Raw genomic sequence first — 56752 nt, forward strand, 5'->3', positions numbered from 1 at the left:
CCGCGAGGTCGGACAGGATGTCGCCAAACAGGTTCGTGGTAACTATTACGTCAAACGCATCTGGATACATAACCATTTGCATGGCGCAGGCATCAACAATGCGTTCATCGCATTCTACGCGCCCCTCATATTCTTTTGCGACGTCACGCGCCTCTTCCAAAAACATGCCCGAGAGCAGTTTCAGAATGTTCGCCTTGTGTACGATGGTGACCTTCTTACGACCGTTGGCCACCGCATATTCAAACGCGGCGCGGGTAATACGGCGGGCTTCAGCTTTGGTGTTGTACCCGGTCGAGAAGACTTTGCCTTCAGGATCGCCATTATGTTCCTGATACCCTTCGTCGGCGATGTAATATCCTTCGAGGTTCTCGCGGAAAATCACCATATCGATGTTGTCGTAGCGTCCGTCTGTCTTGATGGTTTGGGTTGGGCGGACGTTGGCGTAAAGCTCAAACGCTTGGCGCAGTTGAAGGTTGATCGACTTGAAACCACCGCCGACCGGCGTGGTCAGCGGGCCTTTTAAGGCCAGCTTGGTGCGCTTGATGCTGTCCAGCGTCGCGTCTGGCAAAGGCGTTCCGACAGCATCGAACGCTGTCATACCCGCTTGCTGTACGTCCCATTCGAACGGGCTGCCCATGTGATCAAGAATGGCAGTGACGGCTTCAGTGATTTCTGGCCCGATACCGTCGCCCGGAATAAGTGTAGCTTGAATTTTCGTCATGACTGTCTCCATGCCTCTTTTTACGCGTTTGCCGCTGATGATGGCGGCATACATTGGTATACAACGGTATACAAGCGGAATTCTGGGGCCTGAAGGTCTATTTTCGGCCAAGCAAATCCCGTTTCAGCCTAGCTTTCCCTTGTGATCCCTGTCCAGCGCAATAGGCTTCGCCCAAAACAGGAGGCACAAGTGGCGATCTATAACCTTGGTTCAATCAATATCGACAATTTCTATGAGGTTGAGCATTTGCCAAAGCCCGGCGAAACACTGGCTTCCGTCGATCATCACGTTGGATTGGGTGGGAAGGGCGCCAACCAATCCATTGCTGCAGCGATGGCCGGCGCACCGATAAAGCATATCGGCGCGGTCGGTCAGGAAGGGGCGTGGTGTAAAGCCAGGCTAGATGAAGCTGGGGTCGATACGAGCGATCTGTTAACCGTCGATGCAGCAACGGGTCATGCAAATATATGTGTGGATGCAGAGGGTGAAAATATGATCGTCCTGTTTGCCGGCGCCAACCATGCGATCATGGATGCGCAAGTCACCGACGCGCTTGAGCAGGCCGGGCACGATGATACGCTGATCTTGCAGAACGAGACCAACATGACGTTCGAGGCTGCGTGCCTCGCGCGCTCAAAGGGGGCATTCGTGGTCTATTCTGCCGCACCGTTCTCGGCGAAAATGGCTGCCCGGATGCTACCTGTAACGGATCTTTTGGTGGTGAACGAAGTCGAGGCTCGGCAGTTGTCGCAGGCTCTGGGTGTCAATATTGAACAGATAGATGTCCCCGAACTGCTTATTACGCGCGGGGCCGATGGTGCGAGCTGGCGCTTCAATGCAACTGGTGAGCAGATCGACGTTCCAGCCTTTAAGGTCGATCCGGTTGATACGACCGGCGCCGGAGATTGCTTTATCGGATACGTTGTGGCGGGGCTTGATCAAGGTCTGGAGGCGGGCGATGCCATGCGTCTGGGGGCGGCCGCGTCAGCGATACAGGTCACCCGGCACGGAACGGCGGATGCAATGCCGACGCGGATCGAAGTTGATGCATTTCTGGCAGAAATAGGGTCGATCTAACCCCTCAATATCTGCCCCAGGCGCATCGCAATCGAGACGTCGCCCGACACTTTGATTTTACCCATGGCGAAGGCCGTGACCGGGTTCAACTTGCCTTTGACAAGCTTCTCAAGGTTGTCGCGCGTCATCGAGATTGTGCAGGCCGTCTCCTGATCTTCACGCACCATAGCGCCATCTTTTAGGACGATCACGCCGTCCTCGCCGCAATCCAGCTTCAAGCTTTCTTCGAAAGGTCGCTTTTGCAAGCCACGTTGAATCTTTTCGGCAATTGGTGTCAGGGGCATGGGGGACCTCATATGAAAAAGCCCCCGTGTGATACGAGGGCGCTTTGATGTGGTCCACAATGACGTGGCGCGAACTTATTTGAAGCGGCGGTTGCGCATCGCGATCAGTTTCAGACGCAGGGCGTTCAGCTGAATGAAGCCAGCCGCGTCGGTCTGGTCGTAGGCGCCCATGTCTTCTTCGAAGGTCACGTGCTCTTCGGAATAGAGCGAATGATCAGACCAGCGGCCAACCACGCGGGCCAAACCTTTGTAGAGTTTCATGCGAACGGTGCCGGTCACGTGATCTTGGCTGGCGTCAATGGCCGCTTGCAGCATCTCACGCTCGGGGCTGAACCAGTAGCCGTTATAGATCAGCTCTGCGTATTTCGGCATCAGCTCGTCTTTCAGGTGCATCGCACCGCGATCCATGGTGATGCTTTCGATCCCGCGGTGAGCATCCAGAAGGATCGTACCGCCTGGGGTCTCGTAAATGCCGCGCGATTTCATGCCGACATAGCGGCCTTCCACCAGATCAAGGCGGCCAATTCCGTGTTTGCGGCCGTATTCGTTCAGCTCGGTCAGGATCGTTGCGGGCGACATTTGCTTGCCGTTGATGGCAACAGGATCGCCCTTCTCGAACTCAATCTCGATGAACTCCGGCGTGTCCGGCGCATCCTCGGGATGTACGCTGCGCTGATAGACGTAATCAGGCGCGTCTACGGCGGGATCTTCCAAAACCTTGCCCTCGGACGAGGTGTGCAGAAGGTTTGCATCAACCGAGAACGGAGCTTCACCACGTTTATCTTTGGCAACTGGGATCTGGTGTTGTTCAGCAAATTCCAACAGCCGCGTCCGTGATCCAAGGTCCCACTCACGCCAAGGCGCGATCACCTGAATTTCGGGGTTCAACGCATAGGCCGCCAATTCGAACCGCACCTGATCGTTGCCCTTGCCGGTCGCGCCATGGCTGACCGCGTCTGCGCCGTGCTCTTCCGCCAGTTCAACAAGCCGCTTCGAAATCAGCGGCCGTGCGATTGATGTGCCTAGTAGATAAAGGCCCTCGTACTGAGCATTTGCGCGGAACATCGGAAACACATAATCGCGCACGAATTCTTCGCGCAGGTCTTCGATATGGATGTTCTCGGGCTTGATGCCCAGCATCTCTGCCTTTTTGCGTGCTGGCTCCAGCTCTTCACCCTGACCAAGGTCAGCGGTGAAGGTGATCACCTCGCAACCATATTCGGTTTGCAGCCATTTCAGGATGATCGAAGTATCAAGACCGCCGGAATAGGCCAGGACAACTTTCTTAGGCGCGGACATTCTGTTTCCTTTCCGATGTAACGCTGCGCGATTAGCCTTTTTTTCAAGGCGGGGCAAGCGTTGTGACGAAACGGTAAGAACCACCAGAGGTTGCACGGCCTGCCGTTCTGTGATTTGCAGCCTCGAAACGTGAATTTACGGAGTGATTATGACTGGTTCTCAACTGTTGAAACATTCATTTGGAATGATCGAAAGAAATATCGGAACAGCGATGCGGATATCGCTTGTGTTGTTTCTGGTGTCGCTGGCGTTGCAAGTCGGTATGATCGTCTGGATGGGAGCCAAGGCGGCGGTTGTCGCAAACCAAGGTACCGCTATATCAGTATTTGCGAGTTATATACCATCGTTTACAACGTTATTTCTTGGCGCGTGGGTGGCCGTGGCATGGCACCGTTTTGTGCTACTGGAGGAGCATAACGGTGGATGGCTGCCCCACTTTCATGGGCGCGAGGTAATGTTCTATATTCTTTGGATTGTCGTGCTTGGGCTGATCTATATTGTTCTGATACTGCCGTTGATTTTCTTTTTTGTGACGGTTGCCGTTGGCGTAGAAGGTGGTGATACGTTTAGCCCCGCAACGGTGGCTCTGCTCGCGTTGGCAGGCGTTGTGACGATGTTCGTCATCGTCGTGGTTCTGTCGCGGCTGTCTCCCGTGCTCGTATCCCGCGCCGTTTCCAACAGATTAAGCCTGACCGAAGCCTGGCGTGCGACGCGTGGAGCTTCGAAGCCAATCATTGGCTTCATGCTTATCATGCTGTTGTTCTTGGTTGTGTTTGGCGTGGTCGTCTCTTTGATCGTTATGGCGCTGAAGACAGCCGGTTTAGTGCTAGTTGTTCCGATCTACCTGCTCTTCACCTGGTTCCTGATGCTTTTGCAAATAAGCTATATGACCACGTTATATGGGCATTATGTCGAAGGCCGCGAACTGACGCTGTGATGCGATGATTGCCACTGGCCACTCTTGCCAAAGGGCGGCCGCTGCGCCAGACATTCCTCATGAGCGATTTCATCGAAAAAGCCCGCACCGCCGAGACGTTGATGCGTACGTTGTTCTCAGCGACACCGCTTCAACGGAATGATCACCTATCGGGTATCTATGACGCCGATATTTGGTTGAAGCGCGAGGATCTAAGCCCGGTTCGCAGCTACAAACTGCGTGGTGCGTTGAACGCGATGGCGAAAGCGCGCGCGCGAAAACCCGACCAGAACCTTTTCGTTTGCGCCTCAGCCGGAAATCATGCGCAAGGCGTCGCGTATGTTTGTCGACATTTCGACGTAAAAGGCGTCGTGTTTATGCCGGTCACCACACCACAACAGAAGATTGCCAAGACACGTATGTTCGGTGGAGATAATGTGGAAATCCGCCTGATTGGTGACTATTTTGATGACACGTTGGCCGAGGCGCAGGCGTTCTGCCGTGACGCTGGAGGTCACTTTCTGTCGCCCTTTGATGATCTGGACGTAATAGAAGGTCAGGCAAGTGTTGCAGCCGAGATTGCGGACCAAATGGGCCGTGCGCCAGATATGGTAATCCTCCCAGTCGGCGGAGGCGGATTGTCGGCAGGTATCACGCAGTATCAGCAATCAGCCGCGCCGAAATCAGACATACGATATGTTGAACCATCAGGCGGCAAAAGTCTAAGGGCAGCGTTGGATGCCGGGCATCCAGTAAAGCTTGATCATGTCGATAACTTTGTTGATGGGGCTGCGGTGGCACAGATTGGCGATCTGACATTTGAGGTGTTGAAGGACACAAATGTTGATCATGTGTTGGCCGTCCCAGAGGATCGTATTTGTTCGACCATTCTGGATATGCTGAATGTTGAAGGTGTGGTTCTAGAACCAGCAGGCGCGATGTCGGTTGATGTGCTGAAAGATCTGCATACAGAGGTTGTGGGCAAAACGGTGGTATGTGTTACCTCTGGTGGGAACTTCGACTTCGAGCGCCTTCCCGAAGTTAAAGAACGCAGTCAACGATATATCGGCGTGAAGAAGTACTTTCTATTACGGCTCCCTCAGCGTCCCGGTGCGTTGAAGGATTTTCTTCAAATTCTTGGACCGGATGACAACATCGCACGTTTCGAGTACCTGAAAAAAAGCGCGCGGAACTTTGGATCCGTCCTTATAGGTATTGAAACAGCCAGCCCCGAGAATTTTGAAACTCTTTTCTCGCGACTTGATGAGGGCGGATTCGTTTATTCCGACATTACCAATGATGAAACGATAGCAGAGTTTGTCGTCTAATCCCGGGCTCAGGCACCAGATATGAACGCCTCTTTAGATGCGTCATAGGTTTGAAAGACGGGTGTAAGCGGGACGGCATCATAGTTTCCGGCCGCAGCTTCACGCTCACCATCACCACATAGCTTTGAAAGTGATTCAAACCCGAGATTCAAAGAAGAGCTTTTTAGAAAATGCATGTCTTGCTCGAACAGCGCGGGTTTGGGCGTTGATTTCAAGCGTGCAATGACTTCTTCGACTTCCTCTAGAAACAATTCAGCAACTTCGGCGAAGTCTTCTTCACCGATTTCGGTTTTCAGTTCGTTCACACGATCCCAGTTTATCATCCAAACCTCCCGCAGAGATGACCCGACTGTATGTACAGGCGGTTAATAAGTCGTAAGCATCGAAGAATGCGTAGATTTTTACTTTTAAGCGGCTGTTAAATCCAATGTCTTACTGATTGCTACAACAGCATTATTCTGGTGAGGATTCGGTTTGATCGCCGCAAGCGTACACATTGAAAACGATGACTATTCGCAGGATGCAGTACTGACGGACCCGCCCGAGAATCCGGTTCGTCGAATTCTTGTCGTCGATGACAGCCGGGCACAACGTCGCATACTGACGTCGTCTCTGACCCGCCAAGGCTATGAGGTAACCGAGGCTGCTTCAGGCGATGAAGCATTGGAAACCTGCAAGAATGAGCATTTTGACCTGATTCTTAGCGATTGGATGATGCCGGGCCTTGATGGGTTGGGGCTGTGCAAGGCGTTTCGGGAGCTTCCGCACGCAAGTTATGTCTACTTTATCCTTTTGACGTCGAAGACGGACAAGGGTGCGGTCGCGCAGGGGCTTGATGTTGGCGCAGATGATTTCCTGGCAAAGCCGGTTAATCCGGACGAATTGCGAGCACGCATCAACGCAGGCGGCCGCATACTGTCGATGGAGAGGGAGCTTCAAGACAAGAACCGCTTGGTTAGCTCCACGTTGGATGAAATTCAGACCCTTTATGACTCGCTTGATCGGGATTTGGTTGAAGCTCGGAAGATGCAGCAATCCCTTGTTCGGGAAAAATATCGGGATTTTGGTGCGGCTGAGGTATCTCTTATGCTCAAACCTTGCGGACATGTGGGCGGAGATTTGGTCGGTTTCTTTGATGCTGGGCCGGAGAAAATGGCATTCTACTCTATCGATGTTTCGGGGCATGGTATCGCGTCTGCGCTTTTGACGGCACGGTTGGCGTCCTATTTTTCGGATGGCTCCCCAACACATAACATAGCACTAGAGTTGGAAGAGAATGGATCTTACGGCTGTCGCCCACCAGAAATTGTAGCGGAAGAACTTAACTCACTTTTGCTAAACGACATTAAGTCCGAACATTACTTCACGATGCTTTTTGGCTATCTTGATCTGAGTTCCGGGGATGTCGAAATGGCGCAGTGCGGTCACCCGAATGCCGTCTTGCTTCCCGATCAGCAAGGTGCCTCGTTCGTAGGTGATGGCGGGATGCCCATTGGCTTGATAGCTGATGCGCAGTTCGGACGCCAACATTTGCGGCTCAAGCCAGGAGAGCGTCTGATCTTCTACTCGGACGGGTTCACCGAATGCGAGAATGAGGCCGGGCAGATGTTGGACGAGGACGGGTTTGCGACCATACTCAATAATAACAATCTTTTAACCAACGAGGCTTTGTTCGATTCACTGGTGTGGGACCTCGATCAGTTTTCCGGTGGGCAAGACCTGGGTGATGACTTGTCTTGCGTCATGGTCACTTATTTGCCCAGGCGGAAATAGCGCGAAACAAAATGTCGGTCGCCGCTATTGCACAGGATGCGGCAGGCGGTCCCTGCATCGGTCCATATCGCTTCATGATCAGGCTCAAGGGGCGGTCCAATTTTACGCACCGGCCGAGCCGCAAAGATATGGCAAATCTTTTCGGCCCATAGATCGTATTCTGGCATGTAGGTGAAGCGACGGTAGGCACCGATCCGCGTAGGGCGCGATATTTTCCAGCCCGTTTCCTCCATCACTTCTCGGTGCAGGGCGACAGATCCGGTTTCTCCGGAGTCGATTCCTCCGCCCGGCAGCTGATATTCGTCAAACTCACCGGACTGATGCGTGATCAGCATTTCGTCCCCGCGTAGAAGAATGGCATAGGCGCCCGGTCGCAAAGTATACTTGCGGTCCTGCCTACGAGGGTCACCAAATCTTCGCATAGCCCCTTTTTCCTTCGGTTGCCGCTACCATATAGACGCGGTATGCCAAGCTGAACGCTGATAGGAAACCCCATGACGACCGGAAATCAAATAGCCTGGGATGATACCATCCTGCCATTTCAACTAGACCATAGTGATATTCGAGGCCGGGTGCTTCGGCTGGATGGCACGTTGGACACGATCCTGTCTCAGCACAAATACCCGCCCGCGATTGAAGCGTTGGTGGCAGAAGCCGCAATGCTGACCGCGATGATTGGGCAGACCATCAAGATGAACTGGAAGTTGTCGCTTCAAATTCGTGGTGATGGCCCCGCTCGGTTGATCGCGACGGATTACTATGCCCCCGCCAGCGAGGGCGAGCCAGCAACCATACGGGCATATGCCAGTTTTGACGAAGATCGGTTGGACCCTGATGGGCCCGGATTTCCGCAAATCGGCAAGGGGCAATTCGCCATTCTGATCCACCAGGGAAGCAAGCAGCAGCCCTATACCGGAATTACTCCGATTGCTGGCCAATCTCTGGCCGATTGCGCAAAGGCGTATTTCGCACAATCTGAACAGCTGCCGACGCGCTTCCACCTGACATTTGGAAAGTCCACATGGGCCGGTGGGGAAGAAACTTGGCGCGCCGGTGGGATCATGTTGCAACATATGCCCAAGGCTTCCCCACAAGTGACGGGTGAAGGTGGTTCAGGCGATGGCGGCTTGTTGGCGCCTCGGGATTTGCTTGATGGTGACGATGCGGAAAACTGGAACCGGGTGAACATTCTCTTGGACTCCGTCGAAGAATTGGAGCTGGTGGGGCCGTCTGTTCAGCCGACAGAATTGCTTGTACGCCTATTCCACGAAGAAGCGCCGCGTGTTTTTGACGCCCAGCCGGTCGCCTTTGGCTGCCCATGTTCAGAGGAGCGTGTACGCGAAAGCTTGTCGATCTATTCCGCCCGTGACCTTGGTCACATGACGACCGACGAAGGTCGCGTGACGGCGGATTGTCAGTTTTGCGGTGCCCATTATGACCTCGACCCGGCGACGTTGGGTAAGGATGCAGTGGGTTCGGATCGCGCGGGTGACTGACCGGCTTGAAATCATTGAAACTGCCCTTGCCTTGCCGGGTGAGGGAAGCTCAGATTTTGACCTTCATCAGGATTTACGGCGTGTAAAGCCGTCTGGGTTAAGGCCAGCTGCGGTGCTGGTGCCTCTGATCTTCAGGGACGGTCAGCTGCAGGTGATCCTGACCAAGCGGTCCTCGGCGTTGAAGCATCATCCAGGTCAGATCGCGTTTCCCGGGGGGAAGGCCGACAAAGGTGACATTAGCGCCGATGCAACAGCGCTTCGGGAGGCACATGAAGAGATCGGATTGCCGTCGAATATCGTGCAGATCTTGGGACAGTTGCCGCCGCACGAGACGGTCACTGGTTTTTCAGTTGTGCCGGTTGTGGGCCTTATCGGGGAAGATTTTGATATTATTGCCGAGACGGGTGAAGTTGATGAGGTGTTCCTTGTTCCCCTAGATCATGTGACTAACCTTGCCAAATTCAGCCAACAAGGGCGATATTGGCAAGGGCAGATGCGGATGTATGAGACGGTGCCATATGGGCCGTACTACATTTGGGGTGCGACTGCGCGTATGTTGCGCGCCTTTGCCGAAAGGATGCCGCAGTGAACAGGGTCAATGGCGAGTGGATTAAGGGCAAAGCGGCCCGGTCTGTGTGTTCGGCCCTGCAAAGTGCGGGGTACGAGGTGTATTTTGTAGGCGGTTGCGTACGAAACGATCTATTGGGGATGTCGATCTCGGATCTCGACTTGTCGACAAACGCCCGACCCGATCAAATAATAAAGGCCGCCGCAGATGCCGGGCTGCGAACTGTCCCCACCGGTATTGATCATGGGACGATTACCGTTGTGGCCCATGGCGAAGGCCTGGAAGTGACAAGTTTTCGCAAGGACGTTGAGACCGATGGGCGCCGCGCTGTCGTTGCCTTTTCGGACAGCCTTTCGGATGACGCGCGGCGGCGGGATTTCACTATGAACGCGCTTTATGCAACACCTGCGGGTGACGTGGTTGATCCTTTGGGGGGGCTACCAGACCTTCTGGCCCGCCGGGTGCGATTTATCGAGAGCGCGGATGAGCGGATACGAGAAGATTATCTTAGGACGCTGAGGTTCTTTCGATTTCATGCTTGGTACGGTGACCCTGCTGCGGGAATTGATCCCGAAGGACTCGCGGCTGTTTCGTCAAATATAGGTGGATTAGAGACTTTGTCGCGGGAGCGGGTCGGTGCCGAAATTGTAAAGCTCCTATCCGCGCCGGATCCGTCAACGGCAGTTGCCACTATGGCACAAAGCGGGGTCTTGTCTGCGGTTTTGCCGGGTGCGGATCCATCCTTCCTTTCTGTACTTGTTCATCTTGAGGCCGGTCGGTCCCCCGATGCGATCCGCAGGTTGGCTGTCCTGGGCGGCGAAGATGTCGCGGCCCGCCTTCGATTGTCGAAACGTCAGGGCGCAGCGCTTTCGTTGTTGCGCGACGAAATTGGGTCACAGAGAGAAGCGGGGGAGTTGGCCTACCGGCATGGGCGAGACGTCGCGATCGATGTTTTGCTACTTCGTGCGACTCTGGCGGGCACTGACCTAGACATATCGGTTGACGCAGATGTCGAAATTGGGACCTCCGCTGTGTTTCCCGTCCGACCTTCCGATCTGATGAGCAAGTATTCGGGGCCTGCGCTGGGCGAGGAGCTGCGACGACTTGAAGGAGATTGGATCTCGTCAGGATTCCGCCTGAGCCGAGAGGAGCTGCTAGCATGACCGAAACCTACGTCATCGAGCGTCTTGGGCACCTTGGGGATGGGATTGCACCTGGCCCTATCTATGCTGCGCGGTGTTTGCCGGGGGAAGAAATTGCCGGTGATGTGGTTGAAGGTCGGATTGCTGCGCCCTGGATTGTCAGGCCGTCGCCAGATCGGGTGAAGGCCCCGTGCAGGCACTATAATTCCTGTGGGGGTTGTTCGCTTCTTCATGCTTCGGATGGGTTTGTCAAAGATTGGAAGACCGACGTAGTACGAGCCGCTCTGGCAGCACACGGTTTGGCGCCGGAGTTTCGCGCCACACAAACCTCGCCTGCGCAATCTCGCCGTCGTGCTGTCCTTTCTGCGCGGCGGGGCAAGAAAGGCGCGGTTATTGGGTTTCATGGGCGTAAGTCGGACGCGATCACCGCCGTTGATGGGTGTCGGTTGCTGCATCCTGATATTTTGGCTGGGTTACCTGCCCTATCGGAATTGGCGCAAATTGGAGCGTCGCGAAAAGGAGAGCTGTCCATCAATGTGGTTCAATCCACGGCAGGGCTGGATGTCACCGTTTCAAATGGAAAGCCGCTTAACCGCGAGTTAGAGACTAACCTAGCCCAAGCGTTGCATAAATTTGGGTTCGCTCGTTTGGCTTGGAACGGCGAAGTGATCGCGGTCGAAACGCCCCCGGTTCAGAGGTTTGGGGCGGTGTCTGTTGTCCCACCCTCAGGCTCTTTTTTGCAGGCCACGCGGGAAGGTGAGAATGCTTTGCTAACGGCCGTGTCCGACATTGTCGGCGATGCAAAACAAGTTGTGGACTTGTTTGCTGGCTGCGGGACATTTGCTTTGCCGCTGGCACAGACTGCCGAGATTCATGCCGTTGAAGGCGCAGGTGAGATGTTGGATGCACTGGCGTTGGCTTGGCGAAATTCGCGGGGGCTAAAGCATGTCACCACCGAGGTGCGCGACCTGTTTCGCAACCCGCTTATGGAAGAGGATTTGGCCCGTTTTGATGCAGCGGTCATTGACCCGCCCCGTGCTGGCGCTGCAGCGCAGATAGAAACACTAGCAGCATCTGATGTTGCGCGGATCGCGATGGTGTCATGTAATGCGGTGACGTTTGCACGAGACGCCAAGGCGCTGTGTGATGCTGGATATGATCTGAATTGGGTGCAGGTGGTCGATCAGTTCCGCTGGTCCACCCACATTGAACAAGTCGGCAGCTTTACCAAATCATGACAAAGGGATCAGTTTCGCCGATAGCGCGATAGCAGGCCAATTTGGCTTGTTTTGTTGCCGCACTCAACTACGATGGCGGAAAAACAGAATCCAAAACAGAGCAGTGTGTGACTTCTGATGAAATCCCTGACAACGATCCTTGCCATTCTGTCTTTGGTCTTCATGGCTTCATGCGGCCCGAAACGATACCAATATGACGGGCCCGAGGTAACGCAGATCATCGTGAACAAAGGTGCGCGAAAGATGTACCTTATGCATGGCACCGAGATCTTGAAAAGCTACCGAATTGACCTTGGTTTTGCCCCTGAGGGCGCCAAGGAGTTCGAAGGCGACGGCAAAACACCGGAGGGGCGATATGTGATTGATCGCCGCAATCCGAAAAGTGCATTCTATTTGTCGATTGGCATTTCATATCCGAACCGACAAAACGTCGAGGCCGCCGCCGCCGCCGGTCGTAAGCCGGGTGGGCAGATCTTCATTCACGGCGGACGACGTGCTCAGGACCGAGATGGACCCGATTGGACCGCTGGTTGTATATCAGTCAGTAACCGCGAAATGCGCGAAATTTTCACGATGGTTCGGCTGGGCACTGTGATCGACATCAATCCATGAGGATTGCCCGTTAGGCACCTGTTTCAAGCACCCACCAAATTTTGCCACTTTTTTCCTGGAACCAGGAAAAGCCGATGTTACGTGCACGCGGGTCAAGGATGGTGCGCCGAGTATCTGGTTGATTCATCCAAGCCGAGAGGGTTTGAAGTTCGGTCTCAAATGTTTCAGAGATATTCTCGCCCATGAAAATACCCTGATAACCGGCCCGACGCGCGCGATCGATTGGTGATGATCCATCTGACCCAAAGTGCCAGGGGCGATTCTGCACAGACATGTCGCGTGCATGAGTTTTTGCGGCTGCGGTTAACTGAGAATTTAGCTGTACCTGTCCAGCGCCCGAAGCCTGACGCAACGAGTTGATGCTATCCAGCATACGATACTGAATTTTCGAGGTTTTTCCCGACGATATACGATACACATTGACACCGCCACCAGTGCCGGTTGTCCCGGTTGTGCAGGACGCCAATGCCACTGCTGCCGCGATTGCAATTAGAAACCCACGCATTTGCTCTCTCATTTACCAAGTACCAGTCTTTGTCTGTCTATCTCGCACGAACAGAAGTGGCAAATAACGATCAGGTTTTAGGTCGTGTTAGGATATCGAGCGCCCATTCGAAGGGGCTATTTGTTGGTGCGGGGTATGAGGAGCCAACGGGTTTAGGGGTGAAGCGCCCGGCCAGACCACGCAATCACGTCGAACAACAAAGATCCGGATGGCTCTGAGTGTAGATAAAGTGTGCAGTGAGAGTGGTGCCTCAAGAGGGACTCGAACCCCCGACCTTGTCCTTACGAAGGACCTGCTCTACCAGCTGAGCTATTGAGGCAGCTTGCGCACCGTTGTCGAGTTGGTGACCACATCGGCGTCCGAGTTTTTAGACGTCAGTCAGAAGCGGTGCAAGTGAAATTCGCACCCGAATTTGACCTGTAGCAGCGGCTTGGCTTGTTAAGAAGTGGGCGCAGGGGCTTCGCGCGTGTCGTCGGCATCCAACTGTACAACCTCAGCATCCAAGACCTCAGCATCGGGTGCCTCGTCTTGGTCAGGTGCACCTCCATCTTCACTGATCTCTTCGGCGCCCCCGACGATCATCGGCAGCATTCCAGCGCTCCCCTGCATCGTGCTTTCGGTTTCAGGCGCGGGCTTCCATGCGAGTGTGTCGAACCCCTTGCATGCCTCGCAGATCGGCGTCCACGCCTCGTGCACATAGTTGCAGTTATCACATACCCATTGTGGACCACGAGGGGCGGTTACAGCGCGTGCCAGAAGGGCGCGTACCGTTTGATCGTCAGCCCCCTCACCACGTTCAATGGCTGCCAGAAGCGTCAGAGCTCGTTGGCTGGGGATATCGTCTGGCAGGAATCCAAGCGCTTTGCGGGCACTGGCGAAATCTTCAGCAGCGATATTCAACTCGGTCTTCAACATTTGTGTTTCCGGCTCGCCCTCATGATGCTTGGTCAGAGCACGGAACCGTTTCAAGCGTTCGGTCGGTGTTTCATCCGGTACAATATCTGCGAAAGCTGCGGCCAGCTCGGGATGAGGTTGCGCGCTCCAAGCTTTGGTCAACACGCGAGTCGCATAGCGGGGTTTGCCATCCTCTATGTAGCTGCGCGCAGCCATGACAGCGGCTGGCACCAAATCTGGTGATAGTCGATTTGCCTCGATCGCTGCTTCGCGGGCCTTAATATCATTGCCATCGTTCAAAATGCCCTTGGCTTCAGACAAGGCAAGAACCGCGTCGCGCCGTTTATGAACATCACGAGGTAAAGCGCCATATTTCAACTTTGCACCAAGTGTCTTACGCGCACCGGACCAGTCACTATCACGGGCCTGCAAGCCCAACAGAACATCCTGCGTTTCGGTATGCCGTGGTTTTAAGGCGAAAGCTTTTTGCGCCAACTTCATTGCCGTCTCGGTATCCCCTTCGGCAAGTTTTTGTTTCATGATGCCACGCACGCCTACAAACTGGGTGCGCTCGTCACGCAGCAAACGGCGATAAACCTCGTTTGCTTTGCGCTTGTCCCCAGACATCTCGGCCGCTTGAGCGGTTAGCAGGTTGGTCAGCTCAGGCCTGCGAAGATACTTCTCGGCGCGACTGGCTTTTGACATCGCAGTCGACCCTTCACCAGAGGCAAGGGCGATCATACCTTCCGCCAACGCCTCGTAGCCTTTCCGCTCACGCGAGCGATCGAAGTAACGCGAGATCGCCGTCTCATCGCCGTTCACAAATCGGATGAATGCAATCAGCAAGCCTATCAGCACGATTGCCACCCAAATGGCCAGAACCAAAAGGACACCGACAATGACTGCCTGCAGAGGTTGCAAATTCAACTCGGTCGAGCCGATGGCGATGCGAATACCGCCGCTGGTTTCCATCAGTTGACCTGCACCAAGCGTCAACAACGCGATCACAGCGACGAAAAGAATAATCTTAAAAAGAGACCAAAGCATCGGCGCGTCCTTACTTGCTGTTCACTTGCTGGGCCAGGGTCTGCCCGGCATTAAGCGCATCCATCCGCGCCTTGGCTTGCGCCATCCATGTTTTCAGTGCCGGCTTGCCAGCCTCTGGCATGGCGTCAAGTTCGTTCAAGACGGCATCAAGACGTCCATCCTTCAACGCAGCCTCGGCGCGCGACAGGATGGCGTCGGGGTCGTTGCCTTCCTTGGGTTCCAGCGATCGCGTTCCCAACTGGGTACGGAAAAATGCGGCTACACGGTCCATTGTGCCGTCTGAAACCGATGCACGGATAGACGCATCAAGAGATGCGCGCGCGGCTGCGGGAAATTCTGCCTGTAGAGCGGATAGCGTCAAAACGCCAGTTTCCGCGTATGCACTTAGGGCCTCTGGTGCTGTAACACCGGCATTCTCGGTCAGATCAAACAGCGCATCACTATAGGGGCGCCCGGTGTCCAATGCTGCCAAAACCCTCGACATTGCTGCGCGAGCCGCCGCCGCTTTCGCGGTTGCTGTGGCATCCGTCTTCAAGTTTTGTGCGTCGTCTTTGGCATCCGTAATCTTGGCAAGTTCTGCATCCAACATCTGACGCATCTGCTGCAATTCCCGTTCATAGGCAGTAGCGGCTGCCGCTGCAGCCTCCATGCCGGAGCCCTGGGGCAGCTTTTCAACGGTATGAACACGATTTTCCAGATCGGTCAGTTTGCCCGACAGCGCTTCAAACTGAGTTCGCATCTGGTCCAATTCGCCGCTCATCTCGCCGCGCAGATGATCTAGACCGGTGTCAGCCTGCATCGTTTTCAATGTGTCCGACTGCGTGGCGGTAGTGGTTTCTACCCCGGTTAGGCGTTCGGTGATTGCGCTAAGCTTGGTTTCGACAGGATCAACAACGGGTTCGTTTGCGAACGGCCACTGATCTGGGTAACGCGCCGCGCCAAACCCAAGTGCCGCCGCGATTGCACCGCCCAGCAACATAGGCATGAAAGACGGTCTGCTTTTCGGGGGCAGGGCGGGTGTAGGATCAGCGTCGGCGACTTCGCCTGCGGGCTCTGCCACATCTTCTGCAGGCATATCTACCTTATCACTAACACCGTCCTCGGACTCATCGGCGCCATCGTCAGTTTGGGTGGTTTCCGATGTCTCAGTATCCTCCTGAGAACCCTCATCTTGCATCGATACGGCGTCTTCTTTGCTTTCGGGTTCCGATGCAGTTGCTTCATCGATGACAACAGCGTCTTCAACCTTCTCTGGCTTGTCCTTTGCAGGCTTGCGGGATTTGGCCAATTTCGAAACCTTTCGAATCTCTTGTTAAAATACGACACAAGTGCCGTATCAGCTTAGCTTGCGACCTGTTCCCGCTCAAGCGGGCTCAACACCGAAGTGCTGCGACAATCTTGTCGACCATTGCATCTCCGGTTGGCATAGCGCTGACCTCGGACGTGCCGCCGGTGATGTCACGCCATGCGTTTGCCACCGCGTCGCTTATCGTAATGACATGGAGGCCCGGACCCTGCTGCGCAATAGCATGCCCAACCAAGCGCGCCGACCGAGCCGAGAAAAGGGGAAGGATCGCGGCGTCCTCCCCTTCAAGCATACGGATCGCTGATGCCGACAAGGACAGCTGGTCTTGCCTATAGGTCTGAACCTCGGAACAGGGTATTCCAGCGGTATTCAACGGGCCGCAAAGGTCGGTCGCGATGTGCGAGCCTCGCATATATATCACCGCCCCTACGTCGTCCCGACCAGCCAGCCAGCGTAATAACTGATCCGCATCAGGTGCTTGGTATCTTACGAGGCCACCTGCGGCCCGAACGGCTTCGGCAGTGCGCTGCCCAACGCAATAAGCTGGTCGACCACCCAAAGAACCCCGCACGGCATGCGCAGAAGTAACGATGACACCATCCGACCCAGTCAGATCTGGCGTGCCGCCAGTTGCCACGATTTCCATAACGGGTGAGGTTATGGCAGTCACTGACACGCCCAAGACCGCCTTAACGCGCTCAAGAACGCAGGCCGAGCTTGCGGCGGGTCGTGTAAGCACCAAAGTCTTTTGGGTGGACATCAAAGGCCTGCCGGGATTGTCTCGTCTTGACTGTGGTGTTACCCCGACCAGACCCCTTGCCGCAACCAATCCCGATGGGACAGGTATCGTGATGACCCAAACTGTGACCCTCTTGGGGCTGGAAAGCTCCTGCGATGACACCGCAGCTGCGGTCGTGCGACACATACCGGGTGAGACACCCAATATTCTGTCGTCAGTGGTCGCAGGCCAGACACAGCTTCATGCTGATTTTGGCGGCGTTGTGCCCGAAATCGCGGCGCGCGCGCATACAGAAAAGCTTGATCATTGCGTTGAAGAGGCTCTAATTCAGGCGAATGTGCATCTTTCGGACCTAGATGGTATTGCGGTCACTGCGGGCCCAGGATTGATTGGGGGGGTGGTTGCTGGTGTGATGTGTGCGAAAGGCTTGGCCGCCGGGTCTGGCTTGCCGTTGATTGGCGTCAATCACCTTGCCGGACATGCGCTGACACCTCGACTAACGGACCAAACCAAGTTTCCCTATCTGATGTTGCTTGTCTCGGGCGGACATTGCCAGTTTCTGGTCGTGAAGGGAGCGGATGAATTCAGGCGCCTCGGTGGAACAATTGATGATGCCCCCGGAGAGGCATTCGACAAAACAGCCAAGCTTTTGGGACTTGCCCAGCCCGGTGGGCCTGCGGTCGAGGCGCAGGCCAAGCTTGGTGACCCCGAGAGCTTTCGGTTTCCCAGACCGCTGCTGGATCGCCCCGGTTGCGATATGAGTTTTTCTGGACTGAAGACCGCCCTCCTTCGGGAGCGCGATCGACTGGTCGCTGAACATGGCGGATTGCGACAACAGGACCGATCAGATTTGTGTGCGGGTTTTCAAGCTGCCGTTCGTGATGTCCTTGCTGAAAAGTCACGTCGTGCCTTAGTGGAGTACTTGGCGCTTAACCCAACAAATCCGACGTTGGCGGTTGCCGGAGGTGTCGCGGCAAATTTTGAGATTCGAGGCAAGTTAGAGACTATATGTGCCGATTCAGGGGCGGCCTTTCTTGCTCCACCACTAGCGCTGTGCACCGATAACGCTGCAATGATCGCATGGGCCGGGATCGAGGCTTTTCGTGACGGTCATCGCGATGACATGAGCTTACAAGCGCGCCCCAGATGGCCTTTGGATAATCAGGCGCCCGCTATGCTTGGGTCCGGGAAAAAGGGGGCAAAGGCGTGACGATTTCTGTTCTGGGTGCCGGTGCGTTCGGCACCGCGCTTGCTATATCACTGTCTCGTGACGGACGCGCTGTATCGCTTTGGGGGCGTGACACGTCTGATATGGCCTCTGAAAACCAGAACACCCGTCGACTGGCGGGATTCGCGTTTCCAGACAGCCTGACAGTCCAGAGCGACTTGGAGCTCGCGGCCAAGGCCCAAATCTTGTTGATCGCAACACCAATGCAGAGTCTGGCGAATTTCTTGTCGGAACATACGCACATGTTGGACGGTAAGACGCTTGTGGCATGTTGCAAGGGAATCGACCTTTCAACCGGCTTGGGTCCAGCGGAAATAATCAGACGAACCTGTCCCAATGCGATCCCTGCAATCCTGTCGGGACCGAGTTTCGCGGTGGATATCGCGGCAGGGCTACCAACCGCATTGACGCTTGCCGCCGAGAATGCAGAGGGTTTGCAAGAGGCGCTTTCGACCGCAAACATCCGCATCTATCGCAGTACCGATCTGACAGGGGTCGAAATCGGCGGCGCGCTGAAGAACGTGGTTGCGATAGCCTGCGGCATTGCGACCGGGGCGGGGCTTGGCGAGAGCGCACATGCCGCGTTAATGACACGCGGCTACGCAGAGATGCAGCGCTTTGCGTTGTCACGTGGGGCTTTGCCAGAAACTCTTGCGGGTCTGTCTGGGTTTGGCGATCTGGCGTTGACATGCTCTTCAGAGAAATCACGAAACTTCGCCTATGGGCTCGCACTTGGCCGGGGTGCGACATTGCCCGAAGGAACCACCGTAGAAGGCAAGGCGACAGCCAAAGCAGTCTCTAACCTTGCAAAAAATGACAATATTGACCTGCCAATTGCAGCAATGGTGGTCGCCGTACTGGAAAACCATCTGACAATCGAAGAAGCTGTCGAAAGGCTTCTCGCTCGCCCACTCAAGGAGGAATAACATGCTCGTAGCGCTCATCTGTACCGACAAACCCGGTGCCATTGAAATCCGCAAAGCCAATCGTGAGGCTCATCTTGACCACATCAAGTCATCAGGTGTCGTGATGCAAGCCGGGCCGTTTCTGGACACCGACGGGATGATGTGCGGTTCGCTGTTGATCCTTGATGTTGAGGACATGGCCGCGGCGCAAAGTTGGGCAAACAATGATCCATATGCTAAAGCTGGGTTGTTTGAAAACGTTCGTCTGGAGCAGTGGAACAAGGTCGTGGGCTGATGGCATATTGGTTGTTCAAATCCGAGGTCTCAACGTGGAGTTGGGACCAGCAGGTCGAAAAGGGTGACGCCGGCGAAGAATGGGACGGTGTACGCAACTATCAAGCACGCAATCACATGCGAACCATGAAGAAGGGCGATCTTGGGTTCTTCTACCACTCTCAGAAGGAAAAAGAGATCGTCGGTATCGTTGAGGTTATCGCCGAAAGCCACCCCGACAGCACCACAGATGATGAGCGATGGGACTGTGTTGATATCAAAGCTGTCCAGTCCTTGGCAAAGCCTGTGACGCTTGCGATGTGCAAAGAAGACCCACGTCTTGCGGATATGGTGTTGGTGAACAACTCGCGACTGTCTGTACAGCCCGTGACCGAGGATGAGTGGAATACCATCATCGCTCTGTCAGACACCAAATAAATTTGATGGCATAAATACGCTCATCACAAGATCAAACAGGAGGAATAATCAATGTTGCAGGTATTGATTGCAGCGGTTGCCGGATACGCATTTGGCGCAGTTTGGTATATGGCTCTAGCAAAACCATGGGTTAAGGCGACCGGGATCGAGGTGGATGACAATGGACGTCCGACTAACAATTCTCCGATTCCCTTTATTGTCGCGTTTATCAGCGCAATCGTTGTTGCTGGCATGATGCGCCACATGTTTTCAATGGCTGGCATCGACACCGTGGGCAAAGGGTTTGTCACTGGGCTGGGTCTTGGGTTGTTTGTCGTCGTCCCTTGGATGGTCAACAACATCATGTTCGGAGACCGTGACAAAAACCTGATCTGGATCGACGGAGGCTACGCCGCGGGCGGCTGTGCCGTGATCGGATTGGTCTTAGCTCTGTTCTAAGAAAAAGCTTAAAAAAAGAAAAAGAGGGGCCGACGTCTCGGTCCCCCTCCTTTCCACCCCACGTGCTCCCCAGCACCACACGCGTCTCTGAAAATTTAGGGTCCGGCCGTCCTAGCCTTCGAATTGAACCTAGCGGGGCGGCTTGCGGTTTGCAACTCTTGTTCGCCTACAAAACAATTCAAAATCAATATGTTAACGCCTTCGAAAGGTTTTTCGCCCAGGTGAGAAAATGACTTCCCGCATTCAACAACACATGAAAAAAGGCGCCGCCAAACTGGCAGCGCCTTTTCAGCAATTCGCTAGGGATCAGCCGTAGACGGACTCTTTTCCGAAATGCTTGACCAACATGTAGTAGACAACGGCGCGATACTTGTTGCGCTCGCTGCGACCATAGGTTTCGATGACGGCGTTGATTGCGTCCATAAGCTGTGGGCCATCAGCCAGACCCAGCTTCTTGATCAGGAAGTTGTCCTTGACGGTCTCAAGCTCGCTGTCCTGACCTGCGGCTACGGTCGACGCATCCGCGTTGTAAATCGCAGGGCCACAGCCGATGGTTACCTTCGTCAAAAGGTCCATATCCGGCGTCATACCGCATTTCGATTTCAGGTCATCTGCATATTTTGCAATCAGCTCGTCACGTTTACCCATTTTGGTCTCCCATAGTTAATGACATTCACACGTTCAATTCGCCGACGAGACTAGGCGCAATCCTGATTTCATCAAAGGAAAAGTTTGCGCAGGGATTCCCCCTAGGTTTTTACCACAGTATCGCGCAGGATGGTTGGGAAACTCATGTTTGTAAATTGGAGGTACCTATGGGTCTTTGGAGTTTTGTTAAGGGCGCAGGAAAGTCGCTTTTCGGTGGGGGCGATGAAACCGCATCTGCTGATACGTTGAACAAGGAAGTTGCCGATCTTGGGATCGACACTTCAGACTTGGACATCAAGATGGATGGCGAGAAGGTCATCGTATCTGGCGGCGAAAACCTAAGCGCGGAAGATCGCGAAAAGGTCATTTTGGCAGTTGGCAACGTCGAAGGCGTGGCCGAAGTTGAGGCCGACCTTGAAAACGAACCAACATTCCACACAGTCGCAAAAGGCGATACGCTTTGGGCGATTGCCGAAAAAACACTTGGTAATGGCGCACGCTACAAAGAGATCTTTGAAGCCAACAAGCCAATGCTAAAGGATCCTGACTTGATCTATCCTGGTCAAAATCTTCGCATCCCCAGCTAAACCCGAATACATCATACGTGTGATGTAAAAAGGGGGCCTTTGGGCCCCCTTTTCTATGCTCGATACGTGTTCACTTAGAACGTGAAACCTGCGCGAATGCCAAGTTGGTTTGACACGGCCTCTCCGCCGCCTTCGATTTTTTCATAGCGGTTGTGGCTTAGCTCTGCGCCCAGAAATACGTTGTCGGTAATTTTGTGATCATAACCGACACCTACAAGATAACCCTGAGCATTGCCGCCTGTAGAAACCTTGCTGCGTAGGTAACCAGCGGTCCCGTAAAGAAGGCCGCTGTCACCCACACCGAACCCATAACGTGCTTTCAGTTTGAACTGGTTTTCAAGCTGCGCGCCCGAGCTTAGGCCAATCTTGGGGTTAGAGTAGCCAAGTTCGACACCAGCGACTGAGCCGCCAAGGTCGAAATTATAGCCAGCGAACCCGCCATAGACGGTCGTGTTGCCATCAGCCAAGCCAGATTGGGGCTTGCTGATGCCTGCTTCAAGACCACCATAAATCCCAGACCAGTCTTCGGCCTGCGCAGCAAGGGGAAGGCTGCATAATAGAGCCATGGAAACTGCTGTGAGTTGTTTCATTTCTTTTCTCCTCAATAGATGTCAGGGCTGCATATTCATGACCTGGGAGACATAAGCGCCCTGATGTACGGAAACGCTATCGTTGTCAGGCCACGGTGGGCAATCCCGAAAAATGACGCGTTTTCAATGCTATGAGCGCATGTTCGCCGCTCTCTGTGCGGGTGTGTGCCAATGAAAGAAATATTTCAGAAAGTTGTTCGGCGGGCGCCTTGAACTCTCGAAGAAGGCCGCCTTTTAGTGGTGTGGGGCAGTGCGCCCATCGATAGCCTTCTCGTATTTTTCGTACGGTCCGAAGGGCGATAGTTCTGTACCTGCTGGGTTTGGAAATCTAACGACAGTAACCCCAGCCCGTGTTCTCCAGATGGAAGTGATCGGCATGCAAGCGGTTGTAGTTCGGCCCTAGAACCAACCGGAACCAATCACAAGATCCCCTCCAGATTTCATGGAGAAACGCGGCTTCCGGTCCACTGCCGTCCCAATCATCCAAAAGGGTCAACCGGCGCCCGTCGGCAAGGCGGACGCCGGTGATATCAATGGCGTTGGCCTGAGCGTGACTGCTCCACCTTCCGTTTTCACCTGCGCTGGTGCGCATCATCCGGCAATTGTAGCTTCCAATTTGGGTGATCTCTGTTACCGGCGTGCCCAATATCCGCAACGCTGCGGGTTGGATCACATGATGTTCCCACATCGCCATCCGGAGAGCCGTGGCACACCGCGTCTCGACTGAGTTAAGACGCGCTGCAACAAGACCGGAAAGCCGACCGCGCCCCGATATGCCGCAGTGCTCGTCCACTTCAAGATCATCCATGGGTGCGAACCTGACACCTGCCTGATCCAAGACATTTCGGCAAACGGCCTCATCACGCAGCGCGGCCAGCATTTGAAGACGGCTGACAAGCGTGACCGGGGCAGTAACAGAAAGCTGCTTCGTAGGGTTCCAATGGTCAGGAAGCGGTCCATCAGGCCGCAGGACCAGCCACAGGAAAGCCAGCCCAAAGAAAGCGACGGAAAACAGGCCTGATAAAAGAGTAAGCGCCGCCCAACGCAATATCGGACGGCGCTTAATATCGTCTTTAGTACGAAAAGCCTCAGTAACGGTAGTGCTCTGGCTTGAAGGGTCCTTCTGTTGAGACACCGATATAATCTGCCTGCTCTTTGTCCAGTTTCGAAAGCTTCACACCGATCCGGTCCAGATGCAAGCGGGCGACTTTTTCGTCCAGATGCTTAGGTAGGATGTAAACGTCGTTGTTGTACTCGTCGCCCTTGGTCCACAGTTCGATCTGAGCCAACACTTGGTTGGTAAAGGACGCGGACATTACGAAGGACGGGTGACCCGTGGCGTTTCCAAGGTTCAAAAGGCGACCCTGCGACAGAAGGATCAGACGATTGCCTGATGGCATCTCGATCATGTCCACCTGGTCTTTGATGTTCGTCCACTTGTGGTTCTTCAGGCTTGCCACCTGAATTTCGTTGTCGAAGTGGCCGATGTTGCCAACAATCGCCATGTCCTTCATCTCGCGCATATGTTCGATGCGGATCACGTCTTTGTTGCCGGTTGTGGTGATGAAGATGTCAGCGTCAGTGATGGCGTCTTCCAGTGTAACAACCTCAAACCCATCCATCGCGGCTTGCAACGCGCAAATCGGGTCGATCTCGGTCACTTTCACACGCGCGCCAGCACCGCGCAGCGACGCGGCCGAACCTTTGCCTACATCGCCGTAACCACAAACAACAGCAACCTTACCAGCCATCATCGTGTCAGTGGCGCGACGGATGCCATCAACCAGAGATTCTTTACAGCCGTACTTGTTGTCGAACTTCGACTTGGTCACCGAGTCGTTTACGTTGATCGCCGGGAACGGCAGCTGGCCGTTCTTGACCAGCTCATACAAACGGTGAACGCCGGTTGTCGTCTCTTCCGACACGCCTTTGATCTGTTCGCGCATCTTGGTGAACCAGCCAGGGCTTGCTTCCATACGCTTCTTGATCTGAGCAAACACAGCAACCTCTTCTTCAGAGGTCGGGGTTTCAATCAGACCGGTTTCACCGTTCTCAACACGGGCGCCCAGAAGGATATAGAGTGTCGCATCACCACCATCGTCCAAGATTAGGTTCGGGCCATCTTCGAACAGGAATGATTTGTCCAGATAATCCCAATGCTCTTCAAGAGTTTGACCCTTAATCGCAAATACCGGCGTGCCACCAGCTGCAATCGCTGCCGCCGCGTGGTCTTGGGTCGAGAAGATGTTGCACGATGCCCAGCGCACATCGGCTCCCAGCGCTACGAGCGTTTCGATCAGCACGGCGGTCTGAATTGTCATGTGCAGCGATCCAACGATCCGCGAACCCTTCAGGGGCTGGCTTTCGCCATATTCTTCGCGCAGCGCCATCAGGCCCGGCATTTCAGTTTCTGCGATGTCCAATTCCTTGCGACCAAACTCGGCAAGGTTGATGTCTTTTACAATGTAATCTGTGGTCACGGTGTCTCTCCGATCTAGAACCGATATGTTTGGCAGGTGCCGTAGCATTCTATTCGCTGGCTGGCAATGAAGCCCAATTGACTTGCCGCGTAAAAACGACAGAGTGCGGCTTAGTTCGCCCAAGGAGACCTGAAAATGCCCCGTCAACCCCGCGCATGGCAACGGATGCTGTCTGGCCGTCGGCTTGATCTGCTGGACCCGACTCCGATGGATATCGAGATCGAGGACATCGCCCATGGGCTGGCCTTTGTCGCGCGGTGGAACGGGCAGACTGTTGGCGATTTCCCGTATTCGGTCGCCGAGCATTCCTTACTGGTCGAAGAGCTTTACACGCGCATGAACCCCAAAGCCCCGGTTAAATGGAGGTTGGCCGCGCTTTTGCACGATGCGCCGGAATATGTGATTGGTGATATGATCTCACCGGTGAAATCTGCCGTCGGACCGGGCTATGGCGAGTTGGACGAGCGATTGACCGCTGCAATTCATATTCGATTTGGCCTGCCTGCAAAACTGCCTGAATTGGTCAAGAAAGCGATCAAAAAGGCGGACCGTATTTCAGCTTGGCTGGAAGCGACGCAGATTGCTGGCTTCACCGTTGAAGAGGCAAACAAATTTTTTGGCACCCCCGATCCAGATAATACTGCGGGGTTGAAAATCGCGTTACGAGCCCCCGCCGAAGTGCGCCGCGCGTTTACCGCCCGGCATGAAGAACTGTTAGGGCAGGTGTCGTGATTACAACCCGAGAGGCGCGCCCGGACGACGCGTCGGGAATGAGCCGCGTGATCACGCCAATCCTAGCGAATTGGGGCAGCACAAGACGCGGCGATCCCGAGCATATGCTCAATAACTACATCCAGCACCCCGACAATATTCGTTGCACAGTGTGCACGGACAGCACCGGACGTCTTATCGGGTTTCAATCGCTGATTCTGCCCGATGAAAACAATCCCTACAATACGCCCAAAGGCTGGGGCGAGATTGGAACCTATGTCGCACTGGACGCCGGACGCGGCGGCATTGGCCGTGCATTATTCTTGGACACACATGATGCTGCCAGCGCCGCCGGGCTGACGTTTATCGAAGCCTCAATCGGGGATGAAAATAGGATTGGTCTTGCCTATTACGACGCGATGGGATTTGTAACATATGCCGCTGAAGCTGGCTTGATCCGAAAAAGATATGAGGTGAATTAGTGTCTGTTTCTATCACAACGCGCGGCGCAATGGCGTCAGACGCACAAGCCATGTGTGACGTGTTGAATCCGATTATTCTGGACGGATCAACAACCGCTCACCGAACACTATTTGACGCCCAGCGCATGCGTGACACCCACATCGATGCACCGCTGCTTGTGCGCACAACTGTTGCGTTGCGCGGCGATCAGCTTATGGGGTTTCAACTCCTGGAGTGGACGGATCCAAACTATGACGGACCCGAGGCGCTGCCTGAAGGCTGGGCTGTAATTGCAACATTCGTACGCGATGGATCGCAAGGGCTTGGCATTGGCCAGCACCTCTGGCGCGAGACTTTGTTGGCCGCAAAAAGTGCCGGCGTAGTGTCGATAGATGCCAGCATCCGTACCGACAACACGCCTGGATTGGCCTATTATTCCGGCCTTGGATTTAGAGACTATTCCAGCATAGATGGGATGGTTCTTTCGGACGGCACCAAGGTCGACAAAACCCGCAAGCGGTTTGACATTACCTAAGTGCAGGTTCGTCCTTGGGACCCTGTGGCCGTCTTCCAACCCACAAACCGTTCGCGCGTGAAGGTCAGCACCAGATCATCCCATGCCAGCTGTTGTGTGATACCCGCAGAACAACCCAGCAATGTCAACGCGCGGTGTGGCCCTAGTTCTCGATCAACTGCACGAATGGCACCTGCTGGAGATCGGCCGAAATCAATCCGTTTCCCGATTGGATCAACACTCAGACCCAAGTTATCGGGACGAAAGCTGACATCACTCCGCTGAACCGATGTTGTAGTCGGCGACACGCAGGCGGACATAATCGTCAATACCGATAGAGCCGCCACGACCCGCATCATCGGGGGCTTCGCTTGGCCAAAATCCTTTGAAGCGTCCGGCGGTGCATGTTCAGCCTGCGTGCGGTTTCCGAGACATTGCGATCACACAGCTCGTAAACACGTTGAATATGCTCCCAACGGACCCGGTCGGCTGACATTGGATTCTCGGGAGGTGGCGGAAGCTCGTCAGGTTTGGCCAACAGCGCGCTGGTTATGTCATTGGCATCTGCGGGTTTAGACAAATAGTCCGTCGCGCCAAGCTTCACAGCCGCAACGGCAGTCGCAATTGCGCCATATCCGGTCAGGATCACAATGCGCGCATCAGGACGCCGCTCGCGGATGGTTTCAACCACATCCAAGCCGTTTCCGTCATCCAATCGCAAATCGACAACCGCATAGGCAGGTGGGCGCGCGGTCGCGATGGCCTTGCCGGCGGTCACGGATTCTGCTGTCTCAACCTCAAACCCGCGTTTTTCCATGGCGCGTGCCAGTCGGCGAAGAAACGGTTCGTCGTCATCCACCAATAGCAGAGAGGCGTCGTCACCGATCGGCTCGAGTTCTTGTGATGTCATCCGCCCACCCTTTGGTTCGCGTCCTTACTAAGACTTATCTAGGCACTCCAACCTATAAGGTCAATTTGAACGCCAGCCCATCCTAGGCGTTCATACCATCAATAAAGCACCCTACACGATCCGCCATCGAGTCAGGGCTTTCATCGCGTTTGAAGAACTCGGCGAAGCCTGTGTCAGGGAACATAAGATAAGTGAAGGTGGAGTGATCCATTAGATAATACTCCTCCATCCCCTTTTCAGGCTCTTGTTTGCGATAATAGGATTTGTAAGCTTGGCTCGCGGCCTTCACCTGCTCGGGTGTGCCGGTCAGGCCGATCATATCGTCATGCATGAAGCTGGTGAAATCACTCAGCTGTTCAGGCGTGTCACGCTCGGGATCGATGGTGATAAAGGCGGATTGAACATCATACCCACGGTCTTGCAACAAACGCAGCGCATCTGCGTTACGTGCATTGTCCAGCGGACAGACATCTGGGCAAAACGTATATCCAAAATACACCAGCGTGGGTTTTGTGATCACATCCTTGTCGGTCACCAGAGTACCGCTTTCGTCGATCAACTCGAACGGACCACCGATTGATGCAACGCCAGTACCGACTGCACCTGTCCGGCATTTCGCAAGCTGGTCGACCTCTCCGGTCGTGACATACCATGTGGCCCCTAAAAGGGCCGTGACTGCAACCGCACCGGTCAGAGCATAAACAGTCTTCATCGGCGTTCTCCTTGCCAGAGTGTTTCGCACGGATCATCCTGTCGGCGGGGCTGTCCGGCTACGCGTTTCGTTGTCGGTATTGATCCAACTTTCGTGCAGGACTAACAAGAGATCAGATTGACGCAACCCGAAACCAGCCCCGATTGGATCACAAATGCAAGAGGACCAAGGCTACGATGCGGCCTTACTGGGCGTCGAAAACCCGGCAAGCATACTGCCAGGCCGTTGGGTGCGGCTCTATACGTTGGTCGTACTACGCTGGGCTGCAATCTTCGGTCAGATCGCCGCGATAATAGTGTCTATTACGCTATTTTCGCTTCAATTGCACTATGGCTTGGCGGCGACGGCAGTTGGGCTAGCGGTGATAGCAAACCTGGTTGCCCTTGCCGTTTTCCCGAAGAATGCCCGACTAGATGAACAGCAGGCTTTGGGCATGCTGTTGTTTGATACGTTACAGCTGGCTTTCATGGTTTTCCTGACCGGCGGACTGAACAATCCCTTTATGGTTCTTATCGTAGCTCCCGTTACGGTTGCGGCCAGCGCATTGTCGACGCGCGCTACAATTATCGTCGGAAGCGTTGCAATCGTGGCAACGACAGCAGTGGGCTTCGTCAATTTCCCACTGCAAACACAGGCGGGTGCAGTGGTACTGATGCCGGATTTGTTTGTGTTTGGAATCTGGGTGGCTGTCGTTACTTCGATTGTGTTCGTCGGGCTCTATACTCGTCGAATATCATCCGAAGTCCGCTCTATGTCCGAAGCGCTACTCGCAACGCAGATGGCCCTGTCACGCGAGCAGAAACTTACAGATTTGGGCGGTGTCGTCGCAGCTGCGGCACATGAGCTGGGCACGCCGTTGGCCACGATCAAGCTGGTCGCGACTGAACTGACCGATGAGTTAAAAAACCACCCGGAGTTACAAGACGACGCGACTTTGATTCACCAGCAAGCCGACCGCTGCCGCGATATCCTGCAATCGATGGGCCGTGCTGGCAAGGATGACATGTTGGTAAAAAGTGTCCCGCTGGTGGCACTGATCGAAGAGGCTGCGAACCCACATCTCGACCGTGGTAAGACGTTGGAGATCTCAGTTCTTTCGGGCTTCAGCGGTTCGACAGAGGAACCGATCGTCATCCGTCGACCCGAGATCATCCACGGCCTGCGCAACCTGATCCAGAACGCTGTCGACTTTGCGACGACGACTGTCTGGATTGATATCGGGTGGTCAGAAACCGAGATCAAATTGCGGATCATCGACGATGGGAAAGGCTTTGCACCACAGGTATTGGGCTGGATTGGTGACCCTTTTATTCGCGGTAAGAAGCCGGCTCAAGAAAAGGGGCACCGGCGTGAATACAAGGGTATGGGGCTTGGTCTGTTCATCGCCAAGACCCTGCTTGAACGCACCGGCGCGCAGCTTAGTTTCGCCAACGGGACCGAACCTTACACTGGACGACCCCATCCACGTGAGAAGTCCGGCGCTATTGCACAAGTGATCTGGCCGCGTGATGAAAATAGTATTGAACACAAGCCGACGACCGGTGGGCTTGGGCTGAATCTGCCATTCCAATAGGGCGGATGCGGGCTGATGGTACGGTTAAAGCTTCATTAACCATCGAGTGGTTACGTTTGCTCCTATCGCAAATGCAGGTGTGAAACCTCACCGCCGCAAATGAGTTCGCAGATGTACCAAACATTTCTTTCTATCGGGTTCGTCCTGGTTGCCTTCCTTAGCGCCTTCATCGCCTTGCTGGCTCTTTCGATAGTTGAGACGCGGCGCAAGAAATCCCTACGGCTAGAAGTGGACGCTGCTGACGGTTCAGTCGTTTTCCTGTTTGATGATGAACGGCTCAGCGATGCGACTGACGCCGCCCAGCAAATGCTATCGGCGGGACAACCGGGGCGCACAGGCACCGATTGGCACCAGTTTGCGCAATTGCTTCAAGCAAGGTTCCCGAATTTGACAGACAGGATGAGCGAACTTGCAGATCTTGGCCATTTGACGCTGGTGTCGACCGACGCAGCAAGCCGGATCGACGCCGTTTGGCAAGATGGCTTGGCCAGAATTGAGTTGCGTGACAACGAGGGGTACAACTCGACAACTTCGATGGACCGGCTGAGCTTCGAGGCGATGAAGCATGAACTGGAAAGCCTCCGCGCCACCAGTTCACTTATGCCGCTAATGGTTTGGCGCGAGGATGAAAATGGGGCGATCACTTGGGCCAACAAAGCCTATCTTGATCTGGCAGCCAAAGCTGTCGAACCGGACGACATTTCGACATGGCCGCCCCAGAAGATCTTTAATCAACCGCGGCTCATTGATGCGACAGATGCTGGTCAGATGGGGCGCGTGGCCGTCCAGCTTCCGGGAAGTGACCAAAGGCATTGGTTTGATGTTCACAGCGCCGCGCTGGGTGATGAGTTCATGTTTACAGCAGTGCCAGCCGATAAGATCGTGACAGCTGAAAACTCTAGAACCGAGTTCATTACCACGCTGACCAAAACGTTCGCGCACCTTCCCATCGGGCTTGCGATCTTCGACCGAAAGCGTCGGCTGACGTTGTTCAACCCGGCGCTGACCGACCTTGTCGCGCTGCCGATCGACTTTCTGGTGGCGACACCCACTCTGTCCAGTTTTCTGGACCGGCTGCGTGAAAAGCGGATGATACCCGAGCCCAAAGATTATGTCTCGTGGCGGCATCAAATGTCAGATCTTGAAGCAGCAGCGGTCAACGGAACATATGAAGAGACGTGGACCCTGCCGACCGGGCAAACCTACCGTGTGACAGGTCGCCCGCACCCTGATGGGGCTGTCGCGTTCCTGTTCGAAGATATCAGCGCCGAGATTTCGCTTACCCGCCGCTTTCGTAGCGAACTGGAGATGGGGCAGGCCGCGTTGGACTGTCTGGACGACGCTGTCGTTGTGTTCACGGCCGGTGGTATCTTGTCGATGTCCAACGCGGCATACGGCGTACTTTGGGGCAATGATCCGGAAACGACACTAGGCGATTCTCACTTGGGCGATGCCGTCGCCCGATGGAGCCTAACTTGTGCAGAAACACCCGTCTGGCTTCGACTAAAGGAATTCGTGGCCGCAAACGGCGACCGCCAAACCTGGACCGCGACAGTTCCGCTGCTTGATGGGCGTTCGGTGGATTTTACAGTCAAACCCATGATGCGTGGCGCAACGATGGTCCGTTTCAGGGAACAGCGTGTGCCGACACGTCGCCTTAACTTAACCGAACCGTTGTTGACGGCTGACGCATGATCGGGCTTGCGTCACCCTGACAGAGAGATAAAACTCCTGCCATGTCGCAGGCGTTTTCTCATCAAGTTGTTCTTACTTCTCCCGACCAAACCCGCGACTTGGCTGTTCGCCTGTCCGAAACGTTGCGCGCTGGCGACGTGTTGTTGCTGGAGGGTGGGATTGGCGCGGGAAAAACGCACTTTGCGAGATCTCTTATTCAAGCGCGACTAGCCCAGCTTGGCCTGATCGAGGATGTACCATCGCCAACATTCACCTTGGTTCAAACCTATGACATCGGTGAAGTTGAGATTTGGCATGCCGATCTCTATCGCTTGTCCCACCCCGACGAGATCGTCGAACTGGGAATTCTACAGGCTTTTGAAGAGGCGATTTGCCTAATCGAGTGGCCGGACCGTTTGGACACACTGGCGCCGTCACAGCCCTTAATGCTCAGCTTCGAGTATGGCGAAGACTTGGAAACGCGTGTGATCACATTTTCGGGGGACAAAGAACGATGGCAGGATCGTATGCTGGGCGCGCTTGAATGAATAAGCAACGAGATCAGGCAATGACCGATTTTCTGCAGCAAAGTGGGTGGTCCAACGCCGCGCGAGTCCCGCTTGCAGGGGATGCGTCAGCGCGCCAATATTATAGACTAACGCGTCCAAAAACTCGACAATCCGCTATACTAATGGACGCGCCACCCGCGAGCGTGGGTTCGATGGATACGTTCGTATCAGTTGCGGGCTATCTGGAGCAGATTGGGCTATCGGCACCCAAGATTATCGACCGGGACATCAAACAAGGTTTCTTGCTGCTAGAGGATCTCGGAGACTCAGTATTTGACCGTGTGATCACAAATTATGAGCAGGCCGAGCACGAACTCTACGAGGCTGCCATTGATGTCATTGCGCATCTGCATAAATATCAAAATGGGGCGCTGCCACTCTATGGTGCCGGACAAATGGCAGAGGCAACCGACTTAGCATTCCTCCATTATCGTGCCGAACCACTCGGCGAATTGGATGGTGGTGCAAACGAACTCATCTCTGATCTCAGGCACCGGCTTTCGCAGTTAGCCGGCTATTCATACGTATCCTTGCGCGACTTTCACGCTCAGAATCTTATCTGGTTGCCTGAACGCTCTGGCACTGCACGAGTCGGTCTGCTGGATTTTCAGGACGCTGTTTTAACCCATCCCGCTTATGATTTGATGTCGCTGCTTCGAGATGCCCGACGAGATGTTTCACCGGGCCTTGCCGGTCACTTGATGGAACGGTTTTGTCAGATCAACGGATATAATCAGACGTCTTTCGAAGCCGAGGCCGCCTTGATTTCGGCCCAGCGCAACTTACGAATATTGGGTATATTTGCCCGCCTATCGCGACTTCAGGGCAAAACACACTATGTAGATCTAATCCCGCGCGTTTGGGCGAACCTTCAAAAAGACCTTGCGCATCCTTCGCTCGATATGCTGAAGAAGGCGTTAGCCCATGCGCTACCTTCCCCAACGCCAGATTTCCTGGCCAAGCTGAGAGAGCCATGCCAGACACCGCAATGATATTCGCCGCTGGCCGCGGGACTCGCATGGGCGAACTGACCAAGGATCTGCCGAAACCTTTGATCAATGTTGCAGGCAAGCCGCTTATCGATCATGCGTTGGCCTTGATCAACAACAGCTCGGTTCAAGATTGTGTCGTGAACGTGCATTACTTGGCAGACCAGATCGTCGATCACCTTGACGGTTCGGATGCAGTAATCTCGCGCGAAACCACTCTTCTTGAGACGGGGGGCGGGTTAAAACAGGCTCTAACATTGCTAAATTCGGTCGAGATCGTGACGCTGAACTCTGATGCTGTCTGGGCGGGATCTAACCCCATCCATATGCTTCTGAATGCATGGGATCCGGGCAAAATGGATGCGTTGCTGATGCTTGTTCCGCCTGAAAATGCGATTGGACACAAAGGCAAGGGCGACTTCATTTTATCCGAGGACGGTTCCTTACAACGAGGCCCGGGAATGATCTATCCGGGGTGCCAGATCATCAAGACTGATTGTGTGAAAACGGTCGAGGAAGACGTATTTTCGCTTAATGTTGTTTGGGATCGACTGCTGGCAGAAAAGCGGATTCATGGCGTTGAGTATGACGGTGAATGGTGCGACGTCGGCCATCCGCGTGGCATCGTGTTAGCCGAAGAGATGCTGGAGCGGTCCCGTGTTTGAGCCGACTGGTCGACCACGCATTTTTGGCACCCCACTGGGGGTCGACTACCCACGGGCGCTGGTTGACGGCCTAATCAAGCGAACCGCGTCAGCAAGTCCAGAGGCGATGGCAAATATTGAAATCTTCGTAAGCACCAGCCGGATGCGGTCTCGGATTCGCGCATTGTTCGACGACGGTCAAACTCGGTTCCTCCCGCGCCTAAGACTGATCACTGATCTGTCTCGTGATCCCGGGCTTTATGAAATTCCGCAACCTGTGCCTGCACTGCGCCGTCGGCTGGAGTTGCGCCAACTTATCGCCGCCCTGATTGAACAAGAGCCGGACCTTGCCCCCAAGGCTGCCGCCTTTGACCTAGCGGACAGTCTGGCTGACCTAGCGGACGAGATGCACAGCGAAGGTGTCCTTCCGCGCGACCTGCAAAAGCTCGATGTCGGAAGCATGTCCGCTCATTGGGAACGCAGCTTGAAACTTATTTCTCTTGTCGACCGGTACTTCTCGCTCGACATGACCGAGACGCCGGACGCGGAGACGCGCCAGCGAATGGTGATCGAGGCAACCGTCAAAAAATGGTCTCTAATTCCGCCAAAACATCCTGTACTGGTTGCTGGCTCGACTGGCTCTCGTGGTGCGACCGCTATGTTAATGGATGCGGTCGCCCGTCTCCCTCAAGGCGCGATCATCCTACCGGGCTTTGACTACGACCTGCCTGATCACGCATGGCAGCAACTTGACGCGGCAACCGCTCAGGATCATCCGCAATACCGTTTCGCCCGGATATTGAATGCGTCTGGACTAAACCCCGCCGACGTTCCGCGATGGACAGAAGACACACCGGCAACTGCAGAGAGGAACCGGTTGGTGTCGCTCGCATTGCGCCCAGCGCCAGTCACAGATCAGTGGCAGGTAGAAGGTAAAGGGTTTCAGAACGTAGCATCAGCAACACAGAATATGACGCTGGTCGAGACTCGAGCCCCGCGTGAAGAGGCGTTGACGATCGCTGTGCTTCTGCGCAGGTCAGTCGAAGATGGGGTGCCGGTGGCCCTGATCACGCCAGATCGTAATTTGACCCGTCAAGTCACCGCCGCGCTTGACCGGTGGCGCATCGTTCCGGACGACAGCGCCGGTCGTCCGCTAGCGCTGTCTGCGCCGGGTCGGTTCTTGAGCCAGATTACTCAACTGATGTGCGAAGATACCAGTTCCGAAATGCTTCTGGCATTGCTGAAACATCCGTTGACGCACAGTGCGGCGGGCACGCGAGGGGATCATCTGCGCTGGACTCGCGACCTAGAAATTGGCCTTCTGCGTGGCCTTTATGCCCATCCTACAGCAGATGCACTGCGGGATTGGGCCGCGAAATTTCCCGATGAACCCGCGCGTGCCCAATGGGCGAGTTGGGTCGGGGCTGTGTTTATTGATCAAGTACGCCAAGGGCCACTCCATTTGGAGCAGCTCTTGGGCGACCACATTACATTGGCAGAGCAAATTGCACGCGGTACGCATTCAGATGGTTCGGGCGAGCTGTGGATGAAGGCCGCAGGTCAGTCAGCCTACAAAATAGTCTCTGATCTTGCCAAAGATGCGTCCTATGGCGGAGAGATGAGCACGACCGCATTCCGCGATCTGCTTCGCTCGGTGTTGAATGGAGAAGTCGTGCGAGACTCGGTCTCCCCCCACTCCGGCGTCATGATCTGGGGCACGTTGGAGGCGCGGGTCCAAGGTGCTGATCGCGTTATTCTGGCCGGACTGAACGATGGAACTTGGCCTGAAACACCCGGCCCGGATCCCTGGTTGAACCGTCAGATGCGCAAAGATGCAGGGCTTCTGCTGCCCGAGCGGCGCATCGGCTTGTCGGCTCATGACTTTCAGCAGGCGATTGCGACCAAAGAGGTAATTCTGACCCGTTCCACACGGGATGAAGAGAGTGAGACAATTCCATCACGATGGTTGAACCGGTTGTGCAATTTGATGGGGGGTATGTCTGAGCAGGGCAACGCCGCCCTTAAGGACATGCGCGCCCGGGGGCAAGAATTGGTCAAGTTGGCGGGGCAACTTGACACGCCAGAGCAACAGGTTGCGCCGGCACCGCGACCCTCGCCGGCACCGCCCGTTTCGACGCGTCCAACGCAGTTGTCGGCCACCGGCGTTACGAAACTGATCCGTGACCCATATGCTGTATATGCTGACAAGGTGCTGCATCTTCGCCCCCTGCCACCTGTGCGACCAACCAGTGATGCGTTGATCAGGGGAACGGTTCTGCACCATATTTTTGAACGCTATGTCACCGAACGGGCGCCGCCTGACGATCCAAATAAGCAATCGCAACATCTGATGACCATCGCTGACGAGGTCTTGGAGCTCGAAGTTCCTTGGCCCTCAGTTCGTATTCTGTGGCGGGCACGAATTGAACGTATTGCGGATTGGTTTGTCCGTCAGGAAGCAGAGCGACGACGAAGCGCCGAGAACCTGGTTAATGAAGCCTGGGGTCAGGTCACGTTTGAGCAACTGGGGTTCACGTTAGGGGCCAAGGCCGACCGGATTGACCGTCAGCATGACGGTGCGCTTGTCATCTATGATTACAAGTCAGGTGAACCACCGACCGAGAAGATGCAGCGAAACTATGACAAGCAACTCCTGCTCGAAGCAATAATTGCCAATTTGGGCGGGTTTAGAGACGTTTCGGAGCGCTCTGTGGCTGCTGTTTCCTATATCGGTCTGTCGCCTAAGAAAGAGGTGACGACCCCAATAAATGCTTCAGATATCGACGCCACGCGTGCCGAGCTTTTGACGCTGATTGACGCATATTATCGGCAAAATCAGGGGTTCACAGCGCGGCGTGCGGTCCACAAACAAAGGTTTGATGGCGACTATGATCATCTTGCTCGGTTTGGCGAGTGGGACGACAGCGATGATCCTGTGACGTTGCCGCTGACGTTGGAGGGGCAAACATGACCCGCGATGATGCGACTGTCAGCCAGATCCGGGCCGCGGATCCACGCAACTCGACCTGGTTATCGGCCAATGCTGGGTCGGGTAAGACACGCGTGTTGACCGACCGCGTGGCGCGGTTGCTATTGGACGGCGTGTCGCCACAAAACATTCTGTGCCTGACATACACCAAGGCAGCCGCGAGCGAGATGCAGAATCGACTGTTCAAGCGATTGGGCGAATGGGCGATGAAGGACGACGCCGCACTGACGGATGCGCTGGTCGAACTGGGGCATGAAAGTGCCCGGAACCTGCCATTGGCGCGCCAGTTGTTTGCCCGCGCTATTGAAACGCCGGGCGGCTTGAAAATTCAAACGATCCACGCCTATGCGGCGTCGATCCTACGCCGCTTTCCAATGGAGGCTGGCGTATCACCTCAATTCACTGAGATGGATGACCGGGCGTCCAGGGACTTGCGTGCAAGAATTCTAGATCAGATGAGCGAGGGCACCGACGCCCCACTGGTTCGCGCACTGTCGCAGCACTTCTCCGGCGAGGACTTTGAACGACTAACGGCCGATATTTCCAGCAACCGAATGCTGTTTACCGAAACGCGTACCGCTACTGAGCTTGCTGGCTGGTTTGGGATCACGCCATCTGTCGATGAATCGACGATCCTGTCGACGTTGTTTCAGCCGGGTGACCTTGAAATGCTGGTGAGTTTGCGAGGTCACCTTCAGACCGGCAGCAGCACTGAACAGCGGGCCGCGAAACACCTGGAGGGGGCGAAATTTGACGCTCCATCTCTTGATCTTCTCGCACGATGTACCCGATTTATGTTGATCCAAAAAACACCATATTCCGCCAAGATAGGGTCTTTTCCTACAATGTCTCTGCGTGAAGGTGCGTGCGCGGGGATTATGCCCCAGCTTGAAGATTTTATGATGCGCGTAGAACACGCTCGCGCGTCCCAGATTGCCCTCATCAACTTTCAACGCAGCCGTGCATTGCACGATTTCGCATATCGCTTCGTACGACTTTACGAAGCTGCAAAGCTGGATAAGGGTTGGCTGGACTTTGATGACTTGATCTTGAAGGCCGGCGCGCTGTTGACCGACCCATCGGTCGCCTCTTGGGTGCTTTATCGTTTGGACGGTGGCATCGACCATATCCTAGTGGACGAAGCGCAGGACACCAGCCCAGCCCAGTGGCGGATCATCGATAACCTAGCACGCGAGTTCACCAGCGGTTCAGGTGCGCGCGATGATGTCGAGCGCACGATCTTCGTGGTCGGCGACCCCAAGCAGTCAATCTATTCATTCCAAGGGGCCGAACCTGCGGCGTTCGACCGGATGAAATCCAACTTCGCGGAACGGCTGTCTCAGGTCCATCGTAATCTTGTCCAGATGCCGTTGGAGTACTCGTTCCGGTCATCGCGTGCCATTCTTGAATTCGTTGACTTGGCTCTTCAAGCGCAAGATGGGCTAGGGGACGCATTCCTGCACCGAGCGTTCTTTGACCAAAAGCCCGGGCGGGTTGATCTGTGGCCCGTGATCGAAACCGTCAAGCATGATGAGGATCGGGATTGGAACGATCCAGTCGATCTTCCATCTCCGCAAGATCATCGCGTTCAACTTGCCGAACGCATTGCCGGCGACATTGCTCGCATGATTGAACACGAGACTATTCCTGCTGAAAATGGAACCGACCGCCCAGTGAACGCGGGTGATATCTTGGTCCTTGTTCGATCAAGGAAGGAACTTTTTCACGAGATCATTCGCGCCTGCAAAGCCCGCGCCATCCCGATTGCAGGGGCTGATCAGCTTAAGATTGGGGCCGAGCTCGCAGTAAAGGATCTAACTGCTCTTCTGTCTTTTCTTGCGACACCAGAAGACGATCTATCGCTCGCCGCGATCTTACGGTCCCCGTTGTTTGGCTGGTCCGAGAATGCGTTGTTCCAACTCGCGCACCCCCGAGGTAAGGGCAAATTCCTTTGGCGTGCTCTGTCGGACCGCGCGGATGACTTTCCGGATACAATGCGCGTCTTGTTTGATCTTCGCGATGCGGCTGATTTTTTGCGTCCCTACGAGCTTTTAGAACGTATGTTGACCCGACATGGTGGCCGTTCAAAACTCCTGTCACGGTTGGGTCACGAGGCCGAGGACGGAATCGACGCGCTTCTGGCGCAATCCATGGCCTATGAACGGAGCCAGACCCCCAGCCTGACAGGATTTCTGACATGGCTCCAATCTGACGACGTGACGATCAAGCGTCAGATGGATTCGGTCGGTCAGCAGGTTCGTGTGATGACTGTCCATGGCTCAAAGGGATTGGAGGCACCGATTGTCATCCTCCCCGATCTGGCGCAGCGTCGCGCCTCTGCCTTACCGTCGGTCGCCACATTGTCGGACGGGCAGGCAATACTTACCCCCGCGAAAGAGAATCGCACTGAAGCGATTGAGGCCGTGGCCGAAGAGGCCGCAAAGGCAGAAAGCGAAGAGCGAACGCGTCTTCTTTATGTGGCTATGACCCGCGCCGAGCAGTGGTTGATCCTTGCTGCAGCGGGAGATGTCGGTAAACCCGGAGCGCAAAGCTGGTATCGTCTGTGCGAAACAGCAATGAACAAAGCGGCCAGCATCAAATGTGCGTTTCCCACGGGTGAAGGAGAGCGGTTCGAAACCGGCACGTGGCGGCCCCCAGCTCCAAACGATACATCAACGGAAGTGACCGAAACGACATCCCTTCCCGACTGGTTGACGACCCGCGCAGCGACACCGGGCGCCAAGCCCAAGCCCATCTCGCCGTCGGATCTTGGTGGCCCCAAGGCTCTGTCTGGCGACGGTGGTACGGATAGCACAGAGGATGCGTTGAAGCGCGGACGTCAGATACACTTGCTTTTGGAACACTTGCCTGCCGTGCCTCAGTCACATTGGTCGCAAACCGCCGCTTTCCTGCTTGCATCGGGCGAGGATCAGGCCAGTGACCAAGAGCTTGGCCCGCTGTTGGAGGAGGCAAGCGCAGTGCTGACTGATCCCGCCCTTACATCGCTTTTTGCCGAAGGTTCGTTGGCCGAAGTCCCGGTCACTGCGACCTTCGACAAGTTACCCGACAGGCCCGTTCATGGCATCATCGATCGTCTGATTGTGACCAATACCGATGTTCTTGCAGTGGACTTTAAAACCAATCAGATCGTACCATCCAACGCTGCTGACACGCCGCTTGGTCTGTTACAGCAATTGGGTGCTTATCGTGACGTTTTGGCCAATATCTACCCGGACCGAACGGTGCGCACAGCAATCCTTTGGACACAAAGCCGTGAGCTTATGCATTTCGATAACGCATTGGTGGATGATGCCTTTGGTCGCCTTGACGCATCGGCCCTCGCTACCTAGGTTCACCACAACATTTAGTTTTCAGGAGAACATAATATGGCAACTGTAGCTGTCACCGATGCCACATTCGACGAAGAAGTTCGTAACGCCAACGTGCCTGTGGTCGTTGATTTTTGGGCCGAATGGTGTGGTCCTTGCAAGCAAATCGGCCCGGCTTTGGAAGAGCTCTCTGCCGAATATGAAGGCAAGGTCAAGATCGTTAAAGTTAATGTAGACGAAAACCCGAACGCGCCTGCGCAAATGGGCGTTCGCGGCATCCCTGCGCTGTTCATGTTCAAAGACGGCCAGGTGATTTCCAACAAGGTTGGCGCCGCCCCAAAGGCTGCGTTGCAATCTTGGATCGACGAAAGCGTCTGATCTTTGGGTACCAAATGATAAAGCCCCGTCATTGAGCGGGGCTTTTCTTTGCGCGTTCGGTACTACAAGTCGTTACTCAGATTAACAGAACCTGAGCGCCATCCCGTACAAGCCCATACAGCTCTGCAATATTATTGTTGTAAAGACCGATGCAGCCGTTCGACGACTGGCGGCCGATCTTCCGTGTATCGTGCGTACCGTGAATTCGGTAGTACTTCCAACCCAAGTACAGCGCATGACTTCCTAACGGATTATCCGGGCCCGGCCCAACAAATGCGGGCCATTCAGGGTTGCGCTTGCGCATTGCGGGTGTCGGCGCCCAAGACGGACCCTCAACCTTACGAATAACGCTGGTGCGTCCGCGACGGGTTAGATCTTCAGTCAATGGAACCGATGTTGGGTACAGACGATAGATCGACTGATCCTCTGACCAGAAATGCAATGCACGCGAACTAATATCGACCAGGATTGCCCCGTTCTTGGTGCTGTTGAAATATGGTCGCCAGTCAAGCGCTCTAAAGCTGGAAATATTCCGCTTTACGACTTCAGTCAGGTCACGTTCACCCTGAGTGGTATTGTTAAACTGGGCAAGCGCGGGCGTTGCCAACCCGCTTGCTGCTGCAATCGTACCGCCAAGGAATGCGCGCCGGCCCAATAGGGCCTCCGGTTTTTTCCGCATCACTCTTCTCCAAAAACACAAGTTTCAAAGGTTGTATATGGCGTAAACGCATCAGTCGCAATTCAAACAGCTGTTATCGGCCTATTCTCGCAAGGCAGGCGTCGGACACTAAGGTGAACGAGAGTGAGATATGGATAGTAGCGTGGAATCTCTTCACGAAAGTCACGGCGAGGCCCGTTACAGGCCCCGCTGTTTGTTTAGTTGCTGTCACCGTTGATCGCGTTGGGATCGAACACGCCTCCGAACCCGGAGTCGTTTGACGATCCCGCGTCACCGCCACCTTCCGCGCCTTCGCCTTCATTCTGAAGCGTACCCGGTGCGAAGACACCGCCAAAACCGGAGTTGTTTGAGGGTCTTGGTGCCGTGTCAGTCCCACCCTCAGCACCTTCGGAGGCGGCCTTTGCAGCGTTCTCTTTAGCGCGCTGATCGCGAAGTTCCTGAATACGCTTCTCAGTCTCGATGCGCTTTTGCTCCTGCACGTTGGCGATGCACTGCTTGGGGCTATAAACTGCGGCTGTCCCAATGACTGCGATGGTCGTAACCAAGAACACCACAAGCGTGACCGCAGCCGCATTCCCGGTGAAGTAACCTGGCAGCTTGATTGTGCCTGTCACATCCCCAACCGTTGCGCCTTCTTTACGGGCTGCGGCAACGACGGCCTTGCGCTTGATGTTTGCCTCGTTCAACAGAGCAAAGAACACCGTCAGCGCAACGATCATGAATGCCAGTGCAGAGATCGATGGGTTGATCCCGTACCGAACTTTCTGGGCCAGCTCAATCGTCAGAGTTGGATACTCACCAAAGGTGAACGTGGTGGTGTTGTAGTTCTCGAACGATGCGAGGAATGCCAACACCGCCGCCGACGCAAGCGCGGGACGCATGAACGGTAGCAAGATCTTGCGAAACGCTTGCGCGTGTGTTGCGCCAAGATCCAATGCTGCCTCGGTCAGTGCAAGGTCATAGCGTTGCAACCGAGCCACCAGAACCAGCATGCAATAGCTGGCGATGAAGGTCGACTGACCGATGATGGTTAGAAACAGCCCGTTTGACAGGAAGCTATCCGCGCCCAGTCCCAACATACGGTTGATACGGTCCCAGAACACAAGCGTCGAGATACCAAGAACCACGCCCGGAATAAGGATCGGGGCAATGATAATCGTATAGTATGTTGCGCGCAGCTTTGGCCAAATCTGCGTCAGCATCAACGCTCCTGCCAGTCCCATCGAGACCGACAAGATGATCGTGCCAATACCGACAAGAATGGAGTTCTTGATTCCGTTCAGGATGCGTTCGTCTTGGAACAGAACGCTAAACCACTCAAACGTCAGACACTCCCACGGCGTTGCCCGCGGAAAGCCGGGCGAGTTGAATGCGGTGATCGACATGATCACAAGCGGGCCTAGCAGATAGGTGAAGAAGATCGCCAGATAGACCCAGATCGAGATACGAATGATAGAATTGCTCATTTCCCGATATCCCCCATGTTCACTTTGAACAGGCGCATAACTGCCAGCACCAGAAGGATACAGGTCACAAGCAGAACAACCGCATATGCGGCCCCTTGCGGCCAGTCACTGTTGTCATTGAACTGCTGATAAATCAGCTGTGTGAACCAAAGCGACGACGGACCTCCGAGGATCTGAGGCGCGGCCAGTGCACCGGCCGACAACATGAAAACCATCGTGCAGCCCGAGCTGATGCCGGGTTTGGCATATGGGATCACAATTCGCTTGTGGATGCGCCACCAAGGCGCACCAAGGTCACGGGCGGCCTCGATCTGATTGTGATCAAGACTTTCGATCACGTTGTAGATCGGGAAGATCATCAACAGGATGTACGCATACCCAAGACCCGCATAAAGCGCGATGTCATTGCGGATGAAGTCAAACGGCGTATCGAATATCCCCGTTCCGACCAACAATGTGTTCAGCACGCCCGTTTCACCGAAGATAATGCGCAATGCAAAGGCGCGCAAAATCTCGTTGATCCAGTAGGGAATGATCAGCATCAGCGCGAAAATGCGGATGTGATTACCTTTGTTCTGACCCAAGTAGTAGGCAATCGGATAACACAAGATCAGGTTGAAGATCGTGACGCAGACAGCTGCGACAAGCGTTCGAAAGAACACTCTCAGGTCGACCGAGTTGTAGTCCTGACTGCCCCCCTCTGGGCCGTAAATCAGGTATTTATAGTTCTCGAGGGTATAGACGTCCTTTGGCCCACCGATTTCGGGCGGTGGCAGGTTGGGACGGAACGAGAAATCGAGCATCGACAGCTGAGGAAGGATGATCAAGCCAATGGTCCAAAACAGGACCAGACCCAACATCAACGACCCCATCAGCGTGCCGTTCCGATTGAAGAATTCCTTCAGGAAACTGGGCATCTGGGGCTCCTTATTCTGCGGCCAATTCGCCGGCGGGGACGACAACGGCATTGTCGACCTCGTACTCCAACGTCATGTCCTGACCAGAGTGATCCTCGAACGATTGTCCATGATTTGGGATCGCAATTTTCAGCTCTTTCCCGCCGTCGCCTTCCAAGAAGATATTGAACGTATTTCCTTCAAACTCTTCATGGGTAACGTTGGCTGTCACGAAGTGGTCCCCGCTGGTTCCAACAGGCGCAAGGGAAAGCGCTTCTGGACGGATGAACATCATCGCCTCGTCACCTTCTTTCATCTTGCCGTGGTTGGCCGTCGAAATACGCGCCAACAAGTCACCTGACCTGTTTGTCCGGATCATGGCTTCGTTCCCGTTCACCTTCAGTACCTTGCCGCGGAACACGTTATTCTCGCCAACAAAGGACGCTGCGAAAGCGGTCGCCGGATCGTTATAGATCGCTTTACCGTCACCAATCTGATCAATCACGCCAGCCCGCATGACCGCGATATCATCTGACATCGTCAGTGCTTCGCCTTGGTCGTGGGTGATGTAGATGAACGTAATACCTACGCGTTTCTGAATTTCACGTAACTCGGTTCGCATATGCTGACGAAGCTTCAGATCAAGCGCGGACAGCGGCTCGTCCAACAAAAGCACGTCAGGTTCCGCGCAAAGCGCACGAGCGATTGCCACGCGCTGCCGCTGACCGCCTGAAAGCTCGCTGGGCAGTTTGTCGCCTTGATCTGACAACGCGATCATGTCCAAAAGCTCGTCTGCACGCTTGCGACGCTCTTTGGCTGATGCGCCAGCAATCTCCATCGAGAATGTGATGTTTTCCCAAACCTTCATCAGCGGAAACAGCGCGAGGTTTTGGAAAATCAGGGCGGTTGGGCGTTTGTTCGGCCCAATACCCTTCATGTTATTCCCACCGATCAGCACATTGCCTTCGCTGGGCTCAAGGAACCCCGAAACGGCTCGCAAGATCGTTGTCTTGCCGCAACCCGACGGCCCAAGGAACGAAAAGAAATCGCCCCCTTTGATGTGCACATTCGCGTCGCGTACCGCGACGAAATCCCCAAAGCGGATCCACAGATTTTCGAGATCGACGCCTACTCCGGCACTCATTTGGTATCTCCCCAAGCACGACTTTATCACGCCCTACGAACAGAGCGCGCTATCGTGTTTTTTTTGACGTTTCAAGTCTGTTGCAGTGACGTGCCCCCGCCGACTGGCGGAGGCACGCAGTTATCAAGGCGATCAAGCGCTCTTGAACTTGTTAACGAACTCGGTGCGCACGTCTGCATACCATGGTGCCTCAGCGGGCCATGGGTTCAGGTTTGCAAGCGCGTCGCCCGGATAAGCTTCTGCGAAGTTGTCCTTATAGACTTGACCCGCAAACTTATCAGCACCCAGAACTGGCGAGTTATAGCCGTGGCTATCAATAGCTTCGCCTGCTGGTTTCGGTTCGAATGCGAACTTAACGAACTCATAAACCTGATCGATGTTTTTAGCGCCGATTGGCATAGACATACCGTCAACCCAAGCCATCGCACCCTCGATCGGAGCCTGATAGTTCACTGGATCACCAGCATTTTTCAGCGACAATGGGGGACCATCCCAAGTCTGGCCGACAATTACACCGTCGTTCAGCAGACCGTTTTTCTGTGTATCTGCATCGTTCCAGATCAGCTTGATGCGATCTTTACGCGCGATACACCAGTCGGTGATCTGGCCCCATACTTTGCGCATGGTTTCTTCGTCTTTGTAGGCAGCCCAAACCGAACCGGCTTCCATTTCGCCAATACGCTCCATGTACAGACCTGCGCCCAACATCATCGAGTGCGCGCGACCCATAGTTTTGCCAGCGTTTTCTTCTGACCAAACGTCGCCATAGCTGGGACCCTCTGCTGGCGGCAGCCATTTGTCGATGCGCCATGCAATGCCTTCGGTACCCCAGATGTGCGGCAGCCAATGTGCGCCTTTGTCACCAAAGTTCCACGCATCAACGCCGATTTTCGCCATAGCTGGGTTCACTTTGTCGATCGGAACTTTGCTCATGTCGAATGGTTGCAGCAGCTCAAGCGGCTCCCACTGAAGCGAACGGTTGTTGGTTGGTGATACGATGTCGAAGCCTTGGCCTTTGGTGGCCTTCATCTTGTTGATGATCTCTTCGTTCGACCCGATCCCGGTGTAGTTCACCTTGATGCCGGATGCCGCCTGAAACTCGTTTAGAAACTTTTCTGGCAGGTAATCCGACCACATCAGAATGTTGATCTCACCGGACGATGCCAGCGCGCTTTTCACATAAAGCGGTGTCGCGAGCGCCGCTGCACCCGCCGTAGTCGCGCCTTTCAGCACCGTGCGGCGGCTGAAGTTTGATTTTGATTTCATGATTTTCTCCCGTTGGTAGTCTTGTAGTTATTTCTTCAAGCTCGCAGTCTTTGTCATTATTCGAAACTCGAATAGGACCAGATATCGAAACATGATCAATCCAGATGACCTGAGGTGTTTTTCTGCAACACCTTCTTTGATCTGCATTGTTCGGCCACCCTCCCATTCGATGCGCATCGACCGCAGAACCATTTGCGATGTCGTCCGTCTGTTTTGACCATTAAAGAATCAATTACATGACAGCAGGATCACAAATGATGATCCGAGTGTCATGTGCGATGGCCACATCTGTCAACAGCTTGCATATCAACTCTTTTTTGCAAGTTTACCTAACACCGCAGCCAAACAAGTATTGGATTTGAGGCCTTGAGAAACGCACGTGAAGGAATAAACCAGTTGCCGTCCCACCTTTTTTGATCAAGTTTCGGCCGGCGTGGCGCCAATGATTTGGCGGCGCGCCTGAGTCGGCCCAGTCCGGCCTGCCGCCTGGAGAAACATGCGAAACCATTGTGGGAGCCTCTGATGCCTACGCAAAAGAACGTCCTTTTTGTCATCATTGACCAACTGCGCGCAGATTGTTTGCATGGCGCACTTGCGGAGCATGTTGCCCTCCCGAATCTCCGGTCACTGATGTCAGAGGCCGTAACGTTCGAACGCCACTTTTCAGTCACCAACCCGTGTGGCCCGTCGCGCGCTTCCATACTGACCGGACAGTACGCGATGAACCACCGCTCGGTACGGAATGGCACTCCATTGCGCCACGACACCCCGACCATCGCCAGCGAAATGCGCAAAGCCGGCTATCTGCCAATGCTTTTTGGGTACACAGACACCTCGCACGACCCGCGCGCTTACAATGCAACCGATCCGGCCATGATGACCTATGAATACCCGATGGATGGGTTCGTTGAGCAGGTCGAGATGCGACTGGAGATGTCATATCCATGGCGGTCTTACCTGATGGGTAAGGGGTACGAGTTCGACAATTACTGGCAGCTCTACATACCAGGTGGTGATGGCGCGCGTTTGAATGCGCCCGCGGTCTACACAGCCGAAGACAGCGACACTGCGTTCCTAACAAACCAATTCCTGCAAGCTATGCCTGCTTATGCGGATCAAAGTTGGTTCGCCCATCTAACCTATATTCGCCCGCACCCTCCGCTGGTGGCACCCGCCCCCTATAACGACATGTACGACCCTTCTACACTGCCCCTACCCGCACGTATCGGAGATCGCGAGGACGAGGCCGCCTTGCATCCCTTCTGCGGCCCAGCACTGGACAATGCACCGATTGCAAGTTTCGCCATCGGCTGTTCAAACCTGACGCCAACGGACGAGAATATTCAGACATTGCGGTCGGTTTACCTAGGTCTTGCAACCGAGGTCGACCAGCATATCGGTCGCGTTGTAAGCTTCCTGAAAGGCAGCGGACAATGGGACAACACGTTGTTGGTTGTCACCGCAGATCATGGTGAAATGCTGGGCGACCGCCACGCTTGGGGCAAACACTCGATCTATGACGCGGCCTATCACACACCACTGATTGTTCGGACCCCCGATTGCAACGAAGGCCACCGTGTTACTGCGCCAACTGAATCAATCGACCTCACGCCAACCATTCTCGACTGGGTCGGACAGGACATACCGAACTCGATGGATGGGCGGTCGCTTTTGTCATTTCTAGATGGCTCTATCCCTGACAATTGGCGGCAATACTCATTCTCTGAACTCGACTTTGCAGAACCCGAAGCGCCATCGCTTTGGGAAAAGCGGATTGGTACGAACAGCAGCAACTCATGCCTCGATATTCTGCGTGATGACCGGTTTACACTGGTGGAGTTCGCAGCCGACCTTCCGCCACTTCTCTTTGATCACCACGGCAAAGGAGAGATGGAGAATGTCGCTGAGAACCCCGAGTTCGCTACCGACATGGCACGCCTGACGCGACAAATTCTGCGCCACCGGATGCAGAACATGGATCACACACTGTCGCTGGACACGATCACCCACGAAGGGCCTAAACAGCAAAAACGGAACTAGCTCAGCACATAGTTCGCCACATCGGTCAAGGATTTGCCTCGTGCGTGTGGCTCAACGCCCAATCGCTCCATCGGTTGGGCGTATCGGTTAAGCCATATCGTGTGATAGCCAAACCATGTCGCCCCGCAGATGTCCCAGCAGTTCGAGGATACAAACAGGATCTCACTCGCCGCCAGTCCGAACGCGTCCGGGCCCATTTGGTAAACTTCAGGCGACGTTTTGAATTTGCCGACACTATCAACGCTCAACACGTGATCGAAAAACCCTTCAAGCTTTGACGCGCGCAAGGCAGCGGCAATCATGCCCTCGCTGCCGTTTGTCAAAACCGCCATGGGAACGCCCTTGTCTTGCAGGCGCGTTAGGGCCGCGTGGTTTTCAGAGAACGCAGTCAGTTCTTCATACTCGTCCATCAAGGCCCGTCGGGCGTCAGATGTCAGATCGACCCCGTTCGCCTCGCAGGCATAGTCCAGCGCATCCCCAGTGACTTGCCAGAAATCCACAAACCGGTCGCACAATGTCCGCAGCCGTGTGTATTCAATCTGTTTGTCGCGCCAGGTTGTCGCAATCGACGCCCCCTTACCCGGCCACAACCGTTCGGCCAATGCGCCGACGGAATAGACATCCAACAGCGTGCCGTAGGCGTCAAACACGATTGCTTTGATGGACATTGCCCTTCCCCTTCACAGCCTATTCGCGAAGCTTATGAGCTTGGGCAATCTAAGGAAAGAGGCGGCGTTGTTTCAGACCTCGACCTCTCCGAGAAGCACAGCGAAGCTTGCCCCGTGCATATCCCGATCCGCCCGTGTGCCTTGAATCGCTGGACGAGGCAGGCTGAATTTGACGACGTTCAATTCTGGCATATCGAAGCGCTTGATGGTGGCCGGTTGAACATTGAACAGCGCCGCTACGTCTTGGGTTTCCAGCCCCTGCGAGATGCGCGCGAACGCGTCGCTTGTCCCGCAAAACACATCAAGTGTCAGCCAAAACGGCCCCGCATTCTTTGACCGGACCTTGTCGGCTATGTCCTTCAGCGCAGTCATGGACCAACCTCCATCACCGTAAGGCGAAAGGCGTCCATTGGGTCCGCCAGCGCAAGCACATGGTTCAGGCAGAACTCATACACCTCACCACGCGGCATTTCTGGTGGAGAGAACGGAAACGCAAAGGTCGGCATCTCTTCTTGCTCGGTCAGGGGGTGATGCAACAGGTAAGGGTTCAGCATCTTCGCGACTTCGCGCGACAGGGCTTCGGTTTCGGCGGTGACGATGCCCATCACGCCCACTTCGCCCCCGATCACGGCACCTTTGTCCAGCTCGCCCAATGTGGCATCCGCGCCGATGATCCTCAGCTCAATCTCAAACTGGCCATCCACCCGCACCCGTGCTTTGGCGGTGCATTTGTCATGGATGTCATCCACCCAGTGACGGATATTCTCAACATATCGTGCATCCCGCACCAGCACGAGTGATACGGTTTGAAACCCTGCCCGCCGCGCGCCTTCCAACTTCACCGTATAAGGATCCGTTTCGACCCATTCGCTGCCTGTCACGCGTACGCGCCGGTCATCAAGCGCCTCATATGTCGCCAAGGTAACGTCAAGATAACCACCGGGTTCGTAAAGCCGATAGGGATCGCTATTTTCATAAAGCATATGCGCCGAAACGGTGCGCGGTGTAGCGCGCGCATCTGCGCCCATCGGCGTCATTGTGAAGCCTTCCGCCTCAAACTCGATCAAAATCGTGCCGGTGTTGGGGCTGGTCGTCGCCAGTGCGCCGCATTCGCCGATTTTTGCCCCGTGCCAAGCCCCACCAGGATGGCAACCCCGCGCCAAGGGCAAGGCCGAGATTATGGCCGTATCCGTCGTTCTTCCTGCAATCACGATATCCGCTCCGGTGTCCAGCGCGGCTTGTATTTGCTCGGCCCCGGCCAAGGCCACAATGTTGGTGCATTCGCGCAACCGCTCTGTCGAGATTTCGGGAGCTGGATCCAAAGGCGTGATTTTGCCTGACTCAAATGCTTGGGCCATCGCACTCCCGTCCTGACCGCTTTTCAGGACAGCAACCTTTAGCCGCTCACCTCGGTCAGCAGCGATTTCGCGTGTGATCTCGACCAGCCAGTCCACCGCATCATCTGCCCCGCAAGTGCCAGCCGTGCCGATCACAAGGGGAACGCCCGCTTCAGCCTGCGCCGCCATCAGTTCAGCCCATTCCGCCTTGGTCGAGTTTCGGGAATACTTTGAAGTACCTGTCCCAAGATAATGGGGACCCGAGTCGGTCGAGCCCCCATCAATGGCAATAATGTCCGGCTTTTCGGCAATCCCTCGGGCAAGCGCTTCACGGTCATATCCCAGACCCAATGCGCCCGAGGGGATCAGTACCTTGACCATCAGTCTGTCACCCGTTGTGGCTTCTTCAGGATGTTGCGTAAGAACATCGGAGCGACGAAGCCCACGACAGCAACGACCCAAAGTGAGATGGCGATGCCAGAAGAAAACAGGAAGGTCCAATCGCCGCCCGACAAGACCATGGCGCGGCGCAGTGCGTCCTCCATATGTCCACCCAGAAGGATCCCAAGGATGATCGGGACGGTTGGCACATCAAGTTTTCGAAGGACATAGCCCAGCACTCCGAAGGCGACCATCAAAAGCAGATCGAAGTAGCTGCCCGACAGGGAGTAAATGCCAACGAAACTGATCATCGTCACGCCAGGCAAAAGCACCCACGGTGGGACAGACAGGATCTTCACAAAGATCTTCACCATCGGCACGTTCATCAAAAGCAGAACAAAGTTGGCGATCAGAAGCGATGCGATCAGACCCCATACAACCTCGGGCCGTTCGGTAAAGAGTGTCGGACCGGGGGTGATGTTCAGCGTCATCAACAGCGCCAGAAGGACAGCTGTGGTCCCAGACCCCGGGACACCCAGCGTCAACATTGGGACCAATGCACCACCAGCGGCGGCGTTGTTTCCGGCCTCAGGCGCGGCAACGCCCTTGGCAACACCGGTACCGAAGCCCCCTTTTTCGCCCGCGATAGATTTCTCGGTCATATAGGCCAGGAAACTGCCCAAAGATGCACCCGCGCCGGGCAGAACGCCCGCAATGAAGCCCACAACGGACGAGCGCAACATTGTCCAGCCAGAACCGACAATGTCTTTCACTGGGATCGTCACCTTCTCGAGTTTTACGCCAATCGACGTATTCTTGCCGTGGCTTTCGATGAAGAAAAACACCTCGGCAATGGCGAACAAGCCCACAATCGCGACAAGGAAGTCGATACCGTCGAAAAGGTGGAGGTTGCCGCCCGTCAGACGCGGCAGTCCCGAGTTATTGTCGACCCCGATCATCGCAATCCCAAGGCCAATACAGGATGCGATCGCAGCCTTGGCTTGGTTGTTCGATGCCATGCCGCCCAGCGTGGCAAATGCCAGCAGGTAGAGTGCGAAATACTCGGCTGGGCCAAACAGGAAAGCCACCCGCGCCAGAAGAGGCGCCAGTAGCATCAGGCCGATGGTTGCAAGGAAAGCCCCAACGAACGATGCCACACCAGACAGAACCAGCGCATCGCCCGCTCGGCCCGATTTGGCCATGGGATAACCATCTAGCGTGGTCATCAGCGCAGGCTCGTCACCGGGGATATTCAGAAGGATCGAACTGATCCGCCCCCCATACATTGCGCCGTAATAAACGGATGTCATCAGAACCAGCGCCGACGTCGCATCAAGCCCCATCGTGAATGTAAGGGGGATCAGGATTGCCACGCCGTTCGATGGGCCAAGCCCTGGAAGCGCGCCGATGATCGTGCCGATGAAGCAGCCAATCACAGCCAACATCAGGGTGTACGGAGACAGCGCGATGCCGAAACCGATCGCGAGATTTGAAAAAAGTTCCATTGGGATATCCTTAGCCGGTTAACGACTTGGGAAAGGGCACAAGGCCAAGGCCAAGTGCGAATTTGAAGATCAGGAAAAGCCCCACAGACAGGCCAATTCCCGCAAGCACAGCGCGCGAGGCGCGAGGCTCGATCTGATAGCTGAGGATCGCGGCGGTGATCGCGGTTGGGATCAAGAAACCAAGCGGTTTCAGCGAATAGGCATATCCAACAAGCACAACAACCGCGAGGGCAAGCGACCCAAATGTGGCCAGCGTCGGCCATTCCGGATCAGGATCGGGCTTTAACGCCACGATGATCCCACACAAAGCCGCAACACAACCAACGAGGATCGGAAAGGTTTTTGGGCCAACAGGGTCCGCCATGAAGCTGGTCTGGATCTGAGTGGCGCTGGCAACATATGCCAACGCCACCAGCGTCACGACCGCTCCGAAGATACGGTCAGAAGCCATTACTGGATCACTCCGATTTCTTTCGACAGTTCGCGAATTTCAGCCACAATCTGATCGACATAGGCTTGGAAATCGCCGCCGACTTTGGTGAACGGCGCTAGGCCATTCGCTGCCATTGCCTCTTTCCACTCTGCGCTGTCAGCAACCATCTGCAGGCGCTCAGCCCACTTGTTGAAGTCTTCGTCGCTGATATCCTTTGGCACATAGAGACCACGCCAGTTCACAGCAACAACATCGATGCCTTGCTCTTTCGCGGTCGGGATGTCGTCAAAGCCCGGCACGCGCTCGTCGGTCAGAACGGCCAGAGCACGCACGTCGCCAGATTTCAGGAAACCCACAATCTCGGACATATCGCCGGACATGGCTTGGGTGAAACCACCAACCGTTTGCGTGATCGCATCTGCACCGCCATCAACGCCAATGTATTTAATCGCAGTCACATCATCGACGCCGGCGCGTTGCAGAACCATCAGAGGCTTCAGGTGGTCAAAGCCACCAACGGCCGAACCACCTGCAAACGCGACTTTTCCGGGGTTGGCTTTCACGTCATCAACAAGGTCGTTCAGGGTTTTGTAGGGGCTGTCTGCCGCAACAACGATCACGCCGGGGTCAGCACCAATCGCACCAACGAAACGAACTTGATCAGCTGTCATACCTGCGTATGCATTCTGTGCCAGTCGGGTCGACGTGGCAGATGAGGCCGCTACAATCAGTTCGGCATCTTCACCGCGTTCGGACGCAACATGGTTGAATGCAAGACCACCACCGGCGCCTGCCATATTGGTAACTTGGATCGGCTTATCGACCGCACCAATGTCATACATAATCTTGCCGATTTGGCGGCATGTGAAATCCCAACCGCCACCGGGGTTGGCCGGTGCGATACATTCAGCAGCAGTCGCGGCGGTTGTGGCCCCAAGGCCCAAAACAGCACTGGTTGCCAGCGCCTTGAAAAGACGTTTCGTCATTGTTTCCTCCCATTTGACAAGGGGCGCATTGCCCGCTCATGCTTCAGCCAACCGTCTGAACCTGACACCAACCTGTCACGACAACAAAAAGGCCAACATGTATGCGCTTCCTTTTGATCGAGGATAACCTGAAGCTCGCCCATGCAATCGTAGAGCGTCTTCAGCTTGACGGTCATGCTGTGGATCATGCCGCGACCTTGGAGGATGCGGGCGATCTATCGGCAGTAGCCGATTACGATCTGATATTATTGGATATTATGCTGCCTGATGGGGATGGTCGCGATTTTCTGGAACGCCACAGACAGTCCGAAAAACGAACGCCCGTGATCGTCATAACAGCCCGGTCTGCCGTGTCTGATAGGGTAGGTTTGCTTGATCTGGGTGCGGATGATTACATCGTCAAACCCTTCGACTTTTCCGAGCTGGAGGCCCGTGTTCGGGCCGTTCTTAGACGGCAAGGGGGGTCTGCGGACAACGCATTGACCTTTGCCGACACCACGCTTGATTCGACAAAAGGCGAAGTGCAATTCGATCATCAGGCGCATGCGCTGCGAAATCGGGAATTGCGGTTGCTTGAGGTGTTCTTTGCCGCGCCCGGACAGGTATTTTCCAAAACCCATCTGATTGACCGGCTGTTTTCGTTGTCTGACGAGGCATCCGAGAACGCGATTGAGGTTTACGTTGGGCGGCTGCGAAAACGGCTGGAAGGTTCGGGCGCGCGGATCGAGACTGTGCGCGGATTGGGATATCGGTTGGTGGCCCGATGAAGTTTACCGGCTCTATCCGCAAGCGATTGTTTATCCAGCTTGCGCTGGTTGCAGCCATCCTGTCGCTTGCCTTCTTTTTGGTGGTGCGGGGTGTGGCCGAAGGGGCGGCCGAGGGCACGCAGGACGATATCCTTTCCGCTTCGGCCACGGCGATTGCGGACAGCCTGCGCAGTGAAGATGGACTTGTCACGCTCGACCTGCCCTATTCGGCGCTGTCGATGCTTGGTTCGATCAATCAGGACCGTGTATTTTACCGGGTCGAGGCCGAAGGCGAAACTCTGACCGGTTATCCGGACCTGCCACTACCAGACGACATACCCCGATTGGGCGCGCCCAGTTTTGCCACCTTGCAATATCGCGGGGACGAAATTCGTGCCGCGTCGGTCGTCCGTCCGGTCGGCACAGGCGCTGACGCCACTTTGGTGGTTGTTACCGTCGCTCAGACCCGACAGGGGCTTGCTGCAATCTCGCGCCAGATCACAGCGACAGCGACCGGCATCGGGGTCGGATTCTTTCTTTTGGCCACCGCGCTTAGCCTTTGGGCCGCTGGTTCGGCATTGGCTCCGATTACACGCATCACGGGGTCGGTCACACGGCGCGGTTTAAGCGATTTGCGCCCAGTGAACGCCAACGCGCCCGACGAGCTAGAGCCGCTGATTGACGCACTGAATTCGTTTATGAGCAGGCTGCGTTCATCCCTATCGCGCACCGAAGATTTTATCGCCGAGGCCGCCCACCGTGTGCGAACCCCGCTTGCGACCGTACGTACGCAGGCCGAGGTGACCCACCGCAAGCTGAACAAGCCCGAGCACAAACATGCCATCCGCGAGATGATCCGCGCGATTGATGAAAGTTCACGGTCAGCGGGGCAAATGCTGGACCATGCAATGGTGACATTTCGCGCTGACAGCCTTGCGCAGGACGCGCTTGATCTGCGTGCATTGATGGAAGAGACCTGCGATCGTCTTGGCCCCACAGCAGACCTAAAGGACATCACCATTCAGCGCCATACCGGCTCTGCGCCCGTGACCTTCCGAGGGGACGGGATCTTGCTTCAAGCCGCACTTCAGAACATCTTGGACAACGCGATCAAGTATTCGCCGGATGACAGCAATATCACCGCACGGATAACGGTTGGCGACGATATCACGTTGTCGATCACAGACGAAGGTCGCGGCTTCGGAGGAACTGATCTTTCGGGTCTAACCACACGATACGCGCGCGGTGCCAATGTGGGCGATATTGTTGGGTCGGGCTTGGGTTTAACCATCGCGGATGAGGTGGCAAAGGCACATGGCGGCTCTTTGGCGATCTCTGCAAACGAGAAGGGAGAAGGCGCATGCGTCTCACTGATATTCCCGCGCGGGTGATCATAATCGCCGCAACCTTGATCGTGCTTTTTACGACCGCTGCAATAGCGTTCGAAATCGAGGACCGCCGCGTGTACCAGGCCACTCCTGAACAGTCGCGGATCAAAGTGATATCGACCGCCGATCTGGACGTGTTCGACCCAATCCTGCGCGCATTTCAGGCGACCCGGCCCGGTGTAACAATCGACTATACGGTCACCGGGACTACGGATTTGATGGGGGCTTTATACGACGAAGGTGCGGTGTTTGACCTTGCCATATCCTCGGCCATGGACTTGCAAACCAAGCTGGCGAATGACGGTTTCGCGCAAGAGTATGCACCACCATCGACGGTCGAATTGCCTAGCTGGGCCAACTGGCGCGACCAGCTTTTTGCATTCACACAGGAACCAGCCGTGCTTTTGGTCTCTGATGCGTTCTTTAAGCCGGGTGAGGCCCCCGAAAGCCGCGACGCTCTGATCGCTCTATTGCGCGACAATCCCGAGCGGTTCGAGGGTAAGATCGGCACCTATGACGTCAGACGTTCCGGGTTTGGATATCTCATGGCCACGCAAGACAGCCGCAACTCGGACGCCTTCTGGCGATTGATGGAGGTTATGGGGCGCCTTGATGCCAAGCTTTATTGTTGTTCGGGCGACATGATCCGGGATGTGGCGTCGGGCAAGCTCGCGCTGGCATATAACGTGTTGGGCAGTTATGCGGCGTCGCAACTGACAAGCACCGGCGGGTTTCAGATTATCGAGATGAGCGACTATGTGAATGTCATGTCGCGAACGGCACTGATCCCGCAAAGTGCCGAGAATGTGGAAGACGCCGGTGCGATGTTGGATTTTCTATTGGGGCTGAAAGATCGCAGCGATCTTGTCGCAACATCGGGTCTGCCTGCAATTGATGCGGACACTTTGCGCGCGAACCCGTCGCTTCGACCCATTCGATATGGGCCGGGGCTGCTGGTGTTTCTGGACAATCTAAAGCGGCAGAGCTTTTTGAAAAACTGGGAGAACTCGCTGCTTCAGAACTGAAAAAGGCGGGGAAATCCCCGCCTTGTCGTTGCATTAAGAGCAAATCAGTCAATCTCGCGGACCGCCCCTTTGGCAGCGGATGACGCGAGCATCGCATAGGCTTTAAGCGCTTTCGATACTTTGCGTTTGCGCGGCTCAACCGGCTTCCACCCGCTTTCGTCCTGAGCTTTGCGCCGTGCCGCCATTTCCTCGTCCGAAACGGCAAGGTTGATGGTGCGGTTTGGAATGTCGATCTCGATCTTGTCGCCTTGCTGGACAAGCCCGATTGCTCCGCCTTCTGCCGCTTCTGGCGAGACGTGACCGATGGACAGGCCCGACGTGCCACCCGAAAAGCGGCCATCTGTCAAAAGCGCACAGGCTTTGCCCAGCCCCTTCGATTTCAAATACGAGGTTGGGTAAAGCATCTCTTGCATGCCCGGACCACCGCGCGGACCTTCATAGCGGATGACAACAACGTCGCCCTCTTTAACCTTACCGGTCAGGATGTCGCTGACCGCTGCATCCTGGCTTTCGCAAACATGGGCGGTGCCGGTGAATGTCAGGATCGAGGCATCGACGCCTGCCGTCTTAACGATGCAGCCATCCAACGCGATGTTGCCAAACAGAACCGCAAGGCCACCGTCCTGACTGAACGCATGTTCTTTCGAACGGATCACGCCGCCTTCGCGGTCGGTATCGAGCTCTTTGTACCGGTTCTCGGTCGAAAACGCCTGCGTTGTCCGCACCCCACCGGGGGCCGCTTTGAAAAGGCTCTCGGCCTCTGGGTTGTTCGCGATCTTGATGTCCCACTTGGCAATCGCCTCGCC

58 protein-coding genes and 1 tRNA gene (2 of these 59 only partly in view) are annotated in these 56752 nt (G+C 55.1%); 30 read left to right on the forward strand and 29 right to left on the reverse strand.

Going from position 1 to position 56752, the window contains the following annotated elements; translation table 11 throughout:
- A protein-coding gene (locus V6N04_RS10805; RefSeq protein WP_371170175.1) for an isocitrate/isopropylmalate dehydrogenase family protein crosses the window boundary here: on the reverse strand, positions 1-721 show its 5' portion. 296 nt of this gene lie to the left of the window's left edge; only the first 721 of its 1017 coding nucleotides appear in the window; its start codon is at positions 719-721; the stop codon falls past the left edge of the window.
- A 189-nt stretch (positions 722-910) separates the two neighbouring features.
- Between V6N04_RS10805 and V6N04_RS10810 the strand changes: the two genes are divergently transcribed.
- On the forward strand, positions 911-1798 hold the full coding sequence (locus V6N04_RS10810) for a ribokinase (protein ID WP_371170176.1): 888 nt from the start codon (positions 911-913) through the stop codon (positions 1796-1798).
- Here the strand turns inward: V6N04_RS10810 and V6N04_RS10815 are convergent.
- On the reverse strand, positions 1795-2082 hold the full coding sequence (locus tag V6N04_RS10815; protein WP_371170177.1) for an SCP2 sterol-binding domain-containing protein: 288 nt from the start codon (positions 2080-2082) through the stop codon (positions 1795-1797). The genes V6N04_RS10810 and V6N04_RS10815 overlap by 4 nt on opposite strands.
- Positions 2083-2157: 75 nt before the next feature.
- Complete coding sequence (locus V6N04_RS10820; RefSeq protein ID WP_371170178.1) at positions 2158-3381, reverse strand: argininosuccinate synthase; 1224 nt, start codon at positions 3379-3381, stop codon at positions 2158-2160.
- 148 nt (positions 3382-3529) lie between these two features.
- On the opposite strand from V6N04_RS10820, the gene V6N04_RS10825 reads away from it, so the two are divergent.
- Together V6N04_RS10825 and ilvA are read left to right on the forward strand one after the other, a co-directional pair.
- On the forward strand, positions 3530-4318 hold the full coding sequence (locus V6N04_RS10825) for a hypothetical protein (RefSeq protein WP_371170179.1): 789 nt from the start codon (positions 3530-3532) through the stop codon (positions 4316-4318).
- A 59-nt stretch (positions 4319-4377) separates the two neighbouring features.
- The gene (gene ilvA / locus V6N04_RS10830; protein WP_371170180.1) at positions 4378-5625 is read left to right on the forward strand and encodes a threonine ammonia-lyase IlvA; all 1248 of its coding nucleotides are present in this window, start codon (positions 4378-4380) and stop codon (positions 5623-5625) included.
- Between the two features lie 8 nt (positions 5626-5633).
- On the opposite strand, the gene V6N04_RS10835 is transcribed toward ilvA, so the two are convergent.
- Positions 5634-5948 (reverse strand): Hpt domain-containing protein, encoded by a 315-nt coding sequence (locus tag V6N04_RS10835; protein ID WP_371170181.1) that lies wholly within the window; start codon positions 5946-5948, stop codon positions 5634-5636.
- Between the two features lie 151 nt (positions 5949-6099).
- Here V6N04_RS10835 and V6N04_RS10840 point away from each other — a divergent pair, with 151 nt between their 5' ends.
- The gene (locus tag V6N04_RS10840; RefSeq protein WP_371170182.1) at positions 6100-7398 is read left to right on the forward strand and encodes a PP2C family protein-serine/threonine phosphatase; all 1299 of its coding nucleotides are present in this window, start codon (positions 6100-6102) and stop codon (positions 7396-7398) included.
- Here V6N04_RS10840 and V6N04_RS10845 read toward each other — a convergent pair.
- Positions 7377-7820, reverse strand: a complete 444-nt coding sequence (locus V6N04_RS10845; RefSeq protein WP_371170183.1) for an NUDIX domain-containing protein — start codon at positions 7818-7820, stop codon at positions 7377-7379. The two genes, V6N04_RS10840 and V6N04_RS10845, sit on opposite strands and share 22 nt — an antisense overlap.
- Before the next feature lie 72 nt (positions 7821-7892).
- Between V6N04_RS10845 and hslO the strand changes: the two genes are divergently transcribed.
- From hslO to V6N04_RS10870, 5 genes are all read left to right on the forward strand, one after another.
- Positions 7893-8894: an Hsp33 family molecular chaperone HslO gene (gene hslO, locus V6N04_RS10850; protein ID WP_371170184.1), complete on the forward strand. Its 1002-nt coding sequence runs from the start codon at positions 7893-7895 to the stop codon at positions 8892-8894.
- Entirely contained in the window at positions 8863-9483 is a 621-nt protein-coding gene (locus V6N04_RS10855) for a CoA pyrophosphatase (RefSeq protein WP_371170185.1), read from the forward strand. Before hslO ends, V6N04_RS10855 begins: the two co-directional genes overlap by 32 nt.
- Positions 9480-10625: a CCA tRNA nucleotidyltransferase gene (locus V6N04_RS10860; RefSeq protein ID WP_371170186.1), complete on the forward strand. Its 1146-nt coding sequence runs from the start codon at positions 9480-9482 to the stop codon at positions 10623-10625. The genes V6N04_RS10855 and V6N04_RS10860 overlap by 4 nt, the downstream gene beginning before the upstream one ends.
- On the forward strand, positions 10622-11842 hold the full coding sequence (locus V6N04_RS10865) for a class I SAM-dependent RNA methyltransferase (RefSeq protein WP_371170187.1): 1221 nt from the start codon (positions 10622-10624) through the stop codon (positions 11840-11842). The genes V6N04_RS10860 and V6N04_RS10865 overlap by 4 nt, the downstream gene beginning before the upstream one ends.
- Positions 11843-11959: 117 nt before the next feature.
- Positions 11960-12454: a L,D-transpeptidase family protein gene (locus V6N04_RS10870; protein ID WP_371170188.1), complete on the forward strand. Its 495-nt coding sequence runs from the start codon at positions 11960-11962 to the stop codon at positions 12452-12454.
- A 10-nt stretch (positions 12455-12464) separates the two neighbouring features.
- Here the strand turns inward: V6N04_RS10870 and dalA are convergent, their stop codons facing one another.
- The 5 genes from dalA to V6N04_RS10895 all read right to left on the reverse strand — a co-directional run bounded on the left by dalA (position 12465) and on the right by V6N04_RS10895 (position 16876).
- Entirely contained in the window at positions 12465-12959 is a 495-nt protein-coding gene (gene dalA / locus V6N04_RS10875; RefSeq protein WP_371170189.1) for a divisome-associated lipoprotein DalA, read from the reverse strand.
- Between the two features lie 243 nt (positions 12960-13202).
- Positions 13203-13278, reverse strand: a tRNA-Thr gene (locus tag V6N04_RS10880).
- A 119-nt stretch (positions 13279-13397) separates the two neighbouring features.
- Positions 13398-14900: a heme biosynthesis protein HemY gene (locus V6N04_RS10885; protein ID WP_371170190.1), complete on the reverse strand. Its 1503-nt coding sequence runs from the start codon at positions 14898-14900 to the stop codon at positions 13398-13400.
- Between the two features lie 10 nt (positions 14901-14910).
- A complete protein-coding gene (locus V6N04_RS10890; RefSeq protein WP_371170191.1) occupies positions 14911-16188 on the reverse strand; it encodes a hypothetical protein in 1278 nt (425 codons plus the stop codon).
- 85 nt (positions 16189-16273) lie between these two features.
- Entirely contained in the window at positions 16274-16876 is a 603-nt protein-coding gene (locus V6N04_RS10895; RefSeq protein ID WP_371170192.1) for a uroporphyrinogen-III synthase, read from the reverse strand.
- A gap of 181 nt (positions 16877-17057) precedes the next feature.
- On the opposite strand from V6N04_RS10895, the gene tsaD reads away from it, so the two are divergent.
- From tsaD to V6N04_RS10920, 5 genes are read left to right on the forward strand one after another with little or no spacing between them, the layout of a single operon-like run.
- Complete coding sequence (tsaD, locus tag V6N04_RS10900) at positions 17058-18155, forward strand: tRNA (adenosine(37)-N6)-threonylcarbamoyltransferase complex transferase subunit TsaD (RefSeq protein ID WP_371170296.1); 1098 nt, start codon at positions 17058-17060, stop codon at positions 18153-18155.
- Positions 18152-19099 carry an NAD(P)H-dependent glycerol-3-phosphate dehydrogenase gene (locus V6N04_RS10905; protein WP_371170193.1) on the forward strand — a complete coding sequence of 316 codons (948 nt, stop codon included), beginning with the start codon at positions 18152-18154 and terminating at the stop codon, positions 19097-19099. The genes tsaD and V6N04_RS10905 overlap by 4 nt, the downstream gene beginning before the upstream one ends.
- A 1-nt stretch (position 19100) precedes the next feature.
- Positions 19101-19373, forward strand: coding sequence for a YciI family protein (locus tag V6N04_RS10910; protein WP_371170194.1), 273 nt, complete (start codon positions 19101-19103; stop codon positions 19371-19373).
- On the forward strand, positions 19373-19789 hold the full coding sequence (locus V6N04_RS10915) for an EVE domain-containing protein (RefSeq protein WP_371170195.1): 417 nt from the start codon (positions 19373-19375) through the stop codon (positions 19787-19789). The genes V6N04_RS10910 and V6N04_RS10915 overlap by 1 nt, the downstream gene beginning before the upstream one ends.
- 51 nt (positions 19790-19840) lie before the next feature.
- Positions 19841-20227 (forward strand): DUF1761 domain-containing protein, encoded by a 387-nt coding sequence (locus tag V6N04_RS10920; RefSeq protein WP_371170196.1) that lies wholly within the window; start codon positions 19841-19843, stop codon positions 20225-20227.
- A 306-nt stretch (positions 20228-20533) separates the two neighbouring features.
- Here the strand turns inward: V6N04_RS10920 and V6N04_RS10925 are convergent, their stop codons facing one another.
- Positions 20534-20875: a DUF2853 family protein gene (locus tag V6N04_RS10925; RefSeq protein ID WP_371170197.1), complete on the reverse strand. Its 342-nt coding sequence runs from the start codon at positions 20873-20875 to the stop codon at positions 20534-20536.
- A 167-nt stretch (positions 20876-21042) separates the two neighbouring features.
- Between V6N04_RS10925 and lysM the strand changes: the two genes are divergently transcribed.
- A complete protein-coding gene (gene lysM / locus V6N04_RS10930; protein WP_371170198.1) occupies positions 21043-21462 on the forward strand; it encodes a peptidoglycan-binding protein LysM in 420 nt (139 codons plus the stop codon).
- A 74-nt stretch (positions 21463-21536) separates the two neighbouring features.
- On the opposite strand, the gene V6N04_RS10935 is transcribed toward lysM, so the two are convergent.
- From V6N04_RS10935 to ahcY, 3 genes are all read right to left on the reverse strand, one after another.
- Positions 21537-22052: an outer membrane beta-barrel protein gene (locus V6N04_RS10935; RefSeq protein WP_371170199.1), complete on the reverse strand. Its 516-nt coding sequence runs from the start codon at positions 22050-22052 to the stop codon at positions 21537-21539.
- A gap of 328 nt (positions 22053-22380) precedes the next feature.
- Positions 22381-23187 (reverse strand): extensin-like domain-containing protein, encoded by an 807-nt coding sequence (locus tag V6N04_RS10940; protein WP_371170200.1) that lies wholly within the window; start codon positions 23185-23187, stop codon positions 22381-22383.
- Entirely contained in the window at positions 23141-24532 is a 1392-nt protein-coding gene (gene ahcY / locus V6N04_RS10945; protein ID WP_371170201.1) for an adenosylhomocysteinase, read from the reverse strand. The genes V6N04_RS10940 and ahcY overlap by 47 nt, the downstream gene beginning before the upstream one ends.
- A 135-nt stretch (positions 24533-24667) precedes the next feature.
- Between ahcY and V6N04_RS10950 the strand changes: the two genes are divergently transcribed.
- The 3 genes from V6N04_RS10950 to V6N04_RS10960 are packed head-to-tail and all read left to right on the forward strand — an operon-like array spanning position 24668 to position 26240.
- Complete coding sequence (locus tag V6N04_RS10950; protein ID WP_371170202.1) at positions 24668-25264, forward strand: HD domain-containing protein; 597 nt, start codon at positions 24668-24670, stop codon at positions 25262-25264.
- A complete protein-coding gene (locus tag V6N04_RS10955) occupies positions 25261-25725 on the forward strand; it encodes a GNAT family N-acetyltransferase (protein WP_371170203.1) in 465 nt (154 codons plus the stop codon). Before V6N04_RS10950 ends, V6N04_RS10955 begins: the two co-directional genes overlap by 4 nt.
- Positions 25725-26240, forward strand: a complete 516-nt coding sequence (locus V6N04_RS10960; RefSeq protein WP_371170204.1) for a GNAT family N-acetyltransferase — start codon at positions 25725-25727, stop codon at positions 26238-26240. The genes V6N04_RS10955 and V6N04_RS10960 overlap by 1 nt, the downstream gene beginning before the upstream one ends.
- Here V6N04_RS10960 and V6N04_RS10965 read toward each other — a convergent pair.
- The 3 genes from V6N04_RS10965 to V6N04_RS10975 form a co-directional block, all read right to left on the reverse strand.
- Positions 26237-26578, reverse strand: coding sequence for a hypothetical protein (locus tag V6N04_RS10965; protein ID WP_371170205.1), 342 nt, complete (start codon positions 26576-26578; stop codon positions 26237-26239). The genes V6N04_RS10960 and V6N04_RS10965 overlap by 4 nt on opposite strands.
- Entirely contained in the window at positions 26575-27129 is a 555-nt protein-coding gene (locus V6N04_RS10970) for an ActR/PrrA/RegA family redox response regulator transcription factor (protein ID WP_371170206.1), read from the reverse strand. Before V6N04_RS10970 ends, V6N04_RS10965 begins: the two co-directional genes overlap by 4 nt.
- A gap of 82 nt (positions 27130-27211) precedes the next feature.
- The gene (locus V6N04_RS10975) at positions 27212-27841 is read right to left on the reverse strand and encodes an SCO family protein (protein ID WP_371170207.1); all 630 of its coding nucleotides are present in this window, start codon (positions 27839-27841) and stop codon (positions 27212-27214) included.
- Positions 27842-27995: 154 nt separating this feature from the next.
- On the opposite strand from V6N04_RS10975, the gene regB reads away from it, so the two are divergent.
- The 8 genes from regB to trxA all read left to right on the forward strand — a co-directional run bounded on the left by regB (position 27996) and on the right by trxA (position 39986).
- Positions 27996-29414: a sensor histidine kinase RegB gene (gene regB / locus V6N04_RS10980; protein WP_371170208.1), complete on the forward strand. Its 1419-nt coding sequence runs from the start codon at positions 27996-27998 to the stop codon at positions 29412-29414.
- Positions 29415-29525: 111 nt separating this feature from the next.
- On the forward strand, positions 29526-31109 hold the full coding sequence (locus V6N04_RS10985; RefSeq protein ID WP_371170209.1) for a PAS-domain containing protein: 1584 nt from the start codon (positions 29526-29528) through the stop codon (positions 31107-31109).
- A gap of 41 nt (positions 31110-31150) precedes the next feature.
- Positions 31151-31636, forward strand: coding sequence for a tRNA (adenosine(37)-N6)-threonylcarbamoyltransferase complex ATPase subunit type 1 TsaE (gene tsaE, locus V6N04_RS10990; protein ID WP_371170210.1), 486 nt, complete (start codon positions 31151-31153; stop codon positions 31634-31636).
- A gap of 20 nt (positions 31637-31656) precedes the next feature.
- Positions 31657-32649, forward strand: coding sequence for an aminoglycoside phosphotransferase family protein (locus V6N04_RS10995; RefSeq protein WP_371170211.1), 993 nt, complete (start codon positions 31657-31659; stop codon positions 32647-32649).
- Positions 32631-33311 (forward strand): nucleotidyltransferase family protein, encoded by a 681-nt coding sequence (locus tag V6N04_RS11000; protein WP_371170212.1) that lies wholly within the window; start codon positions 32631-32633, stop codon positions 33309-33311. The genes V6N04_RS10995 and V6N04_RS11000 overlap by 19 nt, the downstream gene beginning before the upstream one ends.
- Positions 33304-36261, forward strand: a complete 2958-nt coding sequence (gene addB / locus V6N04_RS11005; protein ID WP_371170213.1) for a double-strand break repair protein AddB — start codon at positions 33304-33306, stop codon at positions 36259-36261. The genes V6N04_RS11000 and addB overlap by 8 nt, the downstream gene beginning before the upstream one ends.
- On the forward strand, positions 36258-39629 hold the full coding sequence (gene addA / locus V6N04_RS11010) for a double-strand break repair helicase AddA (protein WP_371170214.1): 3372 nt from the start codon (positions 36258-36260) through the stop codon (positions 39627-39629). The genes addB and addA overlap by 4 nt, the downstream gene beginning before the upstream one ends.
- A gap of 36 nt (positions 39630-39665) precedes the next feature.
- Positions 39666-39986: a thioredoxin gene (trxA, locus tag V6N04_RS11015; RefSeq protein WP_371170215.1), complete on the forward strand. Its 321-nt coding sequence runs from the start codon at positions 39666-39668 to the stop codon at positions 39984-39986.
- 76 nt (positions 39987-40062) lie between these two features.
- On the opposite strand, the gene V6N04_RS11020 is transcribed toward trxA, so the two are convergent.
- The 5 genes from V6N04_RS11020 to V6N04_RS11040 all read right to left on the reverse strand — a co-directional run bounded on the left by V6N04_RS11020 (position 40063) and on the right by V6N04_RS11040 (position 45437).
- Entirely contained in the window at positions 40063-40665 is a 603-nt protein-coding gene (locus V6N04_RS11020) for a L,D-transpeptidase (protein ID WP_371170216.1), read from the reverse strand.
- A gap of 197 nt (positions 40666-40862) precedes the next feature.
- Positions 40863-42131, reverse strand: a complete 1269-nt coding sequence (locus V6N04_RS11025; RefSeq protein ID WP_371170217.1) for an ABC transporter permease — start codon at positions 42129-42131, stop codon at positions 40863-40865.
- The gene (locus V6N04_RS11030) at positions 42128-43048 is read right to left on the reverse strand and encodes an ABC transporter permease (RefSeq protein ID WP_371170218.1); all 921 of its coding nucleotides are present in this window, start codon (positions 43046-43048) and stop codon (positions 42128-42130) included. The genes V6N04_RS11025 and V6N04_RS11030 overlap by 4 nt, the downstream gene beginning before the upstream one ends.
- A 10-nt stretch (positions 43049-43058) precedes the next feature.
- Positions 43059-44171, reverse strand: coding sequence for an ABC transporter ATP-binding protein (locus V6N04_RS11035; protein WP_371170219.1), 1113 nt, complete (start codon positions 44169-44171; stop codon positions 43059-43061).
- A 132-nt stretch (positions 44172-44303) separates the two neighbouring features.
- Positions 44304-45437, reverse strand: coding sequence for an extracellular solute-binding protein (locus V6N04_RS11040; protein ID WP_371170220.1), 1134 nt, complete (start codon positions 45435-45437; stop codon positions 44304-44306).
- A 522-nt stretch (positions 45438-45959) separates the two neighbouring features.
- Between V6N04_RS11040 and V6N04_RS11045 the strand changes: the two genes are divergently transcribed.
- The gene (locus tag V6N04_RS11045) at positions 45960-47477 is read left to right on the forward strand and encodes a sulfatase-like hydrolase/transferase (protein WP_371170221.1); all 1518 of its coding nucleotides are present in this window, start codon (positions 45960-45962) and stop codon (positions 47475-47477) included.
- Here V6N04_RS11045 and V6N04_RS11050 read toward each other — a convergent pair.
- The 6 genes from V6N04_RS11050 to V6N04_RS11075 form a co-directional block, all read right to left on the reverse strand.
- The gene (locus V6N04_RS11050) at positions 47474-48145 is read right to left on the reverse strand and encodes a haloacid dehalogenase type II (RefSeq protein ID WP_371170222.1); all 672 of its coding nucleotides are present in this window, start codon (positions 48143-48145) and stop codon (positions 47474-47476) included. The genes V6N04_RS11045 and V6N04_RS11050 overlap by 4 nt on opposite strands.
- Before the next feature lie 72 nt (positions 48146-48217).
- On the reverse strand, positions 48218-48517 hold the full coding sequence (locus V6N04_RS11055; protein WP_371170223.1) for a DUF4387 family protein: 300 nt from the start codon (positions 48515-48517) through the stop codon (positions 48218-48220).
- A complete protein-coding gene (locus V6N04_RS11060; protein WP_371170224.1) occupies positions 48514-49863 on the reverse strand; it encodes an acyclic terpene utilization AtuA family protein in 1350 nt (449 codons plus the stop codon). Before V6N04_RS11060 ends, V6N04_RS11055 begins: the two co-directional genes overlap by 4 nt.
- Positions 49863-51368: a tripartite tricarboxylate transporter permease gene (locus tag V6N04_RS11065; RefSeq protein WP_371170225.1), complete on the reverse strand. Its 1506-nt coding sequence runs from the start codon at positions 51366-51368 to the stop codon at positions 49863-49865. Before V6N04_RS11065 ends, V6N04_RS11060 begins: the two co-directional genes overlap by 1 nt.
- A gap of 10 nt (positions 51369-51378) precedes the next feature.
- Complete coding sequence (locus V6N04_RS11070; RefSeq protein WP_371170226.1) at positions 51379-51819, reverse strand: tripartite tricarboxylate transporter TctB family protein; 441 nt, start codon at positions 51817-51819, stop codon at positions 51379-51381.
- Positions 51819-52787 (reverse strand): Bug family tripartite tricarboxylate transporter substrate binding protein, encoded by a 969-nt coding sequence (locus V6N04_RS11075; RefSeq protein ID WP_371170227.1) that lies wholly within the window; start codon positions 52785-52787, stop codon positions 51819-51821. Before V6N04_RS11075 ends, V6N04_RS11070 begins: the two co-directional genes overlap by 1 nt.
- A gap of 101 nt (positions 52788-52888) precedes the next feature.
- On the opposite strand from V6N04_RS11075, the gene V6N04_RS11080 reads away from it, so the two are divergent.
- Genes V6N04_RS11080 through V6N04_RS11090 form a run of 3 tightly spaced genes read left to right on the forward strand, consistent with a single transcriptional unit; the run spans position 52889 to position 55946 of the window.
- Positions 52889-53554 carry a response regulator transcription factor gene (locus V6N04_RS11080; RefSeq protein WP_371170228.1) on the forward strand — a complete coding sequence of 222 codons (666 nt, stop codon included), beginning with the start codon at positions 52889-52891 and terminating at the stop codon, positions 53552-53554.
- Positions 53551-54924 carry a sensor histidine kinase N-terminal domain-containing protein gene (locus V6N04_RS11085; protein WP_371170229.1) on the forward strand — a complete coding sequence of 458 codons (1374 nt, stop codon included), beginning with the start codon at positions 53551-53553 and terminating at the stop codon, positions 54922-54924. Before V6N04_RS11080 ends, V6N04_RS11085 begins: the two co-directional genes overlap by 4 nt.
- Positions 54894-55946 carry an ABC transporter substrate-binding protein gene (locus tag V6N04_RS11090; RefSeq protein WP_371170230.1) on the forward strand — a complete coding sequence of 351 codons (1053 nt, stop codon included), beginning with the start codon at positions 54894-54896 and terminating at the stop codon, positions 55944-55946. The genes V6N04_RS11085 and V6N04_RS11090 overlap by 31 nt, the downstream gene beginning before the upstream one ends.
- Positions 55947-55990: 44 nt before the next feature.
- Here the strand turns inward: V6N04_RS11090 and ilvD are convergent, their stop codons facing one another.
- Positions 55991-56752: the final stretch of a dihydroxy-acid dehydratase gene (ilvD, locus tag V6N04_RS11095; protein ID WP_371170231.1), read on the reverse strand. It continues 1074 nt past the right edge of the window; only the last 762 of its 1836 coding nucleotides appear in the window; its start codon lies beyond the right edge, outside the window — the gene reads right to left on this strand; its stop codon occupies positions 55991-55993.

Origin of the sequence: Aliiroseovarius conchicola (assembly GCF_041403445.1) — a bacterium.
In the GTDB taxonomy this organism is placed as follows: domain Bacteria; phylum Pseudomonadota; class Alphaproteobacteria; order Rhodobacterales; family Rhodobacteraceae; genus Aliiroseovarius; species Aliiroseovarius conchicola.

Excerpts from the sequence above, each read along its gene's own strand:
- V6N04_RS10815 (WP_371170177.1), bottom strand. The coding sequence starts at position 2,082 with ATGCCCCTGACACCAATTGCCGAAAAGATTCAACGTGGCTTGCAAAAG.
- V6N04_RS10820 (WP_371170178.1), bottom strand. The coding sequence starts at position 3,381 with ATGTCCGCGCCTAAGAAAGTTGTCCTGGCCTATTCCGGCGGTCTTGAT.
- V6N04_RS10825 (WP_371170179.1), top strand. The coding sequence starts at position 3,530 with ATGACTGGTTCTCAACTGTTGAAACATTCATTTGGAATGATCGAAAGA.
- ilvA (WP_371170180.1), top strand. The coding sequence starts at position 4,378 with ATGAGCGATTTCATCGAAAAAGCCCGCACCGCCGAGACGTTGATGCGT.
- V6N04_RS10835 (WP_371170181.1), bottom strand. The coding sequence starts at position 5,948 with ATGATAAACTGGGATCGTGTGAACGAACTGAAAACCGAAATCGGTGAA.
- V6N04_RS10845 (WP_371170183.1), bottom strand. The coding sequence starts at position 7,820 with ATGCGAAGATTTGGTGACCCTCGTAGGCAGGACCGCAAGTATACTTTG.
- hslO (WP_371170184.1), top strand. The coding sequence starts at position 7,893 with ATGACGACCGGAAATCAAATAGCCTGGGATGATACCATCCTGCCATTT.
- V6N04_RS10855 (WP_371170185.1), top strand. The coding sequence starts at position 8,863 with ATGCAGTGGGTTCGGATCGCGCGGGTGACTGACCGGCTTGAAATCATT.
- V6N04_RS10865 (WP_371170187.1), top strand. The coding sequence starts at position 10,622 with ATGACCGAAACCTACGTCATCGAGCGTCTTGGGCACCTTGGGGATGGG.
- V6N04_RS10870 (WP_371170188.1), top strand. The coding sequence starts at position 11,960 with ATGAAATCCCTGACAACGATCCTTGCCATTCTGTCTTTGGTCTTCATG.
- dalA (WP_371170189.1), bottom strand. The coding sequence starts at position 12,959 with ATGCGTGGGTTTCTAATTGCAATCGCGGCAGCAGTGGCATTGGCGTCC.
- V6N04_RS10885 (WP_371170190.1), bottom strand. The coding sequence starts at position 14,900 with ATGCTTTGGTCTCTTTTTAAGATTATTCTTTTCGTCGCTGTGATCGCG.
- tsaD (WP_371170296.1), top strand. The coding sequence starts at position 17,058 with ATGACCCAAACTGTGACCCTCTTGGGGCTGGAAAGCTCCTGCGATGAC.
- V6N04_RS10910 (WP_371170194.1), top strand. The coding sequence starts at position 19,101 with ATGCTCGTAGCGCTCATCTGTACCGACAAACCCGGTGCCATTGAAATC.
- V6N04_RS10915 (WP_371170195.1), top strand. The coding sequence starts at position 19,373 with ATGGCATATTGGTTGTTCAAATCCGAGGTCTCAACGTGGAGTTGGGAC.
- V6N04_RS10920 (WP_371170196.1), top strand. The coding sequence starts at position 19,841 with ATGTTGCAGGTATTGATTGCAGCGGTTGCCGGATACGCATTTGGCGCA.
- V6N04_RS10925 (WP_371170197.1), bottom strand. The coding sequence starts at position 20,875 with ATGGGTAAACGTGACGAGCTGATTGCAAAATATGCAGATGACCTGAAA.
- lysM (WP_371170198.1), top strand. The coding sequence starts at position 21,043 with ATGGGTCTTTGGAGTTTTGTTAAGGGCGCAGGAAAGTCGCTTTTCGGT.
- V6N04_RS10935 (WP_371170199.1), bottom strand. The coding sequence starts at position 22,052 with ATGAAACAACTCACAGCAGTTTCCATGGCTCTATTATGCAGCCTTCCC.
- V6N04_RS10950 (WP_371170202.1), top strand. The coding sequence starts at position 24,668 with ATGCCCCGTCAACCCCGCGCATGGCAACGGATGCTGTCTGGCCGTCGG.
- V6N04_RS10965 (WP_371170205.1), bottom strand. The coding sequence starts at position 26,578 with ATGATGCGGGTCGTGGCGGCTCTATCGGTATTGACGATTATGTCCGCC.
- V6N04_RS10970 (WP_371170206.1), bottom strand. The coding sequence starts at position 27,129 with ATGACATCACAAGAACTCGAGCCGATCGGTGACGACGCCTCTCTGCTA.
- V6N04_RS10975 (WP_371170207.1), bottom strand. The coding sequence starts at position 27,841 with ATGAAGACTGTTTATGCTCTGACCGGTGCGGTTGCAGTCACGGCCCTT.
- regB (WP_371170208.1), top strand. The coding sequence starts at position 27,996 with ATGCAAGAGGACCAAGGCTACGATGCGGCCTTACTGGGCGTCGAAAAC.
- V6N04_RS10985 (WP_371170209.1), top strand. The coding sequence starts at position 29,526 with ATGTACCAAACATTTCTTTCTATCGGGTTCGTCCTGGTTGCCTTCCTT.
- tsaE (WP_371170210.1), top strand. The coding sequence starts at position 31,151 with ATGTCGCAGGCGTTTTCTCATCAAGTTGTTCTTACTTCTCCCGACCAA.
- V6N04_RS10995 (WP_371170211.1), top strand. The coding sequence starts at position 31,657 with ATGACCGATTTTCTGCAGCAAAGTGGGTGGTCCAACGCCGCGCGAGTC.
- V6N04_RS11000 (WP_371170212.1), top strand. The coding sequence starts at position 32,631 with ATGCCAGACACCGCAATGATATTCGCCGCTGGCCGCGGGACTCGCATG.
- addA (WP_371170214.1), top strand. The coding sequence starts at position 36,258 with ATGACCCGCGATGATGCGACTGTCAGCCAGATCCGGGCCGCGGATCCA.
- trxA (WP_371170215.1), top strand. The coding sequence starts at position 39,666 with ATGGCAACTGTAGCTGTCACCGATGCCACATTCGACGAAGAAGTTCGT.
- V6N04_RS11020 (WP_371170216.1), bottom strand. The coding sequence starts at position 40,665 with ATGCGGAAAAAACCGGAGGCCCTATTGGGCCGGCGCGCATTCCTTGGC.
- V6N04_RS11025 (WP_371170217.1), bottom strand. The coding sequence starts at position 42,131 with ATGAGCAATTCTATCATTCGTATCTCGATCTGGGTCTATCTGGCGATC.
- V6N04_RS11030 (WP_371170218.1), bottom strand. The coding sequence starts at position 43,048 with ATGCCCAGTTTCCTGAAGGAATTCTTCAATCGGAACGGCACGCTGATG.
- V6N04_RS11035 (WP_371170219.1), bottom strand. The coding sequence starts at position 44,171 with ATGAGTGCCGGAGTAGGCGTCGATCTCGAAAATCTGTGGATCCGCTTT.
- V6N04_RS11040 (WP_371170220.1), bottom strand. The coding sequence starts at position 45,437 with ATGAAATCAAAATCAAACTTCAGCCGCCGCACGGTGCTGAAAGGCGCG.
- V6N04_RS11045 (WP_371170221.1), top strand. The coding sequence starts at position 45,960 with ATGCCTACGCAAAAGAACGTCCTTTTTGTCATCATTGACCAACTGCGC.
- V6N04_RS11050 (WP_371170222.1), bottom strand. The coding sequence starts at position 48,145 with ATGTCCATCAAAGCAATCGTGTTTGACGCCTACGGCACGCTGTTGGAT.
- V6N04_RS11055 (WP_371170223.1), bottom strand. The coding sequence starts at position 48,517 with ATGACTGCGCTGAAGGACATAGCCGACAAGGTCCGGTCAAAGAATGCG.
- V6N04_RS11060 (WP_371170224.1), bottom strand. The coding sequence starts at position 49,863 with ATGGTCAAGGTACTGATCCCCTCGGGCGCATTGGGTCTGGGATATGAC.
- V6N04_RS11065 (WP_371170225.1), bottom strand. The coding sequence starts at position 51,368 with ATGGAACTTTTTTCAAATCTCGCGATCGGTTTCGGCATCGCGCTGTCT.
- V6N04_RS11070 (WP_371170226.1), bottom strand. The coding sequence starts at position 51,819 with ATGGCTTCTGACCGTATCTTCGGAGCGGTCGTGACGCTGGTGGCGTTG.
- V6N04_RS11075 (WP_371170227.1), bottom strand. The coding sequence starts at position 52,787 with ATGACGAAACGTCTTTTCAAGGCGCTGGCAACCAGTGCTGTTTTGGGC.
- V6N04_RS11080 (WP_371170228.1), top strand. The coding sequence starts at position 52,889 with ATGCGCTTCCTTTTGATCGAGGATAACCTGAAGCTCGCCCATGCAATC.
- V6N04_RS11085 (WP_371170229.1), top strand. The coding sequence starts at position 53,551 with ATGAAGTTTACCGGCTCTATCCGCAAGCGATTGTTTATCCAGCTTGCG.
- V6N04_RS11090 (WP_371170230.1), top strand. The coding sequence starts at position 54,894 with ATGCGTCTCACTGATATTCCCGCGCGGGTGATCATAATCGCCGCAACC.